Annotated in this window: 47 protein-coding genes and 1 tRNA gene (1 of these 48 running past the window's edge); 37 read left to right on the top strand and 11 right to left on the bottom strand. The window is 68.3% G+C overall.

The features are described 5' to 3' along the window. From IEY33_RS14960 to IEY33_RS14950, 3 genes are all read right to left on the bottom strand, one after another. On the bottom strand, window positions 1-708 hold the 5' portion of the coding sequence (locus tag IEY33_RS14960) for an alpha/beta hydrolase family protein (RefSeq protein WP_188964096.1). 318 nt of this gene lie to the left of the window's left edge; the window shows 708 of its 1,026 coding nt (coding positions 1-708); it begins with the start codon at window positions 706-708; its stop codon lies beyond the left edge, outside the window. A gap of 70 nt (window positions 709-778) precedes the next feature. Next, window positions 779-1,780 (bottom strand): UDP-glucose 4-epimerase GalE, encoded by a 1,002-nt coding sequence (galE, locus tag IEY33_RS14955; protein ID WP_188964095.1) that lies wholly within the window; start codon window positions 1,778-1,780, stop codon window positions 779-781. Window positions 1,781-1,943: 163 nt separating this feature from the next. Continuing rightward, complete coding sequence (locus IEY33_RS14950) at window positions 1,944-3,101, bottom strand: LacI family DNA-binding transcriptional regulator (RefSeq protein ID WP_188964094.1); 1,158 nt, start codon at window positions 3,099-3,101, stop codon at window positions 1,944-1,946. Between the two features lie 139 nt (window positions 3,102-3,240). On the opposite strand from IEY33_RS14950, the gene IEY33_RS14945 reads away from it, so the two are divergent. Both IEY33_RS14945 and IEY33_RS14940 read left to right on the top strand, forming a co-directional pair. Continuing rightward, the gene (locus IEY33_RS14945; protein WP_188964093.1) at window positions 3,241-4,482 is read left to right on the top strand and encodes an MFS transporter; all 1,242 of its coding nucleotides are present in this window, start codon (window positions 3,241-3,243) and stop codon (window positions 4,480-4,482) included. Between the two features lie 304 nt (window positions 4,483-4,786). After that, on the top strand, window positions 4,787-5,218 hold the full coding sequence (locus IEY33_RS14940; protein ID WP_188964092.1) for a pyrophosphohydrolase domain-containing protein: 432 nt from the start codon (window positions 4,787-4,789) through the stop codon (window positions 5,216-5,218). A 204-nt stretch (window positions 5,219-5,422) separates the two neighbouring features. On the opposite strand, the gene IEY33_RS14935 is transcribed toward IEY33_RS14940, so the two are convergent. Further along, window positions 5,423-6,610: an amidohydrolase gene (locus IEY33_RS14935; protein WP_188964091.1), complete on the bottom strand. Its 1,188-nt coding sequence runs from the start codon at window positions 6,608-6,610 to the stop codon at window positions 5,423-5,425. Between the two features lie 150 nt (window positions 6,611-6,760). Here IEY33_RS14935 and IEY33_RS14930 point away from each other — a divergent pair, with 150 nt between their 5' ends. After that, window positions 6,761-6,925, top strand: coding sequence for a hypothetical protein (locus tag IEY33_RS14930; RefSeq protein WP_188964090.1), 165 nt, complete (start codon window positions 6,761-6,763; stop codon window positions 6,923-6,925). 131 nt (window positions 6,926-7,056) lie between these two features. On the opposite strand, the gene IEY33_RS14925 is transcribed toward IEY33_RS14930, so the two are convergent. Continuing rightward, on the bottom strand, window positions 7,057-8,067 hold the full coding sequence (locus IEY33_RS14925; RefSeq protein WP_188964089.1) for an MBL fold metallo-hydrolase: 1,011 nt from the start codon (window positions 8,065-8,067) through the stop codon (window positions 7,057-7,059). Window positions 8,068-8,238: 171 nt separating this feature from the next. On the opposite strand from IEY33_RS14925, the gene pstS reads away from it, so the two are divergent. The 5 genes from pstS (at window position 8,239) to phoU (ending at window position 12,971) form a co-directional block, all read left to right on the top strand. Then, window positions 8,239-9,267 carry a phosphate ABC transporter substrate-binding protein PstS gene (gene pstS / locus IEY33_RS14920; protein WP_188964088.1) on the top strand — a complete coding sequence of 343 codons (1,029 nt, stop codon included), beginning with the start codon at window positions 8,239-8,241 and terminating at the stop codon, window positions 9,265-9,267. Window positions 9,268-9,478: 211 nt separating this feature from the next. Then, window positions 9,479-10,474, top strand: coding sequence for a phosphate ABC transporter permease subunit PstC (gene pstC, locus IEY33_RS14915; RefSeq protein WP_188964087.1), 996 nt, complete (start codon window positions 9,479-9,481; stop codon window positions 10,472-10,474). Next, window positions 10,474-11,343, top strand: coding sequence for a phosphate ABC transporter permease PstA (gene pstA / locus IEY33_RS14910; protein ID WP_188964086.1), 870 nt, complete (start codon window positions 10,474-10,476; stop codon window positions 11,341-11,343). Before pstC ends, pstA begins: the two co-directional genes overlap by 1 nt. 82 nt (window positions 11,344-11,425) lie before the next feature. Continuing rightward, window positions 11,426-12,184: a phosphate ABC transporter ATP-binding protein PstB gene (gene pstB / locus IEY33_RS14905; protein ID WP_188964085.1), complete on the top strand. Its 759-nt coding sequence runs from the start codon at window positions 11,426-11,428 to the stop codon at window positions 12,182-12,184. Window positions 12,185-12,290: 106 nt separating this feature from the next. Continuing rightward, on the top strand, window positions 12,291-12,971 hold the full coding sequence (gene phoU / locus IEY33_RS14900; protein ID WP_188964084.1) for a phosphate signaling complex protein PhoU: 681 nt from the start codon (window positions 12,291-12,293) through the stop codon (window positions 12,969-12,971). Between the two features lie 58 nt (window positions 12,972-13,029). On the opposite strand, the gene IEY33_RS14895 is transcribed toward phoU, so the two are convergent. After that, window positions 13,030-13,392: a DoxX family protein gene (locus tag IEY33_RS14895; RefSeq protein ID WP_188964083.1), complete on the bottom strand. Its 363-nt coding sequence runs from the start codon at window positions 13,390-13,392 to the stop codon at window positions 13,030-13,032. A gap of 223 nt (window positions 13,393-13,615) precedes the next feature. On the opposite strand from IEY33_RS14895, the gene IEY33_RS14890 reads away from it, so the two are divergent. Then, window positions 13,616-13,768 carry a DMT family transporter gene (locus IEY33_RS14890; protein ID WP_188964082.1) on the top strand — a complete coding sequence of 51 codons (153 nt, stop codon included), beginning with the start codon at window positions 13,616-13,618 and terminating at the stop codon, window positions 13,766-13,768. A 132-nt stretch (window positions 13,769-13,900) separates the two neighbouring features. Here IEY33_RS14890 and IEY33_RS14885 read toward each other — a convergent pair whose 3' ends face one another. Then, window positions 13,901-14,890: an NADPH:quinone oxidoreductase family protein gene (locus IEY33_RS14885; RefSeq protein ID WP_188964081.1), complete on the bottom strand. Its 990-nt coding sequence runs from the start codon at window positions 14,888-14,890 to the stop codon at window positions 13,901-13,903. 226 nt (window positions 14,891-15,116) lie between these two features. Here IEY33_RS14885 and IEY33_RS14880 point away from each other — a divergent pair, with 226 nt between their 5' ends. The 20 genes from IEY33_RS14880 to IEY33_RS14790 all read left to right on the top strand — a co-directional run bounded on the left by IEY33_RS14880 (window position 15,117) and on the right by IEY33_RS14790 (window position 34,170). Beyond that, window positions 15,117-17,210: a 3-hydroxyacyl-CoA dehydrogenase NAD-binding domain-containing protein gene (locus IEY33_RS14880; protein ID WP_188964080.1), complete on the top strand. Its 2,094-nt coding sequence runs from the start codon at window positions 15,117-15,119 to the stop codon at window positions 17,208-17,210. 5 nt (window positions 17,211-17,215) lie between these two features. After that, window positions 17,216-17,464, top strand: coding sequence for a DUF8617 domain-containing protein (locus tag IEY33_RS19590; RefSeq protein WP_505691150.1), 249 nt, complete (start codon window positions 17,216-17,218; stop codon window positions 17,462-17,464). 41 nt (window positions 17,465-17,505) lie between these two features. Next, entirely contained in the window at window positions 17,506-17,949 is a 444-nt protein-coding gene (locus IEY33_RS14875; RefSeq protein ID WP_188964079.1) for a GNAT family N-acetyltransferase, read from the top strand. 100 nt (window positions 17,950-18,049) lie between these two features. Further along, window positions 18,050-19,231: an acetyl-CoA C-acyltransferase gene (locus tag IEY33_RS14870; protein WP_188964078.1), complete on the top strand. Its 1,182-nt coding sequence runs from the start codon at window positions 18,050-18,052 to the stop codon at window positions 19,229-19,231. A gap of 191 nt (window positions 19,232-19,422) precedes the next feature. After that, the gene (locus tag IEY33_RS14865; RefSeq protein ID WP_188964077.1) at window positions 19,423-20,352 is read left to right on the top strand and encodes an alpha/beta hydrolase; all 930 of its coding nucleotides are present in this window, start codon (window positions 19,423-19,425) and stop codon (window positions 20,350-20,352) included. Between the two features lies 1 nt (window position 20,353). Continuing rightward, window positions 20,354-22,150: an acyl-CoA dehydrogenase gene (locus IEY33_RS14860; RefSeq protein WP_188964076.1), complete on the top strand. Its 1,797-nt coding sequence runs from the start codon at window positions 20,354-20,356 to the stop codon at window positions 22,148-22,150. Further along, window positions 22,150-22,956 (top strand): alpha/beta hydrolase, encoded by an 807-nt coding sequence (locus IEY33_RS14855; protein ID WP_188964075.1) that lies wholly within the window; start codon window positions 22,150-22,152, stop codon window positions 22,954-22,956. The genes IEY33_RS14860 and IEY33_RS14855 overlap by 1 nt, the downstream gene beginning before the upstream one ends. Further along, window positions 22,953-23,357, top strand: a complete 405-nt coding sequence (locus IEY33_RS14850) for a DUF6636 domain-containing protein (RefSeq protein WP_188964074.1) — start codon at window positions 22,953-22,955, stop codon at window positions 23,355-23,357. The genes IEY33_RS14855 and IEY33_RS14850 overlap by 4 nt, the downstream gene beginning before the upstream one ends. Before the next feature lie 98 nt (window positions 23,358-23,455). Next, window positions 23,456-23,947 (top strand): hypothetical protein, encoded by a 492-nt coding sequence (locus IEY33_RS14845; RefSeq protein WP_188964073.1) that lies wholly within the window; start codon window positions 23,456-23,458, stop codon window positions 23,945-23,947. Window positions 23,948-23,966: 19 nt separating this feature from the next. Continuing rightward, window positions 23,967-24,743 carry an SDR family oxidoreductase gene (locus tag IEY33_RS14840; RefSeq protein WP_188964072.1) on the top strand — a complete coding sequence of 259 codons (777 nt, stop codon included), beginning with the start codon at window positions 23,967-23,969 and terminating at the stop codon, window positions 24,741-24,743. After that, window positions 24,740-25,183 (top strand): PaaI family thioesterase, encoded by a 444-nt coding sequence (locus tag IEY33_RS14835; protein ID WP_229671045.1) that lies wholly within the window; start codon window positions 24,740-24,742, stop codon window positions 25,181-25,183. Before IEY33_RS14840 ends, IEY33_RS14835 begins: the two co-directional genes overlap by 4 nt. Continuing rightward, the gene (locus IEY33_RS14830) at window positions 25,170-25,619 is read left to right on the top strand and encodes a MaoC family dehydratase (RefSeq protein WP_188964071.1); all 450 of its coding nucleotides are present in this window, start codon (window positions 25,170-25,172) and stop codon (window positions 25,617-25,619) included. The genes IEY33_RS14835 and IEY33_RS14830 overlap by 14 nt, the downstream gene beginning before the upstream one ends. Before the next feature lie 190 nt (window positions 25,620-25,809). Next, complete coding sequence (gene infC, locus IEY33_RS14825; RefSeq protein WP_188964070.1) at window positions 25,810-26,460, top strand: translation initiation factor IF-3; 651 nt, start codon at window positions 25,810-25,812, stop codon at window positions 26,458-26,460. A 109-nt stretch (window positions 26,461-26,569) separates the two neighbouring features. Further along, window positions 26,570-26,830, top strand: a complete 261-nt coding sequence (locus tag IEY33_RS14820) for a glutaredoxin family protein (RefSeq protein WP_188964069.1) — start codon at window positions 26,570-26,572, stop codon at window positions 26,828-26,830. Window positions 26,831-27,040: 210 nt separating this feature from the next. Beyond that, the gene (locus tag IEY33_RS14815; RefSeq protein ID WP_188964068.1) at window positions 27,041-28,855 is read left to right on the top strand and encodes a peptide ABC transporter substrate-binding protein; all 1,815 of its coding nucleotides are present in this window, start codon (window positions 27,041-27,043) and stop codon (window positions 28,853-28,855) included. Between the two features lie 311 nt (window positions 28,856-29,166). Next, window positions 29,167-30,165: an ABC transporter permease gene (locus IEY33_RS14810; RefSeq protein ID WP_188964067.1), complete on the top strand. Its 999-nt coding sequence runs from the start codon at window positions 29,167-29,169 to the stop codon at window positions 30,163-30,165. Next, window positions 30,158-31,093 carry an ABC transporter permease gene (locus tag IEY33_RS14805; RefSeq protein ID WP_188964066.1) on the top strand — a complete coding sequence of 312 codons (936 nt, stop codon included), beginning with the start codon at window positions 30,158-30,160 and terminating at the stop codon, window positions 31,091-31,093. Before IEY33_RS14810 ends, IEY33_RS14805 begins: the two co-directional genes overlap by 8 nt. Before the next feature lie 24 nt (window positions 31,094-31,117). Further along, entirely contained in the window at window positions 31,118-31,612 is a 495-nt protein-coding gene (gene ruvC / locus IEY33_RS14800) for a crossover junction endodeoxyribonuclease RuvC (RefSeq protein WP_188964065.1), read from the top strand. Window positions 31,613-31,844: 232 nt separating this feature from the next. Continuing rightward, window positions 31,845-32,570, top strand: coding sequence for a hypothetical protein (locus IEY33_RS14795; RefSeq protein WP_188964064.1), 726 nt, complete (start codon window positions 31,845-31,847; stop codon window positions 32,568-32,570). Beyond that, window positions 32,563-34,170, top strand: a complete 1,608-nt coding sequence (locus tag IEY33_RS14790) for an ORC-CDC6 family AAA ATPase (protein ID WP_188964063.1) — start codon at window positions 32,563-32,565, stop codon at window positions 34,168-34,170. The genes IEY33_RS14795 and IEY33_RS14790 overlap by 8 nt, the downstream gene beginning before the upstream one ends. Window positions 34,171-34,203: 33 nt before the next feature. On the opposite strand, the gene purK is transcribed toward IEY33_RS14790, so the two are convergent. Both purK and purE read right to left on the bottom strand, forming a co-directional pair. Further along, a complete protein-coding gene (purK, locus tag IEY33_RS14785) occupies window positions 34,204-35,376 on the bottom strand; it encodes a 5-(carboxyamino)imidazole ribonucleotide synthase (protein ID WP_268238840.1) in 1,173 nt (390 codons plus the stop codon). Then, window positions 35,373-35,900, bottom strand: coding sequence for a 5-(carboxyamino)imidazole ribonucleotide mutase (gene purE / locus IEY33_RS14780; RefSeq protein ID WP_188964062.1), 528 nt, complete (start codon window positions 35,898-35,900; stop codon window positions 35,373-35,375). Before purE ends, purK begins: the two co-directional genes overlap by 4 nt. Window positions 35,901-36,015: 115 nt before the next feature. Here purE and IEY33_RS14775 point away from each other — a divergent pair, with 115 nt between their 5' ends. From IEY33_RS14775 to IEY33_RS14760, 4 genes are all read left to right on the top strand, one after another. After that, window positions 36,016-37,221, top strand: coding sequence for a glutamate ligase domain-containing protein (locus tag IEY33_RS14775; RefSeq protein ID WP_229671044.1), 1,206 nt, complete (start codon window positions 36,016-36,018; stop codon window positions 37,219-37,221). Between the two features lie 56 nt (window positions 37,222-37,277). After that, window positions 37,278-37,353 (top strand) — tRNA-Lys (locus IEY33_RS14770). Between the two features lie 80 nt (window positions 37,354-37,433). Further along, the gene (locus IEY33_RS14765; protein ID WP_188964061.1) at window positions 37,434-37,796 is read left to right on the top strand and encodes a hypothetical protein; all 363 of its coding nucleotides are present in this window, start codon (window positions 37,434-37,436) and stop codon (window positions 37,794-37,796) included. 143 nt (window positions 37,797-37,939) lie between these two features. After that, complete coding sequence (locus IEY33_RS14760) at window positions 37,940-39,100, top strand: GGDEF domain-containing protein (protein WP_188964060.1); 1,161 nt, start codon at window positions 37,940-37,942, stop codon at window positions 39,098-39,100. Here the strand turns inward: IEY33_RS14760 and IEY33_RS14755 are convergent. Both IEY33_RS14755 and IEY33_RS14750 read right to left on the bottom strand, forming a co-directional pair. Continuing rightward, window positions 39,084-40,124, bottom strand: a complete 1,041-nt coding sequence (locus IEY33_RS14755) for a M42 family metallopeptidase (protein WP_188964059.1) — start codon at window positions 40,122-40,124, stop codon at window positions 39,084-39,086. The genes IEY33_RS14760 and IEY33_RS14755 overlap by 17 nt on opposite strands. Before the next feature lie 107 nt (window positions 40,125-40,231). Beyond that, window positions 40,232-41,440 (bottom strand): vWA domain-containing protein, encoded by a 1,209-nt coding sequence (locus tag IEY33_RS14750; protein ID WP_188964058.1) that lies wholly within the window; start codon window positions 41,438-41,440, stop codon window positions 40,232-40,234. 616 nt (window positions 41,441-42,056) lie between these two features. Here IEY33_RS14750 and IEY33_RS14745 point away from each other — a divergent pair. From IEY33_RS14745 to IEY33_RS14730, 4 genes are all read left to right on the top strand, one after another. Then, window positions 42,057-44,213, top strand: a complete 2,157-nt coding sequence (locus IEY33_RS14745; RefSeq protein ID WP_188964057.1) for a hypothetical protein — start codon at window positions 42,057-42,059, stop codon at window positions 44,211-44,213. A 189-nt stretch (window positions 44,214-44,402) separates the two neighbouring features. Then, a complete protein-coding gene (locus IEY33_RS14740) occupies window positions 44,403-47,186 on the top strand; it encodes a DUF11 domain-containing protein (protein WP_229671043.1) in 2,784 nt (927 codons plus the stop codon). A 1-nt stretch (window position 47,187) separates the two neighbouring features. Beyond that, on the top strand, window positions 47,188-51,975 hold the full coding sequence (locus tag IEY33_RS14735) for a COG1470 family protein (RefSeq protein WP_229671042.1): 4,788 nt from the start codon (window positions 47,188-47,190) through the stop codon (window positions 51,973-51,975). 126 nt (window positions 51,976-52,101) lie between these two features. Continuing rightward, on the top strand, window positions 52,102-57,671 hold a 5,570-nt coding region (locus IEY33_RS14730; protein WP_188964056.1), incomplete at its 3' end, for a beta strand repeat-containing protein.

The following is a 57,671-nucleotide window of genomic DNA, read 5'->3' as shown; positions in this document are numbered from 1 at the left end:
CAGGCGGCCCGTCTCGTCCAGCAGGGCCAGCACGCCGCGCCCCAGTGCCGCCGGACTGAAGGCCAGCACGTCCAGGCCGTTCATGAGGCCCGCGTACTGCGCGAGCCCGCCGCCCAGCGAGTGGCCCGTGAGCATCAGGCGCCGTCCGGGCGGGTGGCCGTGCCGCTCGCGGGCCAGTTCGTCGCGCAGCAGCAGGGCGAGCGTGTCGGCCGTCCGGTACAGGCGCGGCACGCGTCCCACCACGTTCAGCACGTCTGCCTGCAGCTGCTGCACCTCGGCGGGGAAGGTGCGCGGCTGGCTGTCCGTGTGGCTGGAGTTCGTGCCGCCCAGCACCAGCGTCACCTGCCCGGCCGCGTCCTGATGCGCCGCGAACGCCAGTCCGCTCGGGCCGTGCAGGTAACTGTGCCGTCCGGCCTCGTGCTGCACGCCGCCGAGCCGCAGCGCGAGCGCCGAGAGGTCCAGGAAGTGCCCGCCGTGCACCCGGACGGCCGCTTCCGGGTCCGGCATCACCCAGTCGCGCCGCTCCCACGCCGGGTACAGGCTGAGCGACACGGCGCACACGCTGAGCAGGCGTTCCGCGTCCGGCTGCGTCAGGCGGTGCAGGCGTTGCACGGCGTCCGCGCCCGCGAACGACACGGAGTACGCGGGCTGTTCGCGCTTCAGGCTCAGGCCGCGCAGGCGCAGCCGGGAGGGGCGCGCGTCCGTCACGCTGCCCTGCCGTGCATCGTGGCCCGTGTCGTCATGCGGTCAGTGCAGGGGGTGGGGGAGCCGCTCCGGGTCAGTCCTGGTAGCCGTGCGGGTGCGTGCGGTGCCAGGCCCACGCCGTCTCGATGATGCCTTTCAGGTCCGTGTACTTCGGCGTCCAGCCGAGGTCGGCGCGGATGCGGGCGGAGTCGGCGACCAGGGAGGGCGGGTCGCCCGCGCGGCGCGGCGCGAGCTCGCGTTTCAGGGGGCCCTGGCCGGAATCGGCGAGCACCTCGTCCACGGCGTCCAGCACCTCGCGCACCGTGAAGCCGTGCCCCAGGCCCACGTTGTACGCGGTGTCGCCGCTGCCTTCCTGCAGCGCCTCGACGGCCCGGACGTGCGCGTCGGCGAGGTCGAGGACGTGGATGTAGTCGCGGATGCAGGTGCCGTCGCGGGTGGGGTAGTCGTCCCCGAAGATCATCATCTTCTCGCGCTGCCCGAGCGCCGTGAGGAGCGCCAGTTCGATCAGGTGCGTCTTGTTGGCGTGGTTCTCGCCGATGCTGCCGTCCGGGAGGGCGCCGCAGACGTTGAAGTACCGCAGGCGGATGCTGCGGATGCCGTGCGCGCGCTCGAAGGCCACGATCATCTGCTCGGTCATGAGTTTCGTCTCGCCGTACACGCTGGTGGGCTGTTTGGGCGCGTCCTCGGGGATGGGGCTCACCTCGGCGTCGCCGTACAGGGCGGCGGTGCTGCTGAACACGACGGGGATCTTGCGGGTCGCGGCGATGGCGGTGAGCAGGTTGAGGCTCCCGACGACGTTGTTGCGGTAGTAGCGGCCCGGCTGGCTCATGCTTTCGCCCACCTCGATCAGGGCGGCGAAGTGCACCACGGCGTCCGGCTGGTGCGTGGTCAGGGTGTCCTGCACGGCCTGCAGGTCGAGCAGGTCGGCGCGCACGAGCGGCACGCCGTCCGGCAGGGCGCGGGCGTTGCCGCTGCTGAGGTTGTCGAGCACCACGACGCTGTGTCCCGCCGCCATCAGGGCGCGGACCGTGTGCGATCCGATGTACCCTGCTCCGCCTGTCACCAGAATCTTCATTGCGTTCAGCGTACAGGGGTGGGCGGGGGCTGTAAAGCGCGGCGTGCCGCGCCGGGCCGCGCGCCAGCGGCCCTTTTTTCACTGAAAGTCCCGAAAGCTCCGAAAGAAACCCGAAGGCGACGGGCCGCGCCGGAGCTCGCCTGCGTGGCCTGTGCCGTGCGGCCTACCCCGTCCGGACGGGACCGCTGCTCTCGCGCGGCACCAGCACGGTCGGCAGCACCAGTTCACGCGGCGGCCCGCCGTTCAGGACCTCCAGCAGCACCCGGCCCGCCAGTTCGCCCTTCTGCGCGGTCGGCTGGTGCACGCTGCTCAGGCCCAGCGCGGCGGAACTCGGCACGTCGTCGTACCCGACGACACTCAGGTCGCCCGGCACGGCCAGCCCCAGGTGACGCGCCGCGCCCAGCGCGCCCTGCGCCAGCACGTCACTCATGCACAGCAGGCCGGTGATGCCGGGGTGCAGCTGCAGCAGTTCGCGCGCCATGCGTTCGCCTTCCTGCGGGGTGTTGTCCTGCGCCTCCATCACGTACAGCGTCACGCCGCCCTGCTGTCCGGCCACGTCCCGGTACGCGCCGAGCCGCTGCGCGGTGGTGCGGTACGTGATGGCCGCCTCGCGTTCCGGGGTGGCGGTGCCGCGCGGCGCGCCCGCGCCGGGGGCAGGCGTGACGGACGGTCCGAACTCCAGGCTCAGCACGCCCACGTGCCGGTGCCCGAGGTCCAGCAGGTGCCGGGCGGCCTCGCGCGCGCCGCCCGCGTCGTCGATGCCGATGTGCGCGGCGCCCGGCATCGGCGACTGGTCGACGAGCACGGTCGGCAGGCCGCGCCCCACCACGGTGCGCAGCAGGTCGCTGCCGTCCGACGCGGAGTACACGATGAAGCCGTCCACGCTGGCACTCTGCACGCGGCCGAGCGGCGCGGCCTGCGGCGCGGTGTCGTCCGGGGCGGGCGGGAGGTGCGGGTTGGGGATGAGCAGCAGGCCCAGCCCCTGCGGTTCCAGGGCGCGGGCGAGGCCGCCCAGGAACAGGGACGCGGCGGGGTCCGCGAAGGCGTAGCTGAGGGTGGCGTCGTACACCACGCCGACCGCGCCGGCCCGGCCGCGCCGCAGGCTGCTGGCGAGCGGGTCGGGGCCGCTGTATCCGAGCGCCTGCGCCGTTTCGAGGATGCGGGCGCGCAGCTGCGGGGAGAGCTGGTCCGGGCGGTTGTAGGCGTTGCTGACGGTGGCGGGGGAGACGTGCAGGGCGCGCGCGATGTCCTTGAGGGTCACGCGGCGCGCGGGGGAGGGGGCCGCCGCCGGGGTGGTGGGGGAGGTGCTGGCAGGGGCCATGCCTGAATGCTACCATCTGGCCAACCCCGTCTGAATCGTTTCAGTCCCGCCGCCGCACTTCCGTTCGTAACTCCGGCCGCGCTCCGCCGCACACGCTCGCCCGCCGGTCCAGTCCCCGCCCACCCACCCCCGAGGCCCCATGACCGACACCCCGCCCGCCCCCACCCACCCCTTCACCCCGCGCGCCGCGACCTCCACCACCTTCCTCGTGAACGGCCTCGTGCTCGCCACCTGGGTCCTGCACATCCCCGACGTGCGCGACCGCCTGCACCTCAGCGACGCGCAGGTCGGCACCGCCATCCTGTTCATCGCCGTCGGCAGCATGTTCAGCATGCCGCTCAGCGGCCCCTGGATCGCCCGGCACGGCAGCGCCGCCGTCACCCGCCTTTTCGGCCTGCTGTTCTGCCTGAGTCTCCCCCTGCCCTTCCTCGCGCCCAGCCTGCCGCTGCTGTGCCTCGCGCTCGCCGCCGTCGGCCTCACCAACGGCGCCATGGACGTCGCCATGAACGCCCAGGGCGTCGCCGTGGAACGCCAGATGGACCGCCCCGTCCTGTCCAGCTTCCACGCGTGGTTCTCGTTCGGGAACCTCGGCGGCGCCCTGCTCGGCAGCGTGCTGCTCGCCGCGCACGTCGGCACCTGGACGCACGTCCTCGCGGTCCTCGCCGTGTCGCTCGCCCTGCTCCTCGCGAGCGGCCCGCACCTCCTCCCGCGCTCCTGGGACCGGCACGACCCCGCCCCCACCGGCGGGCCATCCACCCTGCGGCAACGCCTGCACCTCAGCCCCGCCGTCCTCACGCTCGGGCTGCTGTGCTTCCTCGGCATGCTCGGCGAGGGCGCGACCGGAGACTGGGGCGGCCTGTACTTCCGCGACGTGCTGCAGGTCGGCGGCGGCCTCGCCGGGGCCGGGTACACCGCCTTCACGCTCGCCATGACGCTCGCCCGGATCTTCGGGGACCGCTGGCGGAGCCGCCACGGCGAGACGACCCTGATGCTTGGCGGCAGCCTCGTCAGCGGCGCGGGCGTCCTGCTCGCCATCCTCGCGCCCTCCCTGCCCGGCGCGTCCGGCGGTGCGGGCCCGTGGGTCGCCGTGACCGGGTACGCCCTCACGGGCTTCGGCGTCGCCAACCTCGTGCCGGTCCTGTACGGCTCGGCGGGCCGCGCCCTGAACGCCCAGGGCCTCGCGCAGGTCGCCACGCTCGGCTACCTCGGCTTCCTCGCCGGACCGCCCCTCATCGGGTACGTCGCGCACTTCCTGGGCCTGCGCGCCGGGCTGGGCGTGATCGCCCTCAGCCTGCTGCTCGTCGCGGCCCTCGCGCCCACCGTGTTCACCAGACTCCGTGCGCCCCGCGCCGAAGCCCGGCCGGACCCCGCTGCCCCTTGAGCGACCCTTCATGAGCCATACGGCTTAACGTCCCCCCGTCACTTCCCCCATGATTTCCTGACAATTCCCGCGCATACTTCATTCCGGTTCGGCGCCCACACGCGCCCGGCCACGAGGGAGTCGCCCACCTCATCAACGGGCGTGCGAGCGGGCCGTCCCTCACGGGATTAGCAGGCAGCAGATTGGTTCGAGCCCAGTCACCCGCACCCAACCACCACGTCGAAGGCCCCCCAGCGGGGCCTTTCAACGTTCCTGCCCCCGCCACCGGGCCACACGTTCCCGGACAGACCGTACCCTGAACGGCATGCAAGGCCCCCACCCCACCACGCCCGCCCGCCCCGCAAGCAGCAACGCCGGGCGCGTCCGCGACTTCCACCACGCGACCGGCACCGTGTACCCCACCACGCCCACCGTCCCCACCCCCGACGTGCTCGCCCTGCGCCTCACGCTGCTCCAGGAGGAGATGACCGAAGTACAGGACGCGGCCCGCATCCTCGCGGACCACCCGCACGCCCGGCCGCGCGACGTGACGCCCCTGGCGCACGAACTGGTGGACCTGCTGTACGTCACGTACGGCGCCCTCCAGGCGCTCGGCGTGGACGCCGACACCGCCTTCGCCGAGATTCACCGCGTCAACATGCTCAAGACGACCGGTCCGCGCCGCGCCGACGGCAAACAGCTCAAACCCGAAGGCTGGCAGCCCGCCGACCTCGCCCGCACCTTCGGCCTCGACTGACACGGTTTTGAGCTGAACTTGTAGAGTTCAGCCGAGCGAAGCGAGTGCAAATAAATACGGTTTGGAGGAGATGGAAGCGGGCAAGCGTCCTGCAGGGCGCTGTTCTGCCCAAGAAGGGTGCCTTTGCTGTTTCCGGCATCCCTGGAATCGGATCAACACCGGAGGACACGAAGGCCCGTCAACCGTGACCGAAGGGCCTCCGGTTCAGTCGTGCGCGAGGCGTCTCGCGGCGGCGTACATCATCTGCACGCCCGTCAGCAGGGCGGCCTCGTCCAGCGTGAAGCGCGGGTGGTGGTGCGGGTAGTCGGACGCGAGTTCCGGCGTGCCGCTCCCCACGTTGAAGTACGCGCCGGGCGCCTTCTGCAGGTACGCGCTGAAGTCCTCGCCGCCCATGGTGGGCTGCGCCTCGCGCGTGCGCGCCTCGCCGACCACGTCCAGCGCCACCTGACGCAGCACGCCCGCCACGCGCTCGTCGTTGATGAGGGGCCGGTACCCGCGCTCGAACGTGAACTCGTAGCGTGCGCCGTGCGCCTCGCACACGCCGCGCACCACCCGTTCGATGAGTTCCGGGGCGCGTTCGCGCAGGGCCGCGTCGAAGGTCCGGACGGTGCCTTTCAGTTCGGCGCGGTCCGGGATGACGTTGGTGGTCGTGCCCGCCTGGAAGTACGTGACGCTCACCACCAGCGCGTCCAGGGCGCTCACGCCCCGGCTCACGACGTGCTGCAGGTTCGTGACGATCTGCGCGCCGACCGCGATGGGGTCCACCGCCTCCTCCGGGTGCGCGGCGTGCCCGCCCTTGCCGAGCACCGTGACGTGGATGTTGTCCGGCGCGGCCATGAACGCGCCCGCCCTGACGGCCACGACGCCGGTCGGCAGCTGCGAGTTCAGGTGCAGGCCCGTCACGACGTCCACGCCGTCCATCAGGGACGTGCCGAACACCAGTTCCTCCGCACCGCCGGGATTCTGCTCCTCGGCGTGCTGGAAGATCATGCGGAGCTCCCCGTCCCAGTCGGGCGTCTCGCTGACCAGCTGCGCCACGCCGAGCAGGATGGCGGTGTGCCCGTCGTGCCCACAGGCGTGCATGCTGCCGGGGTTCTGCGACACGAACTCGAAGCTGTTCTCCTCCTGCATGGGGAGCGCGTCGATGTCGGCGCGCAGCAGCACCGTCCGGCCGGGGCGCGTGCCGCGCCGCACGGCGAGCACGCTGGTCGGCGTGAGCTGCGTGACCTCCAGTCCCGTCATGCCGCGCAGTTCCGCGGCGATGTACGCGGCCGTGCGGTGCTCGTGGAAGCTCACCTCGGGGTGCATGTGCAGGTGGCGTCTCCAGCCCGAGAGCTGGGTTTCGAGGGCAGCGGCACGTTCCGGACGAGGCTGAACTTCGGACTGGGTCATGCCGTGCAGCATAGTGCATGCGGCGCGGGCGGGGTTTTCGTCGTGCGGGGCGTGCACGGCGGCTGGTGGCCGTGCCGGTCCTCGTGGCGGTCAAGCTCATCTGAGCGTACTCTCATCAGATATCGTGAGCGTTCTGGCTCAATAAGGGACGTGAAGCACCTGAACTGGAACCTGCTGCTGGCCGAAGGCCTGGCCGTGTACCTGCGCGGCCGCCGCCGCAACCCGCTCACCCGAGTTCGCCGCCGTGAGCGCCTGCTCGAACACCTCGCGGAGCGCCTCGAACGGCGACTGCGCCGCCGCGCCCGCCGCGCCTGAACCCACCGGCAGGGCTGGGGCACGCCAGGGCAGACCACAGAGCGGGCGGGGAAGGGCCACCGTGCCTTCCCCGCCCGCTCCGGTCTGCCTGCTCCGGCCCCGGTTCCAGCCCCGGCCCCGGCCCCGGCCGTTCAGCGGAAGTACACCCAGCTGCGCCCGTCCCAGCGGCGCCCCACCTCGCCGTGCAGGCGCAGGTACTCGGCGTGCGCGAGCGTCTCCGCCACCGCGAACCGCCGCGACGACACGCTCAGGTCGCGCGGGAACATCACGAACGACAGGTCGTACGCGTGCATCGGCGTGGCGGCCAGCGAGGCGCGCAGCAGATCCAGGCGTTCCGCGTGATGCGCGAGCAGTTCACGCGCGCGTTCCGCCACGCCGTCCATCACGGGCCCGTAATGGCCGACCACGGCGCGTGCCGGGTCGAGCGCCTCGATGCGGGCGAGCGTCGAGAGGTAATCGCCGAGCGGGTCGGGACGGCTGTACGCGTACAGGCCGACGTTCGGACTGATGCGCGGCAGGATCGCGTCCGCCGCGATCAGCAGCCGCTCTCCCGCCTGCCACAGGCCCAGGTGCCCGTCGGCGTGCCCCGGCAGCCACAGCACCTCCCAGTCCAGCCCCGCGAGCCGCACGGTGTCGCCCGCGTGCAGCGGCGTGACGCGCGTGGCGGGCCGTACGCGCGCGCGGGACCTGCGCGCCTCCTGGTCGTGGTCGGCCATGCTGGCTTCCGGCACGCCGTGGTCGAGGAAGTGCCGGGAGTGGCCGGGCAGCCATTCCTCCCAGCGGTGCCAGTACTGCTCGCCGCGCGCGATGTCCACGTCGAGCATGTGGACGGTGGCGCCGCTGCGCTCCTCGATCAGTCCGGCGAGTCCGTAATGGTCGGGGTGGTGGTGCGTCACGATGACGCGCTCGATGCTCTCCCAGTGCAGGCCCAGGCTGTGCAGGCCGTCCTCGATGGCCTGCCGGGCCTCGGGCGTGTCGAGGGCCGTGTCGATCAGGGTGACGGGGCTGGCCGTGTCGATCAGGACGGTCACGTACCCCATCGGGTAGGGGATGGGGACCTGCAGGGCGTGCAGGGTGCCGGTGACGGGCGTGAGGCGCGGTGCGGGCGTGGCCGTGGCGGGAGGATCGCTGTGGCGGGTCATGGCTGAGGCTACCACCGCCCCCCGCCTGTTGGACCGGGTTCAAGTTGTGCCCGCAGGGGCGTTCCTGACCGGCGCGTGATACGAACCTGACGCCGCCTTCGGCGTTCCCGCCTGACCCTCCGATGACAATCGGGTGACGTATGCCTGACACTCCCATCACATGATGTGGGCGTGAACAAGATCCTGACCCTGGGCGCCGCCCTCGTACTGACCGCCGTGACCACCGCTTCGGCCGCTTCGCTGACCGGCGCTGGTTCCTCCTTCGTCTACCCCCTCTTCACCAAGGTGTTCAGCGAGTACGGCAAGAGCGGCGACAGCGTGAACTACCAGTCGGTCGGTTCCGGCGCCGGTCAGAACCAGCTGAAGGGCCGCGTCGTGGACTTCGGCGCGACCGACGTGCCGATCCCCGCCGCCGACGTGGACGGCTACCCCGGCAAGGTCCTCACCATCCCCGTCGCCATGGGCGCGGTCGTCATCAGCTACAACATCCCCGGCGTCGACAGCAACCTGAAGTTCAACGGCAAGGTCCTCGCCGACATCTACCTCGGCAAGATCAAGCTCTGGAACGACCCGGCCCTCGTCAAGCTGAACGCCGGCGTCAAGCTCCCCGCGCTGCCCATCACGGTCGCGCACCGCAGCGACGGCTCCGGCACCACCGGCGTCTTCACCGACTACCTCAGCAAGGTCAGCAGCGAGTGGAAGACCAAGGTCGGCAGCGCCACCAGCGTCCAGTGGCCCACCGGTCTCGGCGCCAAGGGCACCGACGGCGTCTCCGGCGTCGTGAAGAGCACCCCCGGCGCGATCGGCTACATCGAACTGACGTACGCCCTGAACAACAAGATCGACTTCGGCCTCGTGCAGAACCGCACCGGCGCGTACATCAAGCCCACCATCGCGGGCGTGCAGTCCGCCGCCGCGAACGTCGTGATCCCCACCAGCGGCATCATCAGCCTCACCAACGCCGGTGGCGCCAGCACGTACCCCATCAGCACCTTCAGCTACGCCATCTTCTACCAGGACCAGAAGTACGGCAACCGCACCGCCGACCAGGCCAAGGCGCTCAAGAAGATGCTGAACTACGTCGTCACGACCGGCCAGGACTACAGCGAGGCGCTGTACTACGCGCCCCTGCCCAGCGCCGCCCAGGGCCGCGCGCGCGCCATCATCGGCACCATGACCTACGGCGGCAAGAGCTTCTGATCCCAGAGTGAGCTGAACGCCTGAAGTTCGGCAGAGTGGAGCGAGCACCAACAGATCAGGCGCCGCCTTCAGGGGGACGTCCGGCCACGCGGCCGGGCGTCCCCTTCCCGTACCGGCCCGACGTGAGGCGTTTGTCACGGTGCCTGACCCTCCCATGACATGCCTCCTGTGAACTGTTCAGCATGAGCCCCCGTCTGGAGCCGAGCCGCGCATGACCAACACCCTGACTGTCCCCAAACGACCGTCCCCCAACTCCCGGGGCGACGGCGTCTTCCGTGCCGTGATCATCGGCCTGTCCCTGATCATCATCGCGGTGTTCCTGCTCAGCATCTTCCTGCTGGGCCGCGACAGCCTGCCCGCCCTGCGGGAGTTCGGCTTCGGCTTCCTCACCCAGACCGTCTGGAATCCCGTCACCAAGCAGTTCGGGGCGGGCTCCATGATCGCAGGCACGCTCATCACGGCCTTCGCGGCGCTCGTCATCAGCGTCCCGCTGGCCCTCGCGAGTGCGATCTTCGTGGCCGAGTACGCCCCGAAATGGCTCGCGAATCCCGTCAGTTACCTCGTGGAACTGCTGGCCGCCGTGCCGAGCGTCGTGTACGGCCTGTGGGCACTGTTCGCGCTGAAACCCATCCTGCAGAGCTTCCAGCTGTTCCTGTTCACCCGCAACCCGGACCTCGTCACGCAGTGCAGCACCCTGCACAGCAACGGCCAGAACAGCTTCGCGTGCTTCTTCATGCCGGAAGCGCCCACCGGGCAGGGCCTCGCGCTCGCCATCATCATCCTGACCATCATGATCCTGCCGTACACTGCGTCCGTCGCGCGTGACGTGATCCGCCTCGTGCCCGGCGACCAGCGCGAAGCGATGTACGCGCTCGGCGCGACCAAGTGGGAAGTGATTCGCGGCGCGATCCTGCCGTTCGCGCGGGCCGGCATCACGGGCGGCGTGATCCTCGCGCTGGGCCGCGCGCTCGGCGAGACGCTCGCCGTCGCCATGGTCATCGGCAACAACCCCGAGTTCGTGAAGACCATCTGGGGCAACACCGCCACCATGGCCAGCATGATCGCCCTGCAGTTCGGGGACGCGCAGGAGGCCCTGCACCGCTCCAGCATCGTGGCGCTCGCGCTGCTGCTGTTCTTCGTGAGTGTCGTCGTGAACTACTCCGCGCGACTCATCATCGTGCGCCTGACGCCGAAGGGGATCCAGTGATGACCCGCACGCTCCAGCGCGGCGCCGCCCGCTCCGCCGGCCTGAGTGCCGGCCGCAAGGCCACCAACCTCTTCATGGGCTTCCTGATCTCGCTCGGCACGCTGCTGGTCGTCGCGCCGCTCATCTGGATCTTCGTGTACCTGACCGCGCAGGGCATCGGGGCGCTCAGCGTGGACTTCTTCACCAAGGTGCCCGCCCCGGAAGGCGAGGCGGGCGGCGGCTGGCTGAACGCCATCAGCGGCAGCCTCATCATGCTGCTCATCGCGGCCGTGGTGGGCGTCGTGGTGGGCGTCGCGGGCGGCGTGTTCCTCGCCGAATTCCCCCGCCACCGCCTGATGCCCACCATCCGTATGGTGAGCGACGTGCTGTCCGGCATTCCGGCCATCGTGGTGGGCCTCGTGGTGTACTCGCTCGTGGTGCTCACCACCCGGCACTTCTCGGGCTTCGCGGGCGGCCTCGCGCTCGGCCTGCTGATGATCCCCATCGTGGTCCGTACCACCGAGGAAGTGCTGAAGCTGGTGCCGCTCGCCGTGCGCGAGGCGGGCCTGGCGCTCGGCCTGCCGCAGTGGCGCGTCATCCTGAGCATCGTGCTGCCCGCCGCCACCAGCGGCATCGTGACGGGCGTCATGCTGGCCCTCGCCCGCGTCGCCGGTGAGGCCGCGCCGCTGCTCTTCACGGCGTTCGGCAACAACCTGCTGAACCTCGACCCCAGCAAACCCATGAGCGCCCTGCCGCTGCAGATCTACATCGGCGCGACCAGCAGCTACGACATCAACCAGAATCAGGCGAAGGCCGGGTCGCTCGTGCTGATCGTGCTGATCTTCCTGGCGTCCCTGGCCGCCCGTTCCGCCACCCGCCAGAAGAAGTAAGCGCCCGGACCCGACCCCCGGCCCGCTCCACCGGCACCGCCCCCCTCACCTCACCGGCCCGCGCGGCCCCCAAAGGACCCCCATGACCCAGCTGCTGACCGCCAAGAACGTCGATATCTACTACGGCGAGAAACAGGCCGTGAAGAAAGTGAACCTCAACGTGGAGCGCGGCAGCGTCAACGCCCTGATCGGCCCGAGCGGCTGCGGCAAGACCACCTTCCTGCGCGCCATCAACCGCATGCACGACCTCACGCCCGGCGCGCGCGTCGAGGGCGAGATCCGCCTCGACGGACAGGACCTGTACGCGCCCGGCGTGGACGCCGTCACCATCCGCCGCCGCATCGGGATGGTGTTCCAGAAACCCAACCCCTTCCCGACCATGAGCATCTTCGAGAACGTCACCTCCGGCCTGAAGCTCGCCGGGATCCGCGACCACGCCACCCTGATGGAAGTCACGGAACGCTCGCTGCGGCAGGCGGCCCTGTGGGACGAGGTGAAGGACCGCCTCAAGACGCCCGCCACCGGCCTGTCCGGCGGGCAGCAGCAGCGTCTGTGCATCGCGCGCGCCCTGGCCGTCGAACCGGAAATCCTGCTGATGGACGAACCGACGAGCGCCCTCGACCCGGCCAGCACCGCCCGCATCGAGGACCTGATGAGCGACCTGAAGCAGGTGACGACCATCGTGATCGTGACGCACAACATGCACCAGGCGGCGCGCGTGAGCGACACCACCAGCTTCTTCCTGAACGGCGACCTCGTCGAGCACGGCAAGACCGACCAGATCTTCACCAGCCCGCGCGACGAGCGCACCGAGGCGTACGTCACGGGCCGCTTCGGCTGAGGCACCGGGCGGTCCGGAAAGAACGGGTGTTTCTTCAAGAAGTGTCTGGTTTTTCTCTTCGTATCTGACACCCCTCAGATAAAAGACCGTCAAGATACCTACATCTATGCGAGATGCCCTCAATGCCAGCCAGCAAGACCTGACCGCCCGCTTCCTGCGGATGCTGAGCATCTCGCTGGAGCAGGTGGCCCTGATCCGGAACGCCATCCTGCATCAGCAGTACGCTGGCCTCTCCGAACGCACGCACGCCCTCGAACGGGAACTCGACACGCTGGAACGCGAGGTGGAGGAAACCTGCCTGAACGCCATCGCGCGCTACCAGCCGCTCGCGAGCGACCTGAAGTTCTACCTGATGGTCTTCAAGAGCCTCACGGACCTGGAGCGTGCCGGGGACTACGGACGACACATCGGGCGCGACCTGGAAGACATCGCGGGCGTGTTCAGCAGCGGCCCGCTGCAGGACGTGCTGCCGCAGACGAACCTGCTCGCCACCATGATCGAACGCCTCGCGTACGCCTTCACGGAAGGTGACGTGGAGGCCGCGCGCGAGGTGATGCGCCTGGATTACGAGGAGGTGGACGCCCTGTACGAGCAGATGCAGCGCGCCAGCCTCACGCGCATCCTCGAGAACCCCCGCGACCTGCAGGCGGCCCTGAAGGCCAACCGCATGGCGCGCAGCCTGGAGCGGCTGGGCGACCACCTCGTGAACGTCGCGGAGCGCGTCGAGAACTACCTGCTGTCCCGCCCCGGCACGAACGGGTCCGGCACGGCCCGCGCGACCGCCTGAACGCGGCCGCCGCGCAGCAGTGACCCCCGGCGGCTGCGCGTGCCGCCGGGGGGCGCCGTCATTCCCGGTCGGCCACCACGAGCAGCAGGGCACCCATCATGGCGAGGTTCTTGGCGAAGTGCACGGCCTGCCCCTGCCGGTCCTGCCCCTCGGCGTTCCAGAAGGCGTGCCCGACCACCGTGGTCGGCACGAGCGACGCGAGCAGCGCGAGGGCACTGCTGCGCGGCGCGAGGCCGAGCGCCAGGAGGGTGCCTGCACCGGCCATCAGGCCGCCGTTCAGCTGCGTGAGCAGTTCCGGTTCCGGCAGGCCCGCGCGCTCCACCATCTGGGCGCGCCCGGCAGGGTTCCGGACCGAGTCGATGCCGCTCTGGATGAAGATGGCGGACAGCGCGGCCCGCCCCGCGAATTTCAGGATGTTCATGGCGTCATGCTGCCAAACGCGCGCGCGGGTGCATAGGGGGACAACAGTTCATGCTCCCGGGGCGTCCTGCAGGCCGGGCGCCTCGCCGTCCGGGCGGGGGAGTTGCGAGAGTGGAGGGCATGACGCGAACGACCGGAACGGTAACGGTGGGCAGGAGCGGGCCGGGCACGGGTGCACGTGCGGCCAGGGGGCATGTGAGTCCCCGTGTGTTGCCGGGGCACGCATGAGTCCCTGGGTCCTGCTGGGGACGGCCCTCACGGCCCTGATCGGCTGGGTGTACTACCGTGAGGCGTTCAGCTGGACGGGCCTGGCGGGCATCGTGTGCGTGGTGGTGGGGGTGGCGCTGCTCAACGCGACCGGCAAGGGTGCGCCCTGACGCCCATGCAGGCCATACCGGATTGAGCGGAACTCCGGGAGTTCAGCCGAGCGGAACGCGAAGCTGCCGCCCGGACGCGCCCCAGAGTGACGGGGGACGCCAGGCGTCCCCCATGGTGATGGCCCGCCTGTTTCAGCGGCCGGGTTCGATGATGACCTTGCCGGTCGTCTTGCGGTCGAGCAGGTCCTGGAAGGCGCGCGCGCTGTCGGCAAGGCCGTAGGTGGGGCCGACCTGCGGCGTGACCTGACCGCTGCCGACCAGGGCGCTGAGGGCGCGGGCGGCCTCGGCGGTGGCGGCATGGTCGGTCATCAGGCTGGTGAGCCACAGGCCGGTCACGGTCAGGTTGCGTTTCATGAGTTCGACGGGGCGGAGGTTGGCCTGCTCGCGGCTGGCGTTGCCGATCACGATGACGCGGCCCTGCGCTGCGGCCATGTCGAGGCTCTCCTGGAAGCGTTTGCCGCCCACGACTTCCAGGATGAGCGGCACGCCCCGGCCACCGGCCGCGTCACGGACCTTTCTGACGCGGTCGGGGTCGTCCTGCAGCAGGGTGACGTCCGCGCCGAGCTGACGGGCGAGCGCGAGTTTCTCTTCGGTGCTGGCGAGCGCGATGACGTGCATGCCCATGGCCTTGGCGAGCTGGATGCTGGCCGTGCCGAGCGCGCCCGCGGCGGCCTGCACGAGCACCCATTCGCCGCTCACGCCGCGCCCGAGGGTCTTCAGGCCGTGGTACGCGGTGAAGTACGAGACGGGGAACGCGGCGGCCTGCGGGCCGCTCAGGTTCTCCGGGACGGGGATGAGGGCCGCGGCGTTCACGGTGGCGTAGCGGGCGAGGGCGCCGCTGCCGCCGAGCGCGGCGACGCGCTGGCCGACCTGCACGCCCGTCACGCCCTCGCCGAGCGATTCGACGATGCCCGCGAACTCCATGCCGGGCGTGTACGGGACGCGGGTGCGGGTGAGGTACTCGCCCGCGACGGCGAGCACGTCGGCGAAGTTGATGCCGACCGCTTCGACCTCGATGCGGACTTCGCCGGGGCCGGGGGTGGGGGCGGGCACGTCGCGCAGTTCCATCACGTCGGGCGCGCCGAGGCGGTCGACCACCACTGCTCTCATGTTGTCGGTCATGCGGGGAGTGTAGCGCCGGAAGCTGGACCGGGTTCAAGGTGCACGCCCGGACGCGTGAAGATTCCATGAACGGCTTGACATCAAATTATCTGATGTGCGGATTGATTAAGCCATGAGGCCATGAAAGCATGCGCGCGTACCGCAATCCAATGGGCCTCCACACGCACCACCGGCCCACCCGCAGGCACGGCCCACGCCGCGCGCCCACCCCCACTCAGGAGCACGCATGACCACTGCCCAACCCCACAAGGTGGACCAGAGCCGCGAAGGCGACGTCCTCATCCTGACCATCCAGAACCCCCCCGTCAACGCCTTCGGCGTCGGCGTGCCCGAAGGCCTCCACGCGGGCCTCGACACCGCCCAGAACGACGACACCGTCCGGGCCGTCGTCATCATCGGCGGCGGCCGCACCTTCGTGGCCGGCGCCGACATCCGCACCTTCGACCTGCCCCGCGAACAGAGCCCCGACCTGCGCGGCATCGTCGACCGGCTCGACCAGTTCCCCAAACCCACCGTCGCCGCCATCCACGGCACCGCCCTCGGCGGCGGCCTGGAACTCGCCATGAGCTGCACGTACCGCGTGGCCGTCCCGGACGCCCAGGTCGGCCTGCCCGAAGTGAAACTCGGCGTCCTGCCCGGCGCGGGCGGCACGCAACGCCTCCCCCGCGTGGTGGGCGTGCAGAAGGCCCTCGACATGATGCTCAGCGGCAACCCCATCAAGGCCACCGAAGCCGCTCAGCTCGGCCTGATCGACGAGCTTGTGGACGGCGACCTGCTGACTGGAGCGGTGGCCTTCGCCCGCGCCCACGTGGACGTGACGCCGCTGCCGCGCGTGAGCGAGAAGACGGCCGAGGGCGGCAGCCCGGAGCTGTTCGCCGCCGCCCGCGCCGCCCTCGGCAAGACGCACAAGGGCCAGTACTCCCCCGGCCTGATCGTGGACCTCACCGAGACGGCCACCCACAAGCCCTTCGCCGACGGCTACGCCGAGGAAGGCCAGAAGTTCATGCAGGCCAAGGATTCTCCGCAGTCGCGCGGCCTGCGCCACATCTTCTTCGCCGAGCGCGAGGCGGGCAAGATTCCGGGACTGGGCAAGGACACGCCCCAGACCGAGATCAGGTCGGCGGGCATCATCGGGGCGGGCACCATGGGCGGCGGCATCGCCATGAACTTCCTGAACGTCGGCATCCCCGTGACCATCGTGGAGACCACCCAGGAAGCGCTCGACCGGGGCCTGGGCGTGGTGCGGAAGAACTACGAGAACACCGCAAAGAAGGGCCGCATGACCACCGACGACGTCGAGAAACGCATGGCCCTGCTCACCCCGACGCTGAACATGGACGACCTGAAGGACGCCGACATCATCATCGAGGCGGTCTTCGAGAACATGGACGTGAAGAAGGAGATCTTCGGCAAGCTGGACGCGATCGCCAAGCCCGGCGCGATCCTGGCGTCCAACACGTCCACCCTCGACGTGAACGAGATCGCCAGCGCCACGAAGCGCCCCGAGAGCGTGATCGGGCTGCACTTCTTCAGCCCCGCCAACGTGATGCGCCTGCTGGAAATCGTGCGGGCCGACAAGACCAGCGACAGCGTGCTGGCGACCAGCATGGCGCTCGCCAAACGCATCAGGAAGGTCGGCGTGGTCGTCGGCGTGTGCGACGGCTTCGTCGGCAACCGCATGGTGCACCGCTACGGCGACGAGGCCCGCAAGATGGTCGAGGAAGGCGCCCGCCCGCAGGACGCCGACGCCGCCATGCACACCCTGGGCCTGCCGATGGGCCCCTTCGAGATGTCCGACATGGCGGGCCTGGACGTGGGCTACCTGATCCGCCAGCATCAGGCCAAGGTGGCGGGGCAGCCCAAACCCGACGGCTGGCTCGACCGCATCGTGGAGCAGGGGCGCAAGGGGCAGAAGACGCAGGCGGGCATCTACGACTACCCCGACGGCCGCAAACCCGTGCCCGCCGCCAGCACCGACGAACTGCTGAGCACCTACCGCCAGGAGAAGGGCCTGACCCCGCGCGAAGTGGGCCAGGACGAGGCCACCAAGAGATTGACCTACAGCCTGGTGAACGAGGGCGCACAGATTCTGGACGAGGGCATCGCCCAGCGCGCCAGCGACATCGACGTGATCTACGTGTACGGCTACGGCTTCCCGGCCTACCGGGGCGGCCCCATGAAGTACGCCGACGAGCAGGGACTGAAGAACGTGGTGGCCGACCTCGAAAAATACGGTCAGACGCCCGCGCCCCTCCTCAAGAAACTGGCCGACGAAGGCAAGACCTTCGCCGACTGGGACAAGGAGAAGACGCGGGGGTGAAGTAGATGCCAGCCATTCTCTGCCGTTGTGGAGAAAGAATTAGTTTCGGTCAAATTCCTTGCCCTATCGAGCACTTGCCTATTTCTGATATTCGATTTGATGAATTGAATTCGACTATAGGCGATGAGATCAAATTTGATCGCCTATACGGTGAGATGAGAAGCATGCTTACCTGTGAGACGTGTGGCAGGTTATTGGTTTTCTGGAATGGGTTTCAGAGCGAACCAAAATGCTACATGCCTGAGACTCAATAACCGAAAGAGAAGCACTGATTATCGTCGAGGAGGTGAACCCCATGCCCACTGCAGTCCGAGTACTCATCTCCTCAGAAGCCCATCTGCTCTCGAATGTCGCCCCAGACGTGTTCGACGGTCCCGTGAATCCGGCCTACACCGCCGAGTTCTTCGCCGACCCCCGGCACCATCTGGCGGTGGCGCTGGACGGAACGTTGGTGGTGGGTATGGCCTCGGGCGTTCACTCCCTGCACCCCGACAAGCCGCCGGAGCTGTTCATCAACGAGGTGGCGGTGTCGCCGGTGTACCAGGGGCAGGGGCTGGGGCGGCAGATGCTCGACGCGCTGATGGAGCACGCGAAGGGGCTGGGCTGCGTCGCTGCCTGGGTGCTGACCGAGGAGGAGAACACGGTGGCGCGCAAACTGTACGCCTCAGCGGGTGGGCTGGAGGAAGGCGTGCGGATTTTCGTGATGCTGCTGGAAGAGGAAGTGGTCACGGGCCGTTAAAGTTGCTCCCGCTGCGCACGTCGCAGGGCCCTCACTGGGCGGAAAAAACAGAAGTCATGCCTATTCGAATATGAGTGCTGTCCAAAAAAGGAGTTCCACCATGCCAGAAGCAGTGATCGTTTCCACCGCCCGCACCCCCATCGGCAAGGCCTACCGGGGCTACCTGAACGACACCCACGGTTCCGACATCGGCGCGCACGCCGTCCTGCACGCCGTTCAGCGGGCCGGGATCGACCCTTCGGAGGTCGAGGACGTGATCATGGGCGCCGGGAATCCGGAGGGCGCGACCGGCAGCAACATCGCCCGGCAGATCGCGCTGCGCGCCGGGTTCCCGGTGACGGTGTCGGGCGTGACCGTGAACCGCTTCTGCTCCAGCGGCCTGAACACCATCGCGCTCGCCGCGAACCACGTGATGGCGGGGCAGGGGGACGTGTTCGTGGCGGGCGGCCTGGAGAGCATCAGCCTCACGCAGAACGAGCACGCCAACGGGTACCGCCTGCGCGGCGAGTGGCTGACGGAGCATAAACCCGAGATCTACATGCCGATGCTGCAGACGGCGGAAGTCGTCGCGAGGCGGTACGGGATCAGCCGCGAGGCGCAGGACGAGTACGCCCTGACGAGTCAGCAGCGGACGGCGGCGGCGCAGCAGGCCGGGTACTTCGAGCACGAGATCGTGCCCATGACGGCCCGCATGAAGGTGCAGGACAAGGCGACCGGTGAGATCTCGGAGCGGGAAGTCACGCTGAAGCTCGACGAGGGGAACCGGCCCGACACGACGCTGGAGGGCCTGCAGAAGCTGAAGCCTGTGGTGGAGGGCGGCGTCATCACGGCCGGGAACGCCAGCCAGCTCAGTGACGGTGCGGCGGCCGTGGTCGTCATGAATGCCGACGTGGCGCGCGAGCGTGGCCTCGCGCCGCTCGGGCTGTTCAAGGGCTTCGCGGTGGCCGGGTGCGAGCCGGACGAGATGGGCATCGGGCCGGTGTTCGCCGTGCCGAAACTCCTGAAGCGCCACGGGCTCACGGTGGACGACATCGACCTGTGGGAGCTGAACGAAGCGTTCGCGGTGCAGGCCCTGTACTGCCGGGACACGCTGGGCATCGATCCCGCCAGGTACAACGTGAACGGCGGCAGCATCAGCATCGGGCACCCGTACGGCATGAGCGGCGCGCGCCTGACCGGCCACGCCCTGCTGGAAGGCAAACGGCGCGGCGCGAAGCACGTCGTGGTCACCATGTGCATCGGCGGCGGCATGGGCGCGGCGGGGTTGTTCGAGGTGCTGTGAGCGACGGGGAACCTCGCTTTTCAGGTCTGAACTAGCGTTCTCCGGGTGAACTGGCGTCCGGGACGTTCCGGCCCATCAACTCCAGCGTGCCGATGACGTTCCGACAGATCGTCTGTGGATCTCTCTTTGAAGGTCATCTGAGCTCAGCTTGGCGCCAGTCCCCGATCACTCCATCCTCAGGAGGTTTCACCATGCCCGTAGATCCTTATATTCAGGCGGCGCTTCAGCAGATGGCCGCTTATCCTGCTCCGACCAGCATTCAGCAGATGCGTGCGGCGGAGGGTTCTTCGCTGTCGGCCATGCCGGTCCGTCCGGTCGAGATCGGGGGGACGCGTGACCTGAGCATCCCCGGTCCGGCATCCGAGTTGCCCGCGCGGCTGTACACGCCGGTGGGGGAGGCTCCGGCGGCGGGCTGGCCGCTGACGGTCTTCTATCACGGTGGGGGGTTCGCGGTGGGCAACATCGCGAGTCATGACGGGCTGTGCCGGGAGTTGTGCGCGGCGAGCGGGTCGGCGGTGCTGAGCGTGGAGTACCGGCTGGCCCCGGAGTTCCCGTTCCCCGCGCCGACGGACGACGTGTACGCGGCGTACCTGTGGGCGGCGGCGCACGCGGCAGAGCTGGGCGCGGACGCGTCGCGGCTGGCGGTGGCGGGGGACAGTGCGGGCGCGAACCTGAGCACCGTGGTGACGTTGCGGGTGCGGGACGAGGGCGGCCCGACCCCGAGGGCGCAGCTGTTGTTCTACCCGGCGGTGGATTTCGTGACCGAGACCGGTTCGCGCCGCGCCAACGGCAAGGGGTACTTCCTGACCGAGGACATGATGCGGATGTTCGGGGAGGCGTACATCACGGACCCCGCGCACGCGGCGCACCCGCACGCGTCGCCGCTGCTGAGCGCGCAGCTGCACGACCTGCCGCCCGCGCTGGTCCTGACGGCGGAGTTCGACCCGCTGATCGACGAGGGCGAGGGGTACTACCGGGCGCTGGTGGCGGCCGGGAACCGCGCGGAGTACGTGCCGGGTCCCGGCATGGTGCACGGGTACGCGAACATGACGGGCTTCGTGCCCGCGGCGGCCAGACTGGTGGATCAGGGCGCGGCGTGGCTGAAGCGGGAGCTGGCATAACATGGCGCCCTTCCTGAGCAAGCGGGACCTGCAGTTTCAGCTGTATGAGGTGCTGGACACCGAGGCCCTGACCTCGCGCCCGCGCTTTGCGGATCACAGCCGCGAGGTGTACGACGACGTGCTGGCACTGGCGTACAACGTGGCCGACAAATACTTCGCCAACCACACCCGAGAGGCGGACCTGAACGAGCCGCACGTGGTGGACGGAAAAGTGAAACTGGTGCCGGGCGTGCAGGCGGCCATGAACGCCTTCCGCGACGCGGGCTTCTTCAGCGCGCATCACGACGAGGAGCTGGGTGGTCTGCAGCTGCCGTGGGTGGTGATGCAGGCGGTGCAGGCGCACTTCCAAGCGGCCAACATGGGCAGCAGCGGGTACCCCTTCCTGACGATCGGGAACGCGAACCTGCAACGCGAATTCGGCACGCCGGAGCAGCAGCGGAAGTACATGCTGCCGCTGCTGGAGGGCCGCTGGTTCGGCACGATGGCGCTCTCCGAACCGCAGGCGGGGTCGGGGCTGGCGGACATCACCACGTCGGCCACGCCGAAGGACGACGGGACGTACAGCATCAGCGGCACCAAGATGTGGATTTCCGGCGGCGAGCACGAACTGAGCGAGAACATCGTGCATCTGGTGCTGGCGCGCATCAAGGGCGCTCCGGCGGGCGTGAAGGGCATTTCACTGTTCATCGTGCCGCGCTACCGCGTGAACGACGACGGGAGTGTCGGCGAATCGAACAACGTGGTGCTGGCGGGCCTGAACCACAAGATGGGCTACCGGGGGACCACCAACACGCTGCTCAACTTCGGTGAGGGCGGCGAGACGGTCGGCGAACTGATCGGCGAGGCGGGCAAGGGCCTGAGCGCCATGTTCCACATGATGAACGAGGCCCGGATCGGCGTGGGCATGGGCGCGGTGATGCTCGGGTACGCCGGGTACATGGCGAGCCTGGAGTACGCCAGGGAGCGCAGGCAGGGTCGCCCGGCGAGCGCCAAGGACCCGAACGGGCCGATGGTCAGCATCATCGAGCACGCCGACGTGAAGCGTCTGCTGCTGCGTCAGAAGAGTTTCGTGGAGGGCGGCCTCGCGCTGGGCCTGTACGCATCGAGCCTCGTGGACGACCTGAGCACCGGACCAGAGGAAGGCAGGGCCGACACGGCGCTGCTGCTGGACCTGCTGACGCCCATCGTCAAGTCATGGCCCAGCAGGTACAGCCAGGAGGCGCTCAGCGACGCCATTCAGGTGCTCGGCGGCGCCGGGTACACGCGCGACTACCCCATCGAGATGTACTACCGCGACAACCGCCTGAACCCCATCCACGAGGGCACGGAAGGCATTCAGGGCAACGACCTGCTGGGCCGCAAGGTCACGCAGGCAGGCGGGCGCGGCCTGCAGGTACTCGTCGAGCGCATGACGGCCGACCTGCAGGCGTCCGAGGGGCTGGACGGCGTGGCCGAGATCCGCGCCGCGCTGCAGACGGCCATCTCGCAGAGCGGCGCGGCCTTCACCGCCATCCTGGGCCGGGCCGCCGAACTCGGGCCGGACCTGTACCTCGCCAACGCGAACAGCGCGCTGGAGATGCTGGGGCACACGGTGGTCGGCTGGATGTGGCTGCGGCAGGCGGCCGTGGCGGCCAGGGCGCTGCCGGAAGCGAAGGGCGACGACGCTTCCTTCTACCAGGGCAAGCTGCAGGCGGCCCGCTTCTTCGCCGTGTACGAACTGCCCAGAGTCAGGGCGCACGCGGACCTGCTCGCCAGTGCCGACCGCACGACCTTCGACATGCACGGCGACTGGTTCTGATGCAGACGGTGTCCATCGGGGCGCGCCGACTCGCGTACGACGAATCCGGCCCGCCCTCGGCGCCCGCCGTGCTGCTGCTCCCGTGGATGGGCGGTTCGCGCCTCGGCTGGACCGAGGTGGCCGCCGCCCTGTCAGGCCGCTCCCGCGTGATCGTGCTGGACCACCGCGACACCGGAGACTCCGACCCCACAGAGGACCCTTACACCGTCGCTGACCTCGCCGACGACGCGGCCGCCCTGCTGACGGCCCTGCACGCCGCGCCCGCTGCCGTGGTGGGCCTCAGCATGGGCGGCATGGTGGCGCAACACCTCGCCCTGCGTCACCCGGATCTCGTGCGGGCACTGGCGCTGGTGTCCACCACGCCGGGCGGCCCGGACAGCACCCCCGCCACCGAGCGGGGCCGCGCCGCCCTGTTCCTGCCCGCCGAACTGGAAGCGGGCGAGCGGGCACGGCAGGCCATGACCCTCATGACCGCTCCAGGCTTTACCGACGCGCACCCGGAGGCGCTCGACCTCGCGGAACGCCACGCCCGTCAGCACCCCATGAGCACCGACAGCTACAAACGCCAGTTCCGCGCCGTACGCGCGCACGACGCTACGGCGGGGCTGGCCTCCATACAGGTGCCGACCCTGGTGCTGCACGGCGACGCCGACGACCTGATCCCGCTGCCGAACGCCCAGCGCCTCGCGGCAGGCCTTCCGGGCGCCACACTCAGGGTCTACCCGGGCACCGGGCACATGCCGCAGCTGGAACGCCCCGAGGACTTCCTGACCGACCTGCGCGGCTTCCTGGCCGAACTCGGATGAACCGGCTTATCGCCCTCCTGGCGCTCGGTTTCGGACTGGCCTCGGCCCAGGACACCGTGACCGGCTTCCGGTTGCCGTCCGGGCGGCTGGCCTGCCAGTACGACGCCACCTCCGGCCCGGCCTCCATCCGCTGCGACGTGCTGGGGGCCACCTTCAAGGCCCCGCGTCCGGCAGACTGCCCGCTCGACTGGGGCGACTCGCTGGGGCTGCGCGCGTCTGGCCGCCCGTACTTCGTGTGTCACGGAGACACGGTGCTGGACCCCTCCGCGCCGGTGCTGCCCTACGGCGTCGTGTGGCGAAAGGGGAACCTCACCTGCCGGTCCAGCACCGCCGGGGTGCGCTGCACCAACCGCTCCGGGCACGGCTTCGAGCTTGCGCGGGCACGGTACCGGCTCTTCTGATGCGGCGACTGGCCGTGCTGGCGCTTCTGATGCTATTGCCGGTGGCTCAGGCGGGCGGAAGTGGCGCGGCGCCTTCGTCCTGTGGTTCCTCACCCACCATGAACCTCGCAGATGTCCAGAGACGGCTGACGGCCGCTGAGGCGCTGTGGCAGAAGCGCGGGCCGAGAACATACGAATTGAGTACCGAGGCACAGGGTCAAGTCAGCTTCAAGATGACTGTGCAGGTAAGCGACCATGCCCTCACAGGTCAGATCGCCACAGACCAGCTTCGTCTGCCCGGACAGCCTGCTGTTGCTCCGGTCACCCAGGCGGCGAGTGCCGCTTCGGCTGACCGGTTTACCGTGCCCGGCCTGTTTGCTCAGGTCCACAGGCTGCTGCGCCGTCACCAGCCGCTCAAAGCCGTCGGACGCACCGAGACAGGCGCGGGCGTTCCGGCTCTGCCAGGCAGCGCGGGCGTGCCTGCGTGCGGCATTCTGAATGTCACGTTCGACGTTTGTGACGGTCATCTGCGCGCGCTTCAATATGACACCGTTTTCACCATCGATGACGAATTCACACTGAAAATCTCGCCTCTCAAACCTCTTCCGTAGTTTTTAAAGGAGTCCAATCATGTCCATCAAGCAACTGTTCGATCTGTCCGGCAAAGTCGCTCTCATCACCGGGGGGTCGCGTGGCCTGGGCCTGCAGATCGCCGAGGGTCTGGGCGAGTACGGCGCGAAGGTGGTGCTCACGGCCCGCAAGCAGGACGAACTCGACGCCGCGAAAGCGCACCTGGAGGGCCTGGGCGTGCAGGTCATGACGATCCGGAACGACCTGACGCAGTTCGAGACGGTCGAGCCGATGGTGCAGTCCATTCTGGACGCCTGGGGCCAGATCGACATTCTGGTCAACAATGCCGGGACCACCTGGGGCGCGCCGAGCACGGAGCACCCGCTGGACGCGTGGAACAAGGTCATGAACCTGAACGTGACGGGCCTGTTCCTCGTGACGCAGGCGGTGGGGCGGCTGTCCATGATTCCGCGCCGGTCGGGCCGCATCGTGAACATCGCCAGCGTGGCGGGCCTGCAGGGCAACGATCCGAAGATGGCGGCGACGCTGGCGTACAACACCAGCAAGGGCGCGGTCGTGAACATGACGCGGGCCCTGGCGGGCGAGTGGGCGCAGCACAACATCACCGTGAACAGCATCTGCCCCGGCTACTTCCCGACCAAGATGACCCGGGGCACCCTGGCGTACGGTGAGGCGCGCATTCTGGAGCACACGCCGCTGGGCCGCCTGGGCAGCGACGAGGACCTGAAGGGGCTGGCGCTGCTGCTGTCCAGTGACGCTTCGGCGTTCATGACGGGGCAGAACATCGCGGTGGACGGCGGCGCGAGCAGCGTGTGACCGGACTGGACTCGCCGGGCGCGAGGCTGCTCCGGACGCGCGGCATCGACGCCAGCGCCTATACCCGCAGCATGGGCACGCGGCTGCGGCACTTCGCGCCGGGCGTGGTCGAGATCGAACTGGACCTGCGTCCGGACCTGACGCAGCACCACGGGCAGGCGCACGGCGCGGTGCTGGGGTACCTCGCCGACACCGTGAGCGCCTGGGCGGCCGCGAGCGTGGCGAGCGACGTGGTGACGGCCGAGTACAAGCTGAATTTCCTGACGGCGGCGCGCGGTGAGCTGCTGTGGGCGCGCGGCGAGGTGCTGAAGGCGGGGCGGCGGCAGGTGATCGTGCGGGCCGACGTGTACGCCACGCTGGACGGCCAGGATACGCACGTGGCCACGGCCCTGGCGACGATTGCGCCGGTGGGGGAGAGGAGAACGGATGCAGCTGAGTGATGTGCGGGAGAAGGTGGGGCAGGAGGTGGCGCTGTCGGAGTGGGTGAAGGTCACGCAGGAGCGCGTGAATGCCTTCGCGGACGCGACGGGCGACCATCAGTTCATTCATGTGGACGTGGAGCGTGCGGCGGCCGGGCCGTTCGGCGCGCCGATCGCGCACGGGTTCCTGACGCTGTCGCTGCTGGCGGGCGAACTGGCGAACGCGGGCGGCACCCTGCGGCTGGAGGGTGGCCGCATGACCGTGAATTACGGCCTGAACCGCGTGCGGTTCGTGCATCCGGTGCGGGTCGGGAGTCGCCTGCGCAACCGCGCGGTGCTGCAGGGCGTGGAGGAGGGCGCGGGCTTCGTGCAGTTCACGGTGCTGAACACCGTCGAGATCGATGGCGAAGCCAGACCTGCCTGCACGGCCGAGTCGCTGATGCGCGTGTACCTGTAGCGCGGCTGGCGGCGGGCCTGGCGTGGCGCGCCTGCCCTCACAGTTTGTTGATGGTGAGCCGCGTCCGGCCGGGAGGGTGGGGCCGCGTGGTATACTCAAGCACTGCCCAGGAATGAGAGACGTTCAGCGGGCAGCAGCCGCTCTCCGGGCCAGCGCGACAGCGCAACGGGTCACACGGGGGCGTGCGGAGGTGATGAGCATAGCGAAAGATCATAAAGTCAACGAGCAGATCCGGGTGCGGCAGATTCGTCTGATCGGTGCGGAAGGCGAGCAGATCGGCATCATCGATACCCGCGAGGCGGGCGCGATGGCCCGCGAGCTGAACCTCGATCTCGTGATGGTCAGCCCCCAGGCGGTCCCCCCGGTCTGCAAGCTGATGGATTATGGCCGTTTCCGCTTCGAGGAACAGCAGAACGAGAAGGAGAACCGCAAGCGTGCGCGTTCTCAGGAAGTCAAGGCGATCAAGTTCCGCGTCAAGATCGACGACAACGACTTCAAGACCAAGACGAACCACGTGCGCCGCTTCCTGGAGGAAGGCCACAAGGTCAAGGTCACCATCATGTTCCGTGGCCGTGAGCGCACGCACCCCGAGCTCGGGGAGCGCATCCTCGTGCGCGTCGCGGAGACGCTGGCCGACATCGGCACGCCCGAGAGCAACCCCAGCATGATGGGCATGGACATGAACATCATCATGGCGCCGAAGGCCGCCCCGAAGAAGGCCGCCGCGCCTGCCCGCGAGGCCGGAGCGAACGAGACCGACGCGCCCGCCGTGCAGGATGTGCCCGCGCAGGACGCGCCCGTCACGCCTGCCGCGACGAGCGAGGCTGCCGTCACCGCCTGACCCCGGTGCTGACCGTGGACGCCCGCCCCCACCCCGGGGCGGGCGTTTCCGTGCCGGGTTTGTGACGCCCTGAGCTGTGCCGCGCCGCGCCGTGCTCTACAGTCACGGCATGACCCAGACCCCCATCAGGATGTACTCCACGAGCTGGTGCTCCGACTGCCGCGCCGCCAAGATGGCGCTCGACAAGAAAGGCATCGCGTACCAGGAAATCAACATCGAGGAGCAGCCGGACGCGGCCGAGTACGTGATGAGCGTCAACGGCGGCAAGCGCAGCGTGCCCACCCTGCAGTACGGCGACGTGGCCGCCAGCCTGAGCGGCTTCTCCATCACGAAGCTCAACGACTTCCTCGGCAAGGCCGGGCTCGCCTGACCCTCCCTTCCTGAACGGCCCACCCTGACCGGGCTGACCGGGCGGACTTCACCCTGGCTTTCCCCGGACCTCGGGCGTCGGCGTGCACCACACAGGTGCACGTTGACGCCCGTTCGGCTTTCCTTATACTGGCTGTCATGTTCCGGTCATGCTGTCCTCATGAGTGGGGATGGCCGGAGTGACAGCAGTTCTGCGATTCCCGGAGGTTACATGAAGGCAACGACCCTGAAGTCCCCCCGCACCTGGCTGACCGTCTCTCTGCTGCTGCTCGGCGCCGCGCCCGTCGGCACGACCCTCGCCGGCCCCGCCAACAACAGCCTGGTGGTCGGCACCTCGCAGGAACCGCCGAACATCTACGACCCCTGGGCCACCAACAACCTGGCCATCGCCAGCGAGATCAACGGCTACATGAACGCCACCCTCGTCAGCAAGGACAACGACGGCGACCTGTACGCCGACATCGCCACCAGCGTCCCCACCCTCGCGAACGGCGGGTACAAGCTCACCAAGAACGCCAAGGGCGAAGTGACGAGCAACAGCGTCACGTACAGCATCCGCAAGGACGCCAAGTGGTCCGACGGGACGCCCATCACCATCAAGGACTTCCAGTTCTGGCTGAAGGTCGAGCAGGACGCGCGCGTGCCCGTCCCCAGCCGTGACCCCTACGACCACGCCAAGATCACGGCCGTGGACAGCGACACCTTCACCATCACGTACGACCCGCCGTACCTGTTCGCCGATCAGGTCGCGCCGGGCCTCGCGCCGTCCGCGTCCATGGCGAGCGCCTGGAACGCCTTCGACAGCAGCACCGCCAAACTCGACCCCAAGACGGGCGCGAAGGCCATCAACGACGCGTGGGTGAAGTTCATCTCCAGCTTCACCACCTCCCGCAACCTGCCCAAAGTGGTCGCCGGTCCCTTCAGGCCCACCCAGTGGCGCGCCGGGAACAGCCTCACCCTGGTCCGCAACACCAACTACTGGCGCACCCCGAAAGGCGGCACGGACAAGTACGTGCAGAGCGTGCAGTACCGCTTCATCCCCAACACCAACACCCTCAAGGTGAACGTGCTGTCCGGCCAGATCGACGCGCTGTCCGCCGTCGGCCTGACCTTCGACCAGGGCGTGGACCTGCAGCGCAGCCAGCGCGACAAGTACAAGACGTACTTCGTGCCGAGCGCCACCTGGGAACACATCGACATCAACGGTTTCAGCAACGTCCAGAAGGTCAAAGACCTCGACCTCGACGACAAACGCGTCCGTCAGGCGCTGCTGTACAGCATCGACCGTGCCGCCCTCACCAAGGCGCTCTTCCAGAGCAAGCAGCAGGTCAGCAACACCTTCGTGAACCCCATCTCCAAGGTGTACAAGAAGGACGCCCGCGCCTACGACTACGACCCCGCCAAAGCCAGGGCCCTGTTCGCGGCGGCCGGCTGGAAGCCCGGCCCGGACGGCATCCTCACCAAGAACGGCAAGAAGTTCAGCCTGAACTTCACGACCACCGCAGGCAACACCACCCGCGAACGCGTGCAGCAGATCCTGCAGTCGCAGTGGAAGACGGTCGGCGTGGACGTCAACATCCAGAACTACCCGTCCAGCGTCGTGTTCGGGCAGGAGTTCATCTCGGGCGGCAGCAACGGCAAGTGGGACATGCTGATGTACGCCTGGACCGCCGACCCCAGCCTGGAGCGCGGGAACCTCTTCGCGAGCCAGTTCATTCCCACCGCCGCGAACGGCTACTCCGGCCAGAACGAACCCGGCTGGAAGAACGCCGAGTACGACAACCTCTGGACGCAGGCCAGCACCGAGTTCGACCTCGCGCAGCGCGTCAAGCTCTTCGACCGCATGCAGAGCATCTGGGCGGACGAAGTGCCGAGCCTCCCCCTGTACTTCCGCGTGAACGTGTACACCAAGGTCCCCAACCTCCTGAACTACACCTTCAGCGCGTACACCCTGTACCCCAGCTGGAACGCGTACCAGATCGGCTGGAACAGCAGGGGTGCCGCCGAGATCGACACCCAGAAGTAAGACGGTTTTGATCCGATTCCAGGGATGTCGGAAACAGCGCCGACATCCCTTCTCGGGCAGAACGGACGCCCTACAGGACGCCTGCCCGCTTCCATCTCCTCCAAACCGTACTTGTTGGTGCCCTTGTCGCTCGGCTGAACTCCAAAAGTTCAGCTCAAAATCGTATAAGACGAAACTGCGCGGGCGCGGCCCAGTCCGGGCCGTGCCCGCGCAGATCACCGGAACCCGTCGCACCCGCCGGGGCGGGGAAGGCCAGGACGCCAGGGTCCCCGCGCCTTCCCCGCCCCGCATCCCTTCCAGACGAGGACTTCATGGCCACGTACACCCTCCGGCGCGTCCTGCAGATGCTGCCGCTGCTGCTGCTCATCAGCCTGATCATCTACGCCCTCACGGCCCTGCAGCCGGGCGACCCGGTCGATCAGCTCACGCTCGGCAACAGTCAGATCACGCCCGCCGACATCGCCCGCCTCAAGGCCGCTTACGGCCTCGACCAGCCCATCTCCCTGCGGTACTTCTACTGGCTCGTGCAGGCCCTGCACGGCGATTTCGGCTGGTCGCGCAGCTTCAGCGCGCCCGCCGCGCAGTACGTGTTCCAGGAACGCCTCCCGAACACGCTGCTGCTCACGGTGCCCGCCCTGATCATCGCGCTCCTGATCGCCGTGCCGCTCGGCATCTACAGCGCCGTGCGGCAGTACTCGCTGCCCGACTACGTCCTCACGTTCTTCAGTTTCGTGGCGTTCAGCACGCCCGTCTTCTGGCTCGGGCCGATGGTGCTGTGGCTGTTCGCCATCTGGCTGCCGCAGGTCACGAACGGCGCGGTGTCCCTCCCGCCCGGCGGGCTGGGCAGCCCGGACCTCGACCCGAACGCCGGGTTCTGGGCGACGACCCTCGACAAACTCCGGTACCTCGCGCTGCCGCTCGTGGTGCTGGCCCTGCGTGAGATCGCCGTCATCCTGCGCTTCATGCGCGCCAACATGCTCGAAGTGCTGAACCTCGACTACGTGCGGACCGCGCGCGCCAAGGGCCTCAAGGCGCGCACCGTCATCTACAAGCACGCGCTGCGCAACGCCGTGATCCCCATCATCACGCTCCTGAGCCTCGCCATTCCCGGCCTGTTCGGCGGGGCCGTCATCACCGAGACGGTCTTCAGCTGGCCCGGCATGGGCCGCGCGATCTTCGAGGGCCTCGTCAACAAGGACTTCAACGTGGTCCTCGCGTCCCTGACGTTCATCTCGCTGCTCACCCTGATCTTCAGTCTGCTCGCCGACCTCGCGTACGCCGCCGTTGACCCCAGGATCCGCTATGACTGACCTCGCCCGCCCCGCCCCCGCCCCGCGTCCTGCCAGCCGCTCCGCGTGGTCGGTCGCCGTGCGCCGCTTCCGGCGACACCGCCTCGCCATGTTCTTCCTCGTGACGGTCCTGCTGCTGGTGCTCATGGCGATCGCCGCGCCGCTCCTGTCGCCGTACGACCCGAACGCACAGGACCTCAGCGGCTTCTATGCGCCGCCCAGCGCGCAGCACCCCTTCGGGAAGGACGACCTGGGCCGCGACATCCTGTCCCGCATCATCTGGGGCAGCCGCATCTCGCTGCTGGTGGGCTTCAGCGTCGCCGCGCTCAGCATCCTGATCGGCACGGTCATGGGCACCCTCGCCGGATTCTTCGGCGGGCGCACCGACTACCTCATCAGCCGCTTCATCGAACTGATGCTGTCCCTCCCCACCCTGCCGCTCCTGCTCGTCATCTCCGGACTGCTCGCCGCCAGCGACGCGCCCGCCATTCTCGCCTTCAAGGCGTCCCTCGGGGCGGGCTCCAGCATCATCATCGTGGTCGCCGTCCTGTCCCTGTTCGGCTGGATGGGCACGGCCCGCCTCGTGCGCGGCGAGGCCCTCAAGCTCCGCAACCTCGAATACATGGACGCCGCCCGCGCCCTCGGCGCCCGCAACCCGCGCCTCATGGCCCGCCACCTCATCCCGAACCTGCTGCCCGTCATCATCGTGCAGGCCACCCTCGACGTGGGCGGCGCCATCCTCACCGAGGCCGCCCTCAGCTTCCTGGGGTTCGGTATCCAGCCGCCCGTCAGCACCTGGGGCAACATGCTCAGCAACGCGCAGGAAGTCGTGCTGCAGTACCCCTGGATTCCCTTCTTCCCCGGCCTGATGATCCTGATCACCGTGCTGGCCTTCAACTTCCTCGGGGACGGCCTGCGCGACGCGCTCGACCCGCGCAGCAAACTCTGACGCCCGACCCTGTATCCTTCCCGCATGATCGTACTCGGCATCGACCCAGGGCTCGCGAATCTCGGCCTCGGTCTGGTGGACGGCGACGCCCGCAAGGCCCGCCACCTGCACCACGTCTGCATCATCACCGAATCCGCGTGGATCATGCCGCGCCGACTCCAGTACCTGCACGGCGAGGTGACGCGCCTCATCGAGGAATTCCGCCCCGAAGCGGTCGCCATCGAGGACCAGATCCTGCGCAGACAGGCGGACGTGGCCTTCAAGGTCGGTCAGGCCTTCGGGGTGGTGCAGCTCGCGTGCGCGCAGGCGGGCGTGCCCGTCCACACGTACGGTCCCATGCAGGTCAAGCAGGCGCTCGTCGGCACGGGCCGAGCCGACAAGGCCCAGGTGGAATACATGGTCAAGGCGAGCCTCGGCATCCGCGAAGTGTTCAACAACCACGCCGCCGACGCGCTGGCACTCGCCCTCACGCACCTCGCGAGCGCCGCCATGAAGGAGCGGGTGGGAGTGACTAGATAAAGGCCTGATAGTCTTTCGGAAATATATTGAGTGTAAGTAGCTAGCTGGTAGGAACTGATGCATCTGCACCCTTGCTCGCTTCGCCTTCGGCTCCCCGTTTTTCCCTATTGGGGCGAAGGCGGGAACAGGATGAACCGAACGAGCCTCCCTCATGGACCAATCTTCACCAGCCAGCTACTTATCCATCCGTAAATGTGTATAAATCTCGAAATACATGTGATTTAATGGCCGTATGACCCTGTTAAATATTGGAGATCATCTAAAAAATGTGCTTGAGTTGTCAGAGGCGCATTGTGATAAGACAATTAATAATGGAGATATAGAGTTCTCACAATTATACAGCTATATAGAAGATCTAAAAAAATGGCTTTCTATAATTGGGGGTCAAGTAGAAAATATTGAAATGTTTAGGTCGGCTTTCAAGGAGTTTGAAGCATCATGCCACCTCGCTTCTTTTGGCTACTTGAGACCTTCTTATTTTAGCCTGAGATTCTTTTTGGAGCATTCCTTATGGGCTTTGTGTCTTTCCACGAGTCAGATAGATTATCGTAACTGGGTAAAAGGCAATCTGGACTTTAATTGGGGCTTTGTACAAGAACATGACAGATCGGTAACGTCAAAAGCATTCGCCGCTGCCTATTTGCCAGAATTTGAGATAGAGTCGGGTACATATAGAGAGTATTCTGCTAGAATGTACCGTGAATGTTCAGAATTTGTGCATGGAAATTATAAAATATATAAAGAAGTACACAGTGAAGAGGATTTTGATGTTAAAAGTTTGACCAGATGGAAAGCAAGGGCGCAACTAGTTTTTGTTGTTGTTACCTTTTTTATATCATTGAGATTCTTGAATAGTTTAAATAGTGATACAATTAAAGAAAATAGCCACCTAGTTATGGATCATCTAGGACACATAGAAGTAGTGAGGTTATATATGGAGGGCAGAAACAATGGATGATATGCTTTTCCGCACAGAAGATATTCAGGATGAGGACATCTTCAAATATTATGTCGAGACCCAGCGAGACATAGAAATCGTAACACAGTTAAAATCAAAAACTCCAGTAATCCTTGTCGGTAGTAGGGGAGTAGGGAAATCTTTTTTAATGAGAGTTGCAGAACAAGAGATGTTAAGGGATTTTGAAGTAGATAGAGTTTTCCCAATATACCTCACTTTCCACCGCAGCTCATTGCTCAGAACAAATTCGGATGAGCAGTTTAAAAACTGGATGATGTCGCATATCTGTAACAGATTGTTGCGTACAATAAGAAGAAAAGGATTTGCCCTGACCGGCGAAGTGATTGAAGTATTTGCAGGCGGTAAAACGAGAGAGGATGACATAGAGGACGCACCAATAGTAAAGCTCTCAAAAGCATTTGATGAATCTTGGCGTAGTTCTGACGCTATAGACTCCTCTGCAGTTCCTAGCATTGATGAGTTTAAAGATGCAATCCAAGATTTATGTGAACAAATAAATGCCAAAAGAATAGTAATTCTCATAGATGAAGCTGCTCACATATTGGTGCCTGCTCAACAAAGGATTTTCTTTTCGTTGTTTAGAGATTTGAGATCGCCTTACCTAGGTATAAAAGCTGCGGTTTATCCGGGAGCTACGTACTATGGCGAGTCTTTTCAAGCTTCTCATGATGCTACTTTTGTGAAGTTGATTCGGGACATAAAAGATGCTTCATATGTGTCAAATATGAAAGCTATGATAATAAAACAGATAGAAAATCCTGTAACTTTGTCAAATATAGAAAGCAGAGGAGATCAATTTAGCATATTGGCATATGCTGCCAGCGGGAACCCAAGATCTTTGATAAAATCTCTAGGTCTTTTAGGAAATATAACTTCGCGAAGTGTTGAAAACACTATTAGAACGTTTTATAGAGATATGATTTGGGCTGACCACCAGAACTTGGCAGAGAAATTCCCACCACTAGCTGAGATTATTGATTGGAGCCGAGAATTTATAGATGCTGCTGTAATACCTGACTTGTTAGATAAAAGTAGTCGATATATTACTTTAGAAAAAGATACCACTTGTTATTTCTGGGTAGCAAAAGATATACCAGCCACGGCAAAAGAGGGTTTAAGATTATTAGAGTATACAGGAGTAATATTCGAAGATGCTGTTGGTCTGATAGCTACAAGGAGGAAGGTAGGAACGAGATATAGAGTGAATTTGGGCTGTATGTTTGCAAAAACTTCTAATTCTTCATTAAATTATCTAGATTTGGCGCGCAATGTTACGCCCAAAAGAATGATGGAGATTACCTCCTCGCACCCATTAATGGAAGAAGCTGCTCAAATTAACGTCTCATCTGAGCCTGATAACAATCAAATTTTGAATCTTCATTTAGATAAATCTATTGAAGTTCTGGATCTGACGGAATTTCAGAAAGATCGCCTGAGGTCTATAAAAATAGAAACAGTTTATGATCTTCTGAATGCCACTCATGAACAACTGCAAAAAGCGCATCTAGTTGGAGAGGTACGTTCTAGGAGAATGAGAGATTCGGCGATAACGAGTCTCTTTGAATATCTCTCGGGTTGAGGCTGCAAACAAAGAGAAGCAAAGGTAAATGCATCAACTTTGGTAAGATTCTAGCGTTCTTTCTACCGTCTTCACCCGCTGCAGCAACTCTTCCCGCGTGTGTCCGACCACGTTCACATGCCCCAGCTTGCGGCCGGGCTTGTTGGTCTTGTGGTACAGGTGCAGGTGCGTACCGGGAATGCGGTCCAGGGCGTCCCAGTCGGGCTCCTGTCGGTCGGTGCCCGGCCCTTCCGGCCAGCCGAGGATGTTGACCATCGCACACGGCAGGAGCGGCTGGAAGTCCTGCAGCGGGAAGCCCAGAGCGGCGCGGACGGCCACCTCGAACTGGCTCACGCCGCCGCCGTCCTGCGTGAGGTGGCCGCTGTTGTGCACGCGTGGCGCGACCTCGTTGACGAGGAGCGTACCGTCCTGCAGTTCGAAGAATTCCAGCGTGATGAAGCCCGTGACGTTCCACGCTTCGGCCACGGCGCGCGCCAGGGTGCGCGCCTGAAGGGCGGTGTCCGGGCTGCTGCTGGCGGGGAACACGCTGCGGCGCAGGATGCCTTCCCGGTGTTCGTTCTCGACGAGCGGCCCGAAGCTCAGCGTGCCGTCCGGGCCGCGCGCGACACCCAGGCTCACCTCGCGCACGAAGGGCACGAGGCCCTCCAGCACGCACGGCACACTGCCCAGCGCGGTCCACGCGGCGTGCAGGTCGTCGCCGGGCTGCACGCGCACCTGTCCTTTGCCGTCGTACCCCAGTTCGGAGGTCTTCAGGATGCCGTGCCCGCCCACGGCGTCCAGCGCGCCCGGCAGGTCGCCCGGCGTCTCGATGCTGCGGTACGGAGCGACGCCCGCCCCGGCGGCTGTGAGGGCGGCCTTCTCGCGCGCGCGGTGCTTGCTGAGGTGCAGCACGCCCGGCGCGGGCCGCAGCGGCACGCGGCCATCCAGCTGCGTGGTGGCGTCCACCGGGACGTTCTCGAACTCCAGCGTCACGGCGTCGCAGGCGCGCAGGCGTTCCAGTCCGGCCGCGTCGGTGTACGCGGCGTGCAGGTGCTCGGCGTTCAGGCGGGCGGGGGCCTGCGCGTCCGGTTCCAGCACCACGCAGCGCACGCCGAGCGGCAGGGCGGCCGCGGCGAGCATCTGCGCGAGCTGCCCGCCGCCCAGGATGCCGAGCGTCCGTTCGCGCGGCGTGCCGTGCAGGCGGTCGTCCGTGCGGGGGCGCGTCACGCTTCGCCCGCCTGCGGCTGCCCGTCGAAGTACGGGTCGTCCAGCACGGCGCGCGTCTGCGCGGCCCGGAACGCGTCCAGCCGCCCTCGGACGTCCGGGGCGTGCGTGGCGATCATGGCGGCGGCGAACAGGGCGGCGTTCTTCGCGCCTGCCGCGCCGATCGCGAAGGTCGCGACCGGCACGCCCGCGGGCATCTGCACGATGCTCAGCAGGCTGTCCTGTCCACTCAGCGCGCGCGACTGCACCGGCACGCCCAGCACCGGCACGCGCGTGAAGGCGGCCAGCATGCCCGGCAGGTGCGCCGCGCCGCCCGCGCCCGCGATGATCGCCGTGAAGTTCAGGCGCTCGGCCCGCGCCGCGTAGCTCGCGAGCAGGTCCGGCGTGCGGTGCGCGGACAGCACGCGCACCTCGTACATCACGCCCAGCTGCCGCAGCACGTCCAGCGTGCCGTTCATCGTGTCGTAATCGCTGCGGCTGCCCATCACCACACCCACCTGCACCGAACCTGCTGCCTGATCGCTCATCGCGTCCAGCATACGGTGCGCGGCCCGCGTCCTCCACCGGCACGTCTGCCTCCCGGCGTGGGGGCGTGCGTGGCCGCGCGAGACGCGGGCCGCCCGGACCCGCTACCCTGTCCCGGTGACCGAGCCGTCCCCCGACCCTGCAGCGTCCCCCGGCCTGCCGTCCCGCGAGCACGCGTGGCTGTTCGCGCAGACCCGTCAGGGCCGCGAGCGTGGCCCCGCGCCCGCCCGCGCCCTGCTGGACCGGCTCGGCTCGCCGGACCGGCAGTTCGGGAGTGTGCGGGTCGTCGGGACGAACGGCAAGGGCAGCGTGTGCGCCATGCTGGAGGCGGGCCTGATCGCGGCGGGCGTGCGGACGGGCCGCTTCACCAGTCCGCACCTCACGCACTTCGAGGAGCGCGTCCGGGTGGACGGCCGCGAGATTCCGCCCGCCCGGACCGTGCAGTTCGTGCGGTGGGCGCAGCGGCACGCGGGCAACGCCGCCTTCTTCGACCTCTCGCTCGCGCTGGCGGCGCAGGTGTTCGCGCAGGCGGGCGTGCAGCTCGCCGTGATGGAGGCCGGAGTGGGCGGCGAGAGCGACGCCACGCACGCCCTGTTCGGGGTGCGGGCCGTGCTGCTCAGCAACGTCGCCCTCGACCACACCGCGACCCTCGGGGAGACCGTCACCGAGATCGCGCGGGACAAGGCGTGCGCCGCCCTGCCCGGCGTGCCGTTCCTGACCACCGCGGTGGGTGAGGCGCTGGACGTGGTGCGCCGCGTCACCACCGAAACGGGCGCGCCGCTGTACACGCCCGGCACGCACCCGGACCTGTTCGCGCTCCCGCGCCCGCCGCGCCTGCCCGGACCGCACCAGGCGAGCAACGCCGCGCTCGCCGTCGCCGCGCTGCGCGTCCTGAACCACGGGGACGGCACGGACGCCTCCCTGAACGCCGACTGGCCCGCCCGCCTGCAGCGCTTCCGGGTGGCGGGCCGCACCGTGCTGCTCGACGGGGCACACAACCCCGCCGCGGCCGCCGCACTCGCCCTGGCCGTCCCGCGCGCCGACGTGCTGCTCTTCGGGAGTCTGGCCCGCAAGGACAGCGCTGCCACCCTCACGGCCCTGCTGCCGGTCGCGCCCACCCGCGTCCTCACGCACCCCAGCCCGCACCCGCCGCAGGCGGACCTGCACGCCCTCGCCGCGTGGAGCGGCGCGCACGTCCTGCAGGACCCGCACGCCGCGTACGCGCACGCCCTCGCGCTCACCCCGCCGGGCGGAACGCTGCTCGTCGCGGGCAGCCTGTACCTCGCCGGGACGCTCCTGCCGACCCTGACCGACAGCACTTGACACCCCGAGCGGCAGCCCGTATACTTCCTTCCGCTGCCAGACGCAGCGCCGCACCTGGGTCGTTAGCTCAATCGGTAGAGCAGCTGACTCTTAATCAGCGGGTTGTAGGTTCAAGTCCTACACGACCCACCAGAAGACACCCCCGCCCCGCGCGGGGGTGTTGCGTTGCGGCGTACACGGGGCGGGCCGGGCGGCATGCTATGAAGGAAGGCATGTCTGCTCTCGTGGGGTTCCGTTGGGTGATTCGTGTCGCGGGTCTGCTGGCGCTGGGTCTGGGCCTGTCGTTCTGGTCGGGGAGCGCGGGGGGGCTGGTGCAGGTGCACATGCTGCTGGGACTGCTGGTCGCAGTGAGCGTGGTGGCGCTCGCGGTGATCGCCGCGCGGCGCGGCGTGCCGGTCCCGCTGGTGGTGGTGGCGGTGCTGCTGGCGCTGGCGCTCCCGGGGCTGGGCGCGTCGCAGATGCGGATCATGCCGGGCGCGTCGCACTGGGTGATTCAGGTGGTGCACCTCCTGACGGGCCTGGGCGCCATCGGGATCGGGGAGGCCCTGGCGGGCGGGGCACTGCGGCGCCGCTGAAGCGATCCGCCCTTGCCGGAAGCTGTGCCGTGGCCGTGCGGCGAAAGAACACCGTCAGACGGCGAGCGTCACGATGAGGGCCGACCCTCCGCCGCTCAGGCAGGGGAGGGCCGCCCGTCCAGCGAGGAGGCTGCCGTCCGACCGTGAAGTTCACACCTGCCCGTCCAGCACCCCGTCCCAGGCCCCTGACCCTGGGCCGATCTTCCGTGCTGGGCGCGGGCCGGTTCGTGCCCGGCACGCCGGACTCCCCGGAGACGACGCGCGTCAAGGTGCGCGGGTACTCGTTCGCGCTGCTGGCGGCCACGCCGGGCCTGCTCCTGATCCTGCGCCTGCTGGTCGAAAAGGGCGCATACCTGTACGCGGCGCTGCACGGCACGGTGATCCTGGGGGCGGTGCTGCTGTTTCCCTTCGTGATCCTGCGCCCCTCGCGGATGGTGCAGGCCGAACGGTACTTCGCGGCGCTGCTGGTGGTGAGCGCTGCCGGGTTCCTGAGCATGTACGCGCGCCACCCGCAGCAGATCATCGGCTTCGAACTGCTGGGCAGCATCCTGCTGTTCATCGTGGCGGGCCTGCTGCTGGTGCTCCCGCCGCGCTGGTCGCTGAGCGTGTCGCTGGTGTTGCTGCTCGTGTACCGCCTGGAGGTCGCGCACCTGAGCGGGCAGGACACGGCGGGCCTGACGTTGTCGCAGTGGGTGAACACCGGGATGTTCGCGCTGCTGATGGTGGGCGTCGTGATGCGCGAGACGCTCGCGCAGCAGGCGGAACGCGTGCACCTGCTGCAGGAGATGGCGCTGCGCGACGTGCTGACGGGCCTGCTGAACCGCCGCGGCTTCGAGGAGGCGGTGCAGGCCCTGCGCGTGGACGGGCGTGGCGGGACGCTGATGGTGCTGGACATCGATCACTTCAAACCGATCAACGACACCTTCGGGCACGTGGAGGGCGACCGCCTGCTGGAAGAACTGGCGGGTGTCCTGCAGGAGCAGGCGGACCTGGGGGACGCGCTGGCCGGGCCGGGCGTGTGCGGCCGCTGGGGCGGCGAGGAGTTCGTGCTGTACATCCCGCAGCCGGACCCGCGGCAGGGGCTGCTGACTGCGGAGCGCGTGCGTGCCGAGGTGCAGGCGCGCACGGCCCTCAGGCGGCCTGTGACAGTCAGCGTGGGCGTGAGCGCCTGGTGGCCGGACGAGAAGCTGCGGCACGCGTTCCTGCGCGCCGACGAAGCCATGTACGCCGCGAAACGCGCGGGCCGCAACCGCGTGTCGCTCGCCCCGGACGGCGCGGCGCTGCGCGTCAGCGCAGGTGGCTGAGCATCAGTTCCGCCGTGTCGCGCAGCGCGTCCCGGTGCGTACGCTCGTAGGCATGACTGGCGTCCACGCCCGGCCCGATCAGCGCGGCAGGGCAGGGGAGACCGGACCTCCACGCGGCCGACGCGTCCGACCCGTAGTACGGGTAGATGTCCACCCGCAGCTCGATCCCGGCCCGGTCGGCGGCGGCCCGCAGGCGGTTCCCGAGCAGGTGGTCGTACGGGCCGCTGCTGTCCTTCACGCACAGGGTGACGTGATGCTCGCTGCTCGTCTGCCCCGTCCCGATGGCCGCCATGTCCACCGCAATCAGTTCGGTGGTGCTGCCCGGGATGCCGCTCGCCGCGCCGTGCCCGACCTCCTCGTACACCGAGATGTAGAAGTGTGTGGTGCAGCGCGGCGCGGCCGCCAGCAGAACGGGCGTCACACCGAGAAACACGGCGACGGCGGCCTTGTTGTCCAGGTGGCGGCCCTTGACGTAGCCGGCCGGCGTGAGGCGCGCGCAGGAATCGAAGCTCACGAAGTCGCCCACCTGCACGCCCAGCGCGAGCGTCTCGGCGGCCGTGCCGGTCCGGGCATCCAGGCGCACCTCCAGGGTGTCCGCGCCGCGTTTCAGTTCACGGAGTTCCGCGCCCCACACGTGCGTGCTCTGCCGGGTGTTCACGACCGTGCCGGTGAACGTGCCGGTCTGCGTGTGCACCTGCACTTCCGCGCCCTCGATGCTGGTCCAGTCGTACCCGCCGAGCTGCGTGAGGCCCAGGCGGCCGTTCTTGCGGACCTCCTTGACCATCGCGCCGAGCGTGTCGGCATGCGCGCTGAACGTCACCTCGCCGTCGCCCGGGCCGGGAACCGTCCACAGCAGCCCGCCCTTCGGGGTGCGGGCGCACGGCACGCCCAGCCGCTGCAGTTCACGCTCGATGAACTGCACGGCCCCCTCGGTATACCCGGTGGGGCTCGGGATGTTCAGCAGGTCGACCAGCAGGCGCGTGGTGTACTCCAGGTCAAGGGTGGGGGTCGCCGCGAAAGTCATGCCGGAAGATAGCGTCTGCCCGGCCGCCCCGTCCGGACGCGCTGCACGGTTCGGACGGGACGGCCGGGCGGGTCGGGGCAGCCATCACGGCCTGCCTGGAACGCGTGTCAGTTGACCATCTTGGTCTTGTTGCTCATGTAGTCCATCAGGACGTACTGCCCGATGTTGTACGGCGTGGTGAAGTACGCCTTGCCGCGCGTCATCTCCGCGACGCGCCGCACGAAGCCCACGAGTTCCGCGTCGCGCGCCAGCATGAAGGTGTTCACCTGAATACCGCTGCGGCGGCACTGCGCCACCTCGCGCAGCGTCGCGCCGAGCACGTAGGGGTCCAGGCCGTACGCGTTCTTGTAGATGCGGCCGTCCGGCAGCGTCAGCGCCGAGGGTTTCCCGTCCGTGATCATCACGATCTGTTTCATGTCCTTGTTCTCGCGTTTCAGCAGCTGCTGCGCGAGACGCAGGCCGCCCGCCGTGTTGGTGTGGTACGGCCCGATCTGCGCCTGTGCCAGCTTGCTGATCGGCACTTCCTCGGCCGAATCGTGGAACAGCACGAACTTCACGGTGTCGCCCGGGTACTGCGTGCGGATCAGGTGCGCGAGGGCCAGCGCCACCTGCTTGGCAGGCGTGAAGCGGTCCTCGCCGTACAGGATCATGCTGTGCGAGCAGTCGAGCATCACCACCGTCGCCGCCGAGGAGCTGTACTCGCTCTGCCGCACGACGAGGTCGCCGCTGTCCATGTTCTCGAAGCCCTTGGTGATGACGTTGCTGAGGGTGGCGGTCGTGTCGAGGTTCAGGGTGTCGCCGAACTCGTAGTTCTTCAGTTCGCCCATCATGTCGATGCCTGAAGAGTAGTCGCGCGTCTCGTGCGCGCCCGCGCTGCTGCGGCCCAGGCCGCCCATCAGGTCGCGCAGGCTCTTGTAGCCGAGGAAGTCGATGCTCTTGTCGGTCAGGTTGAATTTCGCGTCGCCCGGCTGGCCGGCCCCGCCGCCCTCGCCGTCCTCGAATTCCTTGCGGATGAAGCCGTCCTGCTGGAGTTTGTCCATCATGCGCTGGATCTGCTGCCCGAGGCGGGATTCCTGGATGTCGCCGCCCTGCATGGCCTCGGCGAGCATGTCGTCGGGGATCATGCCTTTCTCGGCGAGGGCGTTGAGGATGGCGTCGAAGAGGTCGTCCATGCTGGGGCGCGTGTTGGGGTCGGGGTCGTAGGGGTCGTTCATGCCCTGACCCAGCAGCGCTTCCTGGATCATCTGCATGAGTTCGCCCGAGTCGATGTCGTCGAGTTCGCTCTCGAATTTGCTGTAACGGGTCAGGCGGGCCATGTGTACCTCCGGGGTGGGTGGGAAAGGGCGGCCCTGCGGTGGGTGCGGGTCCGCGTGCGTGAAGTGCCCACAGCATGCGCCACAATCGCGGCGCGGTTTGTGACGTTGCGGGACCTGATGCGCCGCGCGGGCCATGCCCACGGCAGGGTGCGGGGCGGTGGGCGCGCCGCTGCGGGAAGGTGTCCTGCGGCACATCTTCATGAAGTGCTGATCCACCCTGTCGGGGTGGTGCCGGGCATGGGTCCGCCGCAGCACCTCTCGGCCCACCAGGTGCGGCCGGAGGCCGCTGGGAGGGGAGCGTCGCCTCGACCGTTCATTCGGTTGCGCCCGATTCGGTTGCGGCAGCCTGTGACACATGTAAGCCACACGTAAGAAGCGTCTGGGTAGCCTGAACGCACCCTGAATGGGCAAGCTGTACCCGCGAGACGCGTCCCGAACCCCGGACGGCAACCCCCCCCACTCACCCAAGGAGACCTCATGTGTCGCCCGCCGCCCTCCCCGAACCCCGCCCGTGAGGGCCGGGTGACGCGTGAGGGTCCCCTGCGCTCCTGAGCGCGTCCCAGCCGAACCGCTCCCACTGCCCGCGTCCGTCCCACACCGCTTCAAGGAGAACCACGTGAACCTGAGCCGAAAAGTCCTCGCCCTGATGGTCGCCCTGGCCGCCGGAGCCGCCGGAGCCGCCGGAACCACCGCCGGTACCGTCATCAACAACCAGGCGAGCGCCACCTACACCGACCCCAGCACCAGCACCGCCGCCAGCACCGTGTCCAACACGGTCAGCACCACCGTCAACCCCGTCCCGAACTTCACCATCACCCCCAACGACGTCGGCCCCGGCGCCACCCAGAACGCGCCCGTCCCCGCCTACGACAAGACCGGCGTGGTGCCCGGCAGCCAGCAGGCCTTCCAGTACGTGGTCAGCAACACCGGCAACACGCCCGTCACCGTGAACCTCACCACCCAGAACCGTACGGACACCACCGTGACCGGCGTCGCGTACTACCTCGACACCAACGGCGACGGCCTGTACACCCCCGGCACCGACACCCCCCTCACCGACACCAACGGCGACGGCACCGTCGACACCGGCTCCATCGCGCCGGACGCGAAGGTCAACATCCTGCAGGTGTACACGGTCCCCACCACCGCCACGCCCGGCAGCTACTACGGTGCCGATCCCGTCGGCGCGGGCCAGTACGACCCCACCTACAAGCCCGGCAACGCCGTGCCCACCACCACCTCCACCACCGTCGTCCCGGACCCCACGACCGGCACGGGCGCCCTCACGGACCTCGACAACTTCAACCGCGTGCTCGTGTACACCCCGCAGGTCACGCTCGGCCCGATCGACGCGAACTCCCCCGGCGGCACCGCGCCCGTCGGCACCGGCCCCACCGACGGCCAGACCAACCCGGCCAGCGGCAGCACGCCCGGCGGCACGCAGCCCACGTATACCGACCCCACCAACCCCGCCACGCCCATCGGCGTGTCCGGCAGCACCCAGAAGGCCTACCCGCCCGCCGACGCCGACACGACCACCGCCGACAAGGTCACCTTCGTCAACAGCATCACCAACACCGGCACCAACACCGACAGCTTCTTCCTGCTGCCCCCCACCGGACTCGCGGCCGGCGTGACCGTCACGTACCTCGACGCCAGCGGCAACCCCCTGCCGCTCGTCACGAACCCCGCCGACGGCAACCAGTACCCGCAGCTCACGAACATCGCCCCGGGCACCACCGTCAACTTCCGCGTGGTCGTCACGTACCCCGACACGGACGGCACCACGCCGCCCGTCAGCCCCATCACCGTCAACGTGCCCGTCGACTCGGCCTCCGACGCCGACGCCACCCCGAACGCCACCGCGACCAACATGATCTACCCGCCGGTCCTGCAGTTCGGTGACGCGACCGCCGCGCTCGGCACGACCCCCACGCCCGCCCCCGACCAGCTGGTCACGCCCGCCACCGCGCCCGGCCTGACCAGCAACGACAACGGCGACAGCACCGCCATCTTCCCGATGGACCTCGCCAACATCGGCGGGTACGACGAGGCGTACAAGCTGACCGGCAGCGTCACCGTGCCGCTCGCGGCGGGCGGCACCACCACCGTGACCGTCAAGTACTACATCGACACCAACGCCGACGGCAACCCCGACACCCTCCTGACCGTGGACGGCAGCGGCAACTACGTGTCGCCCGTCGTGCCGGCCGGCACCGAGCAGAAGGTGTACGCCGTCATCGACATCCCCGCAGGCGCGGCCGCGACCGTCACGAACGGCACCAGCAGCCCGCTCGCCGTGAGCCAGCAGGCGACGGGCGCCGTGAGCGGCATCGTCCGCCAGGACAACAACGACACCGTCAGCATCGCGCCCACCGGCACGATTGCCCTCACCAAGTCCGTCGACAAGACGAACGCCAAGCCCGGCGAGGACCTGACGTACACCATCGTCGCCAAGAACGGCTTCAACACCGCCATCAAGAACTTCGTGCTCAAGGAAGCGGACGGCACCGGCAGCACCAACGTGTTCGCCAACTCGGTCTTCAAGAGCGTCGTCGCCTCCCTGAACCCCGCCGTGGTCGCGCCCGGCCAGATCGTGTACCGCTTCAACGGCGGCAGCTGGCAGACGAGCGCCGCCCCCACCGTGCCGCTCACCAGCGTCACGACCGTGGACGTCGCCTACGACAGCAACGGCGACGGCACCATCACGGCCCTCGACACCCTCGACGTGAGCGCCACCCTCACCGAGACGCTGGTCGTCACCATCAAGTAACCGCGCAGCGGCTTCTTCGGGGGGCCTCACCGGCCCCCCACCCCCCAACACCAGACCCCGAACAGCAGAACGCTCCACCTTTCCAGCCGGACCCCTTTTCCTTCAGTTCCCCTTTCCCGCACGTCCCACGCCCACGTCACCGTTTCCCGGACCCGTTCCCCGTCCCTAACCCCTCGCAGGAGGCTTCACGTGATACGTTCCCGATTCCCGATCTTCTCCGCGCTGCTGGCGCTGGCGGCCGGCCTCGGCGGTCAAGCCGGGGCGGGCGGCACCCCGGCCGGCACGGTCATCCAGAACCAGGCGAGCGCGACCGCCGACCCCATCAACCCCGGCGGTCCCGGCCTCAGCGCGCAGTCGAACGTGGTGCAGGCCGTCGTGAGCCCCGTCTGCTCGCTGTCCGTCACGCCGGACGGCAGCACCGACGCGCCCGGCCAGAGCGTCACGCTGCTCCCCACCGACACGGCCACCTTCACGTACGTCGTCACGAACACCGGCAACACCACCAACACGTACACCCTCGCGGCCCTGGTCGATCCCGCGTCCGCCTTCACGCCCGGCCCCGTCAACCTGTACCTCGACGCGAACGGCAACGGACAGCTCGACGCGGCCGAACGCGCCACCACCGTCAGCAGCCTGACGCTCGCGCCCGACCAGGCCACGAACGTGTTCCTGCTCGCCGCGACCAGCGACGCCAGCCGCGGCGACGCCTACGTGAACGTCCAGGCGGCCTGCCCGGGCGGCGCGCCCGCCGACGCGAACAACGTCTCGCGCCTGCGCGTCGGACCGCCCCCGGTGCTGAACGTCACCAAGACCTTCACGCCCGCCCTCGTCAAGCCGGGCGACACCACCACCGTCACCGTCGTCGCCCGCAACGACGGTCAGGGCGCGTCCCGCAACGTCGTGCTCGGCGACGTGCTGAACACCCTCGCCGTGCAGGGCCTCACGTACGTGCCCGGCAGCGCCGCCGCCACCACGTCCGGCACGTCCGCCGGCACCACCCAGGTCGCGCCCGAGTACAGCACCGACCTCGCCACGTACACCAGCACCGAACCGGCCGTCGTGAACGCCGTGCGCGCCAGCGTCGACAGCCTTTCTCCCGCGCAGGCCCTCACCCTCACCTTCCGCATGCGGGCCGGTGCGGGCGCCGAGAACAGACTCATCACGAACACCGCGACCGCCACCACCGGCGGCGTCAGCACCAGCGGCAGCGCCACCCTCGACGTGCGCTACCAGCCGGGCGTCGCGCTCGGCCCGGTCGGCAACCCCACCGCGCCCGAAGGGACGCCCGCCGACACGCAGGGCCAGCCGTTCGGCGTGGTCGGCCAGACCCTCTGCTTCGACCACACCCTCCTGAACACCGGCGACGTGACCGACAGCTACACCCTGAACCTCACGCTCACGCAGGGCCAGGCGAACACCACCCTGCTCGGCCCGGACGGACGGCCGCTCGCGCAGCCCGTCACGCTCCAGCCGGGCGAGAGCGTCACCGTGCGCGTCTGCTACACCCCCACCGCCGCCGGACCCATCCAGGCGACCCTGACGGCCACCGGCACGCGCGGCACCAGCAACACCACCACCGACACAGTCGGCAAGGTCGAGGCGGGCGCCCCCACCCTCCGCAAGAGCGCCAGCGTGACCGGCACCCTCAAGATCGGGGACAGCGTCACGTACACCCTGACCCTCAACAACCCCTACACCGTCGCCCTCACCGCCGCGCTCGCCCAGGACCGCCTGCAGAACGAACTGACCTTCGTGAGCGCCTCCGACAACGGCACGTACGACCCCGCCACCCGCACCGTCCGCTGGAACCTCGGCACGCTGCAGCCCGGCGAGACGCGCACCCTGACCGTCACCGCCACCGTCGCTGCCAGCGCGCAGGACGGCCAGACCATCGCCAACACCTTCACGCTCGGCAGCGCCGAACTCCCGGCCCCCGTCATCTCCAACGAGGTCCAGAACCCCGTGTGGTCCGCGCAGCTCGTCATCGTCAAGACCGTCAACAACCTGCAGCCCGTGTACGGCGACCGCCTCACGTACACGCTCGTCATCCAGAACACCAGCAAGGTCACGCCCATCACGAACGCCGTCATCACCGACACGCTCCCCACCGGCCTGATCTACATTCCCGGCACCAGCACCCTCGCGGGCGCCCCGTACCAGGACCCGCAGCTGAACGGTCAGGTCATGACCTGGAGCGGCCTGAGCATCCCCGCCGCCGGTGAGATCCGCATCACGTACGGCATCCGCGTGACGCCCGACGCGACCGGCGACCTCGTGAACACCGTGGTCGTGAAAGGCAACGGCGGCGACGCGACCGCCATCGCCAGCAACACCGCGACCGCCAAGGTCAAGGTCAAGCCCCTGAACTTCGCGCCGCTCGGCGACATCATCGGCTACGTGTACGTGGACCGCAACCGCGACGGCGTGTACGACCAGCGCAACGACCTGCCGCTCGCCAACGCCCGCGTCATCCTCGCCGGGGGCCGCATCTCCCTCACCGACACCGAAGGCCGCTACCACTTCGCGTCCGTGCCCTTCGGCACGCAGGCCCTGCGCCTCGACCTCGCTTCCGTCCCGTACGACCCGCTGAAACTCCCGCAGGAGGGCGGCCTGAACGGCACGCAGACCGTGCAGGTGCTCGGCCTCACCAGCGTGGACTTCCCGCTCGGCCCGGTCGGCGGCGACATCCAAGTGCTGCGCCGCACCACCCTCACCCTCGGTGAGCTGACCGTCCAGAAGACCGTGTACGTGAACGGCGACACCTACACCGTGCAGCTGCGCCTGAGCACCCCCGCCCCGCTGCCCGGCTTCACCCTCCGCGACCCGCTGCCCACCGGAGCGGTCCTGCAGGGCCCCGCCCCGACCTTCCCCGACCCGCTGCCCGCCGGTGACGCCGTCTACACGTACGTCTTCACGTATGGCGGTGAGCGCGGCGCGGCCGTGACGGACCCGTCCGCGAGCTGGAGGTACTGACGTGAAGACCACCCCATCCTTCCTGAGTGCCGCCCGCACACCGCTCGCCGTGTCGCTGCTGACCGCCGTTCTGCTCGGCACGGCCGCCACCGCCCACGCGCAGGAGATCAGCACCTCCCTGCCGCTCACCAGCATCGGCGATCGCCTGCTGTGGTCCGTCGGCGACCAGACGCTCACCCTCACCGTGCCCACCGAGGGCCGCGTGCAGCTGGACCTGTACAGCCCGCAGCTCGACCCCAGCGACTACCGCGCCGACACCTACTACGGCGACGAGACGTACGACCGCTCGCCCGTCTCCACCCGCTTCGACCTGCTGGACGCGCAGGGCAGCGTGGTCGCCACCCGCACCTACGCGCCCGGCACGCAGACCTGGGACACGCTCTTCGACCGGACGCTGCCCGCAGGCACGTACCGCGTGCGCGCCAGCACCACCGGCAACGCCAAGAACACCTTCGCGCTGCGCCTGACCGGGTCGAGCGCGTCCATCAGCGCCGACCGCCTCGCCGTGAACGTGCACTCGCGGACCTTCGTGCCGGTCCTGAACGTCACCACCGACGGCCCCGGCTACGAACTCCAGATGTACGACGGGGACGGCCGCACCGAACTCGAAGCGCAGCTGCGCGACGCGTCCGGCCGCGTCTACCCGCTCACGGTCAGCGAGCAGCGCGGCAGCGTCAGCCTGCCCCTCCCGGACGCCGCCGGACGCTACACCGTCGAACTGCGCCAGCCGGACACCGCCCGGCAGTACAGCAACACCGTCGGCTTCTCGCTGCAGCGCAGCGGCACGGACCGCCCCATCACGCTCAGCAGCGTCGACACGCTCGGCCTGCTGCGCGTCGAGGCGGAACTGCTCCTCCCGACCGGCACCACGTCCATCAACGTGCCCGTCACGGTCGGCACCGAGACCGTCAACAGCGAACCCTTCGAGGCGCAGCGCCCCGCCGCCACGTACCCCGTCCGCGTGAACCCCGTCGCGGGCGCCGAGGTCAGCGCGCCGGACAGCGTCACCGTCCGCAAGGGCGAGACGGCCGTGGTGCGCGTGCAGGTGAAACCCACCGTCACCCTGGACCTGCAGGCGGACCGGCGCGAGGTGTGCGTCGGTGACGTGGTGCGCTTCACGGCCCGCGCCATTACCGCGTACGCGGGCGACCTGCCCTTCGACCTGACGCTCAGCAGCGACACCCTGACCTTCACCGGCACGCCCGCCCTGAGCGGCACCCTGAACGCCGCCACGCCCGGCGAACTGAGCGTCGAGGCGACCGCGACCCGCGCGGGCGACGTGAGCGTCCTCGCGCGTCTGTCCCCCTGGGACGACGCGAAAGCCGTCGGCGTGACGGTCCTGCAGGACGCGACCGCCCTGCAGCTGCGCCGCACCGACCCGGACGCCACCCTGACGGGCGAGACCGTCACCGTGCGCCTGAGCGTCACGAACACCGGCAGCGACACGCAACCGTACCGCCTGTCCGACATCCCCGGCACGGGCCTCGAACCGCTCGACCCGATCGGCTGGAGCGGCACCCTGCAGCCCGGCGAGACGCGCGACTTCAGCTACCGCGCCCGCGTGACCGGCGAACCCGGCAGCAGCACACGCCTGCAGGCCAGCCTGAACGGCTCCGTCCTGAACGGCGTGCCCTGCGGCACCCCGCAGACCGCGCAGGGCCTCGTGCAGGTCCTGAAGCCCGCCCCGCGCCCCGCGCCCACCGCGCAGCGCCGCTCCACCGTCACGCTGCCCTTCACGGCCCCCACCCAGGCGCGCACCCTCGTCGTCAGTCACGCCTTCCCGGACGGCGCGACGTACGTGCCCGGCAGCAGCCGCCTGAACGGCCAGCCGATCCCCGACCCGCTGCAGGGCGCGAGCGGCCGCCTGTACTGGCCGCTGAACGCCCAGCAGAGCGGCGTCGTCAGCTACGACCTCACGCACACCGGCGAACTGCCCGCCCTGGCCCGCCCCGCCCTCCTCGCCCGCTACGCCCGCGAGCGCGACGAGGTGCTGCAGGGCACCTTCTCCCTCAGCGACCTCGCGGGCGCGCAGCCGCTCGGCAGCGTCACGCAGGACCAGCCGAGCGAGAACCCCGGCGACATCAAACTCCCGCTCGCCGGCACCGTGTTCCGCGAACGCGACCGCGTCACCGTCACCGTCGAGGGCCCCCTGGACCAGACGCTCGCCCCCACCATCAACGGCCAGCCGCTCCCCGCCCGCCAGATCGGCAGCCGCACCACCGACACCGACACCGGCCGCCAGCGCCTCGACTACGTCGGCGTGCCCGTCGCACCCGGCCGCAACGTCATCCAGCTGGGCGATCAGACCGTCACCGTGTACTACGCGGGCGCCGCCACCCGCGTCACGTTCACGCCCGTGAACGTCGTCGCGGACGGCACCACCCCCCTGCGCTTCAAGGTCACGTCCCTCGACGCGGCCGGACAGGGCAGCATCGAACGCTACCTGAGCGTCGCCAGCACCCTCGAACCGCTCACGCCCGACGCGAGCGCCAACGACGCCGGCTACCAGATCGCCCTCAAGGACGGCGCCGGCGAACTCGTCCTGGCCCCGCAGGCCACCCCGACCGCGCTCGCCCTCACGGTCATCGTGGGCGGCAAACCCCAGACGAGCCGCTTCCAGATCGTGCCCGACCAGGGCCGCGTCGGCGTCGGCACGCTCAGCGCCACCCTCGGTTTCGGCAACCAGAACGCGGCCGCCAGCCTCAGCGTCCAGGCCCGCGCGTACTACGAAGGCCCCCTGCTGGGCGGCAAACTGTACGTCGCGGCCGACAAGGACGGCCTGCCCACCAGCACCAACCCCTACCTGCGCTACCCCGCCTACGGCGACAGCAGCACCCAGACCATCCCCCTGCAGGGCATCGACCCCGTCGCCTTCAACTACGACCACCCCGCCTTCCACGCGCAGTACCGCCAGGGCAGCCTGCCCATCACGGTCTTCAGCCTCGGCGACAACCTGACCGCGCTCTCCGGGTACAGCAAGACCAACCCCAGCGTCGCCGCCTTCGCCGCCTTCGTGCCCGGCGACCTCAAGAGCGAAACCCTGATCCCCAACGGCACGCGCCTCCTGCGCCTCAAGAGCGGCCTGATCGTGCAGGACAGCGAGAGCCTGCAGCTCATCACCAGCCGCAACGGCCAGGAACTCAGGCGCAGCACCCTCACGCGCTACGTCGACTACACCCTCGACCCCGACACGGGCGTCATCACGCTCACGCGCGGCCTGGAACGCCTCGACGACGCCCTCAACGACCTCAGCATCCTCGCCAGTTACCGCCTTGCCGACCCCAGGCTCGGCCGGACCCTCGCGTACGGCGCCGAAGCGCGTTACGTCGCCCCGACCTTCAGTGTCGGCGCGGCCGTCGTGAGCCTCGACGGCAAACTCACGACCGGCGTGCGCGGCGCCTTCGACAACGGCACCGTCCAGGCGAGCGGCCTCGCCGCGTACGCGGGCGGCGTGCAGCTCAGCGCCGACCTCAGCGCCGCCTTCGGCGACACCACCGCCACCGCACAGGCCCGCTACCAGGACAGCGGCTACGACGGCCTGAACACCTTCAGCGTCGGCACGAACCTCCGCGCGAACGTCACCACCCGCTTCACGCCCGTCCTCGGCGCGACCGTCGACGCCGAATACCACGCGCTCCCCGCCGGACAGGGCCAGACCGGGCAGGGCGTCCTCGACAACACCGGCGGCAGCGTCAGCGCCCGCGCCAGCTACCGCTTCCAGCCCTTCAGCGTCGGCGCGGGCATCAAGGCCGCGTTCGGCGACGTGAACGGCGTCGGCGTGGTCGGCAGCGTCGGCTACCACCAGGCGCCCTTCGACGTGGACGTCACGCACACCCAGCCGCTCAGCGGCAACCTGAAACCCGTCACGGACTTCGCCGCGAAGACCGCCATCGGCAAGGTGTACCTCGGCCTGCGCGACACGCTCACCTGGGGCGGGGACAACGTCGCCGCCCTCACCCTCGAAACGGCGCTCGGCAACACCAACTACGCCGTCAGCTACGAACTCCCCAACGCCAGCGGCACCGGCAACCGCGCCCGCTTCGGCGTCGACACCAGCCTCCCGCTCAACGACCACCTCACGCTCGGCCTGCGCGGCGCCCTGCTGCGCGACCTCGGCAAAGGCAGCAACGAAGCCACGGCCGGGGCGGACCTCCGCTACCAGACCGACACCCTCAGCGCCAGCGTCGGCGGCGACGTCGCCTTCCGCTCCGGCATCCTGAACACCGTCCTGCGCGGCGGCATCACCGGCAGCCTCAGCCGCAACCTCACCCTCACCGCCGACGGCACCCTCGACCTCACCAGCACCAACCCCGGCGCGCGCGCTGCGCTCGGCTACGCCTACCGCGAAGGCCCCTGGAACAGCCTCGGCTACCTGCGCTACACGCAGGGCAGCCTCTCCGGCGGCCAGCCGGAACTGAGCGCCGGGACCAGCGCCGAGTACCACCAGCCGCGCTTCGCGGTCCGCGCCGGACTCGACAGCCGCACCCTGCTGAACGACCCCGACAGCTTCACGTACCAGCCCAGCCTCGGCGGCACGTACTACCTGACCAGCGACCTCGGCGTCGGCGCGTGGGGCCGCGCCCTCATCCAGCCTGCCACCGGCACCACCCAGATCGGTTACGGCCTGGAAGGCAGCCTCCGCGCCCTGCCCGGCACGTGGGTCAGCGTCGGCTACAACTTCGCGGGCTTCGACGGCCTCAGCGGCCAGAGCGGCGCGTACACCCGCCCCGGCCTGTACCTGCGCCTGGACCTCACGCTCGACGAAACGGAACTCGGCACCGGGAAATGACGCCCGTGACCGCCAGAGAATGGCCCCAGCACCCGCAGTCCCCCACCGCCTGACACCAATCGACACGCCGCGCAGAGGATGGCCTCTGCGCGGCGACACCACGGGGGAACCATCTTGACTCGGAACGTGAACACCACGCCAACCCAGCCGCTGCTGGCGTACATGAAGCAACTCCTGACGGGCCTCGTCCTGCTCGCCGCGCTGCTCGGCACGGGCACGGCAGGGGCCGCCGGTCTGAACCTCACCTTCAGCGCGGGCACGAACGTTGCAGGCGGCGGCGCGTGCGCCGTGACGGTCGGCAGCCAGTGCAAGTACACCAACGTGGTTTCCGGGGCTGGGAGCGGCGTCTTCCAGCGGGACGCCATCATCACCGTCGTGAGCTTCAACGGCGGCGCGAGTCTGGGCGCCACCTTCGACAACGACGCTGTCACGTACACGGACGCGGCGGGCACCGCCGTCGCGGGCGCGCACCCAGAGGTGTTCTCGCCCGTCGTGAACGCCCCGGCCACCACCCCGAACCGCACCTCCTGGGTGGAATTCCGGATCCAGTTCTACACGCCCGGCACCGCCACCCTCAACCCGCTGAACGGCACGGTCTACCTGACGAGCTTCGACACGGACTCCAACTCCACCACCGACGCGAACGCCCTGCGGGAATTCGTGGAATTCGTCAGCCCGACCGCCTCCGGCCTGGCTTCACCGACCCTGCAGGTCGCGGGAACGCCCGTCGCGGGCGGCAGCAACTACGGCGTCGCCCTCGCCACCAATTCCGTCGGCGGCATCACCGTCGACCCCAGGTACAAGGTGAGCGGTCAGTACGTGAACCCCGGCACCATCACCTTCGAAGTCGGAGCCGTGCAGGGCAGCGCTGCTGGCGGCTGTGGTGCTGCCTGCGGTCGACTCGGCGCGTACTCCTTCGTCAGTACCGACGCCGTGTACCTGCAACCGATCGTGGACGGCTACAAGTCCGTGAAACTCACCACCGACGCCGACGGGAACGGCGTCGCGTCGCCCGGCGACACCCTCACGTACACCGTCACGTACGCCAACACCGGCAACGTGGCCGAAACGAACTTCCAGATCGTCGACGCGCTGCCTTCGGGCGTCACCATCACCGCCGCGGGCGCACAGACCGTCCGACTGAACGGCACCGTCACGGCCGCCGCGCGCGACGCCACCTACACCGGTGCGGGCACCACCACCAACCTCCTCGCGGCCGGGCAGACCCTGCCCGTCAACGGGACGGTGAGCGTCGACATTCCCGTCACGATCAACCCGGTCGCCGCCGACAACACCGTGCTCAGCAACCAGACCAGCACCAGCGGCAGTTACGTGAACGCGGCCGGGACCACCATCACCGACACCAGCAAGTCCTCCGACAACGTGGACACCACCACCGCCTTCCCGCCCACCGTGTCCAGCGCGACGGGCTTCGGGACGGTCCCCACCGGCAGCCTCGCCCAGACGCAGGCCGCGACCAACGACCCCACCACCGTGACCGTGCGGCGCCTCCCCACGCTGACCCTCGACAAGACGATCGCGGCTCCGGGACGCGTGGTCGCCGCGGACCAGTTCACGGTGCAGCTGAAGAACGGCGCGGCCGTCACGGCGAGCAGCACCACCAGCGGGACAGGAACGACGGCCGGGACGGGCGCAGTCACGGTCGTGAGCGGAACGACGTACACCCTGACGGAGATCATGGCGGCGGGCACGTCGCCCCTCAGTTACTACGACACGGCCGTGACGTGCACGAACAGCACGGCCGGGTCCACCACCACGCTGCCGAGCGGGTCCGGGCAGAGCTTCACGCTGACGCCCGTCTACGGCGACGTCATCACCTGCACCCTCACCAACACCGCCCGGACGTACAGCGTCACGGGCCGCGTGTACGAGGACTACAACTACGGCGGCGGAGCGGGCCGCGCGTACAACGCAGGCCAGGGCATGAGCCTGCGCCCCAACGTGCGCGCCGAACTGTACGACGCGAGCGGCAATTACGTGACGGCAGCCCTGACGGACGCGACAGGCACGTACACCTTCAGTGGCCTGCTTCCCGCCAACTATACGGTCCGGATCGTGAACAGCTTCGTGACGTCCAGCCGCACGGGTGCCTGCGCGCAGGCCGCGAACGTCACCACGCCTCCCGCCAGCTGCACGCAACTGCCGGTACAGACGTACGTGAACGGCAACGGCAACAAGGTCGGCGGGCAGATTCCCAGCGCGGCCGACCCCGCCCTGAGCACCACCACGCTCCCCGCCGGGGCGGAATCCATCGCGGGCATCAGCGTCAGCACGGCCAGCGTGAGCGGCGTGGATTTCGGCTTCAACTTCGACACCATCGTGAACACGGCAGACACCGGCCAGGGCAGCCTGCGGCAGTTCATCGTCAACAGCAACGCGCTCGACAACAGCAGCCTCGCGCAGGTCGGGCAGACGGCCGGGAACGAGGTGTCGATCTTCAGCATTCCCGGCGCGGCCGACCCGCTCGGACGCACGGCCAACGCCAACTACTCCGGCGCGGCCGCCAAGATCGTGCTGGCCAGCAACCTGCCGTTCATCGCGAACGCGACGAACCCCACGTACGCCAACAACACCGTGGTGGACGGCGGCACGCAGACGGCCCTCAAGGACACCAACATCGCCAGCCTCGGCACGAGTTCCGTGGTCGGGACGAGCGGCACGTACAGCGTGTCCCCCGTCGCCGGACCGGAAATCGAGATCAACGGCGCGGGCGCCCGCAACGCCCTCATCAGCGTCGGCGTGGCGAGCGGCACGGTCATCAAGCGCCTGGCGTTCAGCGGCATGAACGCCGCGCAGACGTCCTCCAGCGGCAGCATCAACCGCGCGGCCGTCGTCATCAACGGCGGCACCAACACCGTCGTGCGCGACAACGCCTTCGGCGCCGTGACGAGCAACGCCGACATGGGTGCCGGGAACCGCCTCGCGGACGCCCTCGTCGCCACCAACGCCACCAACGTCCAGGTGCTCAACAACCTCTTCAGCAACCTCGCGCACCGCGCCATCCTGGGCAACACGTACAACATCGCGGCGACCAACACCCTGACCAACATGCTGATCCAGGGCAACCAGATCAACGTGACCGGCTACAGCATGGGCGGCGAGCAGACGGACGGCGAGGGCATCTTCATGTACGGCACGTACAGCGACGTGACGGTGCGCGGCAACCTCATCAGCGGCGTCGCGACCGGCAGCGGCAGCTTCGGTGACAACGCCATCGAGATCTGGCACAGCTACAACGGTTCCGCCGCGTCCAGCAGCGCCGCGCCCGGCCTGCTGATCGACGAGAACACCGTTCAGAACACGCGCGGGAACGCCATCGAACTCAGCAGCGAGAAATCCCCCACCACCTACAACCCCATCGTGGTGAGCCACAACGTCCTGACCGGCACGACCACCGGCTCCGGCGGACGCGGCGGCAACGGCATCGACGAGACCGTCGCCACGTACAACGTGACCTTCACGCAGAACTCCACGTACAACAATGCCAGACTCGGCATCGACATCGGCGGCACGACCTTCGCCACCTCGGACGGCGTGAGCGGCAACGACGGCCTGAACACCGCCCCCACCTCCAACAAGGGGCAGGACTACCCGATCTTCACCACCGCGACCCTCAACGGTACCAGCCTCACCGTGAGCGGCTACGTCGGCAGCGCGGCCGGACAGACGATCTTCGGCGCTTCCCTCGTCGAGATCTTCAAGGCCGACAACGACGGCAACCAGAACGGACCCGTGATTGCCGGGGACGGCAACACCCTGCCGCACGGCGAGGGCCGCACGTACCTCGGTTCGCTCACCGCCGACGCGAACGGCAACTTCACCGGCACCCTCACCGTCAGCGGCCTCGCGCTGGGCGACGCCATCACGGCGACCGCCACCCTCGTGGGCAACACCTCGGAATTCAACAACAACCTGCCCCTCGTGCCGGACCTCACCATCACCAAGACGCACACCGGCACGTGGACGCAGGGCGACACCGGCAAAACGTACACCCTCACCGTCACCAACGCCGGGTACATCGCCACGACCGGCACCGTCACCGTGACGGACACACTCCCCAGCGGCCTGACTGCCACCGCCATCAGCGGCAGCGGCTGGACCTGCACGCTCGGCACGCTCACCTGCACCCGCAGCGACGCGCTCGCCGTGGGCGCCAGCTACCCGGTCATCACCGTGACCGTCACCGTGGCCAGCAACGCCCCGACCAGCGTCACCAACACCGCCACCGTCAGCGGCGGCGGGCAGACCAACACCGCCAACGACACGGCCAGCGACCCCACCAGCATCAACATCAAACCGGTGGGCGTGAACGACACCGCCACCACGGCGCCCAGCACGCTGGTGAACATCCCGGTGCTGAACAACGACATCGGGACCGGCAAGGTGCTCACCAGCCTGCTGTTCCCAAGTACGGGGCAGCCCACGGGAAGCGTCGTCAGCAACGGCGGCAAGACCCTGACCAACGCGGACGGCGTGTACACCATCAAGACCGACGGGACGGTGGACTTCACGCCCGCGCTGGGCAGGACGGGCACCCTGAACCCGGTGCTGTACACCTTCGTGGACGGCGCGGGCCTCACCAGCACCCCCGCCAGCATCACCGCCACAGTGAGTGCCATCACGGCGCCCACCGCCACGGCCGACACCGCCACCACCCCCAAAGGGACGGCGGTCACGCTCGCCGGAGCCACCAACGACACGCCCGGCACCCTCCCCATCGACCCGGCCAGCGTCGTGTTCCCCACGGCCGGGCAGCCGGGCACGGCCACCGTCAGCAACGGCGGCAAGACCCTCACCGTGACCGGCCAGGGAACGTACACCGTGCAGGCGAACGGCAGCGTGCAGTTCACGCCCACGGCTGGCTTCGCGGGCGCCGCGACCCCCGTGAAGTACACCGTGGCCGACACGGCCGGCAACGTCAGCAACGCGGCCACCCTGAGCGTGACCGTGACGAACCAGCCGCCGGTGGCCGCGAACGTCACGAACGCCGTCGTGACGAGCACGGCGGGCGCGGTGAGCCTCACGCCGGGCCTGAGCGGCACCGACGCTGACGGGACCGTGGTGACGTACACCATCACGACCCTGCCGACGGCCGCCATGGGCACCCTGTCGTGCAGCGGAACGGCGATCGCCAGCGTGCCGAGCAGCTGCGCGCCTGCCAACCTGACGTTCACGCCCAACCCCGCCTTCGACGGCAACGCGACCTTCCAGTACACCGTGACGGACGACAACGGGGCCACGAGCGCGGCGGCCACGTACACGATTCCCGTGAACAAGCCTCCGGTCGCGGTCAATGACTCGGGCGCGACAAACCCCCTGACCAGCGTGACCTTCAGCATCACCGGCAACGACACCGACACCGCCCCCGGCACGCTCGACCTGACGAGCGCCGTCTTCGACCCCAGCAGCACCGGCACCATCAGCAACGCGGGCAAGACGCTGGTCGTGTCCGGCGAGGGCACCTACACGCTGGACAACAGCGGCAACGTGACCTTCCTGCCGGTGGCCGGCTTCAACAACGGCACGAGCACCGCCAAGTACACCGTGAAGGACAACAACGGCGCCATCAGTAACGTCGCCACCATCTCGGTCGCGGTGCCGGCGAGCGTGGACCTGGCGATCACGAAGGCGGGCCCGGCGTACTTCCGGCCCGGGGAGACCGTGTCGTACACCCT

It is taken from the genome of Deinococcus aquiradiocola, from assembly GCF_014646915.1.
GTDB lineage: Bacteria > Deinococcota > Deinococci > Deinococcales > Deinococcaceae > Deinococcus > Deinococcus aquiradiocola.
This window is presented reverse-complemented; position numbering and strand designations above follow the sequence as displayed.

Coding starts and splice junctions, on each gene's coding strand:
- galE (WP_188964095.1), bottom strand. CDS start 1,780: ATGAAGATTCTGGTGACAGGCGGAGCAGGGTACATCGGATCGCACACG.
- IEY33_RS14950 (WP_188964094.1), bottom strand. CDS start 3,101: ATGGCCCCTGCCAGCACCTCCCCCACCACCCCGGCGGCGGCCCCCTCC.
- IEY33_RS14945 (WP_188964093.1), top strand. CDS start 3,241: ATGACCGACACCCCGCCCGCCCCCACCCACCCCTTCACCCCGCGCGCC.
- IEY33_RS14940 (WP_188964092.1), top strand. CDS start 4,787: ATGCAAGGCCCCCACCCCACCACGCCCGCCCGCCCCGCAAGCAGCAAC.
- IEY33_RS14935 (WP_188964091.1), bottom strand. CDS start 6,610: ATGACCCAGTCCGAAGTTCAGCCTCGTCCGGAACGTGCCGCTGCCCTC.
- IEY33_RS14925 (WP_188964089.1), bottom strand. CDS start 8,067: ATGACCCGCCACAGCGATCCTCCCGCCACGGCCACGCCCGCACCGCGC.
- pstC (WP_188964087.1), top strand. CDS start 9,479: ATGACCAACACCCTGACTGTCCCCAAACGACCGTCCCCCAACTCCCGG.
- pstA (WP_188964086.1), top strand. CDS start 10,474: ATGACCCGCACGCTCCAGCGCGGCGCCGCCCGCTCCGCCGGCCTGAGT.
- pstB (WP_188964085.1), top strand. CDS start 11,426: ATGACCCAGCTGCTGACCGCCAAGAACGTCGATATCTACTACGGCGAG.
- phoU (WP_188964084.1), top strand. CDS start 12,291: ATGCGAGATGCCCTCAATGCCAGCCAGCAAGACCTGACCGCCCGCTTC.
- IEY33_RS14895 (WP_188964083.1), bottom strand. CDS start 13,392: ATGAACATCCTGAAATTCGCGGGGCGGGCCGCGCTGTCCGCCATCTTC.
- IEY33_RS14890 (WP_188964082.1), top strand. CDS start 13,616: ATGAGTCCCTGGGTCCTGCTGGGGACGGCCCTCACGGCCCTGATCGGC.
- IEY33_RS14885 (WP_188964081.1), bottom strand. CDS start 14,890: ATGACCGACAACATGAGAGCAGTGGTGGTCGACCGCCTCGGCGCGCCC.
- IEY33_RS14880 (WP_188964080.1), top strand. CDS start 15,117: ATGACCACTGCCCAACCCCACAAGGTGGACCAGAGCCGCGAAGGCGAC.
- IEY33_RS19590 (WP_505691150.1), top strand. CDS start 17,216: ATGCCAGCCATTCTCTGCCGTTGTGGAGAAAGAATTAGTTTCGGTCAA.
- IEY33_RS14875 (WP_188964079.1), top strand. CDS start 17,506: ATGCCCACTGCAGTCCGAGTACTCATCTCCTCAGAAGCCCATCTGCTC.
- IEY33_RS14870 (WP_188964078.1), top strand. CDS start 18,050: ATGCCAGAAGCAGTGATCGTTTCCACCGCCCGCACCCCCATCGGCAAG.
- IEY33_RS14865 (WP_188964077.1), top strand. CDS start 19,423: ATGCCCGTAGATCCTTATATTCAGGCGGCGCTTCAGCAGATGGCCGCT.
- IEY33_RS14860 (WP_188964076.1), top strand. CDS start 20,354: ATGGCGCCCTTCCTGAGCAAGCGGGACCTGCAGTTTCAGCTGTATGAG.
- IEY33_RS14855 (WP_188964075.1), top strand. CDS start 22,150: ATGCAGACGGTGTCCATCGGGGCGCGCCGACTCGCGTACGACGAATCC.
- IEY33_RS14850 (WP_188964074.1), top strand. CDS start 22,953: ATGAACCGGCTTATCGCCCTCCTGGCGCTCGGTTTCGGACTGGCCTCG.
- IEY33_RS14845 (WP_188964073.1), top strand. CDS start 23,456: ATGAACCTCGCAGATGTCCAGAGACGGCTGACGGCCGCTGAGGCGCTG.
- IEY33_RS14840 (WP_188964072.1), top strand. CDS start 23,967: ATGTCCATCAAGCAACTGTTCGATCTGTCCGGCAAAGTCGCTCTCATC.
- IEY33_RS14830 (WP_188964071.1), top strand. CDS start 25,170: ATGCAGCTGAGTGATGTGCGGGAGAAGGTGGGGCAGGAGGTGGCGCTG.
- IEY33_RS14820 (WP_188964069.1), top strand. CDS start 26,570: ATGACCCAGACCCCCATCAGGATGTACTCCACGAGCTGGTGCTCCGAC.
- IEY33_RS14815 (WP_188964068.1), top strand. CDS start 27,041: ATGAAGGCAACGACCCTGAAGTCCCCCCGCACCTGGCTGACCGTCTCT.
- IEY33_RS14810 (WP_188964067.1), top strand. CDS start 29,167: ATGGCCACGTACACCCTCCGGCGCGTCCTGCAGATGCTGCCGCTGCTG.
- IEY33_RS14805 (WP_188964066.1), top strand. CDS start 30,158: ATGACTGACCTCGCCCGCCCCGCCCCCGCCCCGCGTCCTGCCAGCCGC.
- ruvC (WP_188964065.1), top strand. CDS start 31,118: ATGATCGTACTCGGCATCGACCCAGGGCTCGCGAATCTCGGCCTCGGT.
- IEY33_RS14795 (WP_188964064.1), top strand. CDS start 31,845: ATGACCCTGTTAAATATTGGAGATCATCTAAAAAATGTGCTTGAGTTG.
- IEY33_RS14790 (WP_188964063.1), top strand. CDS start 32,563: ATGGATGATATGCTTTTCCGCACAGAAGATATTCAGGATGAGGACATC.
- purE (WP_188964062.1), bottom strand. CDS start 35,900: ATGAGCGATCAGGCAGCAGGTTCGGTGCAGGTGGGTGTGGTGATGGGC.
- IEY33_RS14765 (WP_188964061.1), top strand. CDS start 37,434: ATGTCTGCTCTCGTGGGGTTCCGTTGGGTGATTCGTGTCGCGGGTCTG.
- IEY33_RS14755 (WP_188964059.1), bottom strand. CDS start 40,124: ATGACTTTCGCGGCGACCCCCACCCTTGACCTGGAGTACACCACGCGC.
- IEY33_RS14750 (WP_188964058.1), bottom strand. CDS start 41,440: ATGGCCCGCCTGACCCGTTACAGCAAATTCGAGAGCGAACTCGACGAC.